This is a genomic window from Enterobacter sp. CCUG 70166 (assembly GCF_020224095.1).
Taxonomy (GTDB): domain Bacteria; phylum Pseudomonadota; class Gammaproteobacteria; order Enterobacterales; family Enterobacteriaceae; genus Enterobacter; species Enterobacter intestinihominis.
On record NZ_NRIQ01000036.1, the window covers coordinates 57,672 to 115,342 of the forward strand.

Consider the following 57,671-nt stretch of genomic DNA (forward strand, 5'->3'; position numbering starts at 1 on the left):
GCCCTGGAGTAAGAGCGGCGCGATCAGCCATTCATGACGCGTCAGAGCATCATCGCTGTCAAGCATCGCGCCCATCCCATTTGCCAGTTGATAACGACCATCCAGCCCGCGACGGCGCGCGATTCTGTCCGGGAAGGCCTGGGCCAGAAGAGGGATAACTTTATCGCTGTCAGGCGATCCTCCCCGGCTCTTCAGGCGGTGACACAACTGCTGCGCGCGCTGTTGCCAGTTTCCCTGCTGGCGTGAAAAGGCCTGTCCCAGATCGCTGCTGCCACCGCGCGGCGGCTCCTCAAGAATAGCCGCCAGTTTTGCCGCCGTGGCAATTTCATCGTCGCCTTGTGCTGCCACCAGCATCACTGCCAGACGCGGATCGTTGCCCAGCGCCGCCATTTTCTGGCCGCGCGCCGTCAGTCGCTCGCCTTCCAGCGCGCCAAGCTGGGTCAGCAGGCTGCGCGCGGCGGAAAGGTTCACAACAGGCGGAGGATTAAGCCAGGTGAGCTGGTCAGGGTCCGGGCAGCCCCACTGCATCAGATCCATTACCAGCCCGGAGAGATCGCTTTGTAAAATCTCAGGCGTACTCTGCAATGCCGCACGCTCCGCCTGCTCGGCGCTGGTTAAATGCAGGCAAATACCCGGCTCAAGACGCCCAGCTCGGCCTGCGCGCTGCACCATTGAGGCCTGGCTGATGCGCTGCGTCAGTAGCCTGGTCAGCCCGGTACGCGGATCAAAACTGGCCACCCTCTCCTGCGTACTGTCCACCACCAGGCGAATGCCTTCGATGGTCAAACTGGTTTCGGCGATATTGGTCGCCAGTACCACTTTGCGCTGCCCCGCCGGTGCGGGAAGGATCGCCTTGCGCTGGTCAGCCAAATGCAGCGCGCCGTAGAGCGGGCACAGCATAACGTCACTGCTCACCCTGGATGCCAGTTGCTCCTGTACGCGCTGGATTTCGCCTACGCCGGGTAAAAACAGCAGCAGCGAGCCGGGTTCCTGACGGAGCAATTCGGCGGTGGCGATGGCAACGGCTTCGTCAAAACGCTGATGGCCAGGCAGCGGCTGATAGCGGCGCTCGACCGGGAACGCACGCCCTTCAGAGGAGATCATCGGCGCGTCAGGGAGCGTCTGCCGGAGCCGCTCGTTATCCAGCGTCGCCGACATAATCAGCAGCCGAAGGTCGTCGCGCAGCCCCTGCTGAACGTCGAGCAGCAGCGCAAGGGCCAGATCGGCCTGGAGGCTGCGCTCGTGAAATTCATCAAGGATCACCAGCCCGACGCCGCTCAGCTCCGGATCGTTTTGCAGCATACGGGTAAGAATGCCTTCAGTGACCACCTCCAGCCGCGTAGACGGGCCAATGCAGGTTTCGGCGCGCATCCGGTACCCTACCGTCTCGCCCGGTTTTTCATTCAGCAGTTCCGCCAGGCGCTGCGCCACATTGCGCGCCGCCAGCCTGCGCGGTTCCAGCAGGATAATTTTCCCGCTGATGCTCCCCTCGCGCAGAATTTGCAGGGGCAGCCAGGTGGATTTACCCGCTCCGGTGGGCGCGCTGAGCAAAACCTGTGGCGCATGTTCTAAGGCTGCGAGAAGCTCAGGAAGGACGACGGCGACGGGCAAAGAGGACACTTACGGCTCCAGAGGGTTAACATTAATCGGCGTACATTGTAGCATCGGCGCATATCATCACCGAGTCTTGCGCATGTCTGAGTCAAAACGGCTATTCTTCGCCATTGAATTACCCACCACGCTTCAACGGCAAATTGTTCGCTGGCGCGCCAGCCACTTCCCCGCGAAAGCGGGCCGCCCTGTCGTCGCCGCCAATATGCACCTGACGTTAGCTTTTCTTGGCGAGGTGAGCGCAGAAAAGCAGCGCGCGTTAAGCGCAATGGCCGGACGCATTTCTCAGCCGGGTTTTACGCTGCATCTTGACGATGCCGGGCAATGGCTGCGCTCTCGGGTGGTCTGGCTGGGGACGCGGCAACCCCCTCGCGGACTGCTCCAGCTCGCCAACATGCTGCGGGCACAGGCCGCGCGCAGCGGCTGTTATCAGAGCCCGCAGCCGTTTCATCCCCACATTACCCTGCTGCGCGATGTGGGTCAGGCTGTTGCCATCCCGCCACCGGGCTTTCACTGGTCTTTTCAGGTGAATGAATTTGCGCTGTACGAATCTGCCTTTGTACAAGGACGCACCCGCTACACTCCGCTCCAGCGCTGGACGCTGGGCGACACGTTAAGGAATCCTGATGAAGTTTAGCCCTGCACTCCAGCCCGCCACGCTGATCCAGCGTTACAAACGCTTTCTCGCTGACGTGATCACGCCTGAGGGCGAAACGCTCACGCTGCATTGTCCTAACACCGGCGCCATGACCGGTTGCGCCACGCCGGGTGACACGGTCTGGTATTCCACATCAGAAAATACTAAACGCAAATATCCTCATACCTGGGAAATGACCGAAACGCAAAGCGGGGCATTTATTTGCGTTAATACCCTGCGCGCAAATCAGCTGGTTAAGGAAGCCCTGACAAATGGAATCCTTCCTGAACTGGTGGGTTACGGCACGCAAAAAAGCGAAGTGAAATATGGCGATGAAAGCAGCAGAATTGATTTTATGTTACAGGCGGAAGACCGCCCTGAGTGCTATATTGAAGTGAAATCAGTGACGTTAGCGGAAGAGGAAAACGGCTTCTTTCCGGATGCGGTAACGCTACGTGGCCAGAAGCATCTGCGGGAGCTAATGAGTGTAGCGGCGGCGGGCAAGCGCGCCGTGTTGCTGTTTGCGGTTCTGCATTCAGCCATTGAACGGTTTTCCCCGGCCCGTCATATTGATCCTAAATACGCGCAATTGTTGAATGAGGCACAAAAGCAGGGGGTAGAGATTTTCGCTTATAAAGCGGAACTTTCTGCCGATAATATGACTCTGAGATCCTCTCTTCCCATTGTCTTATAAGGGATTAGACGATTGACTAATAAGTGTTCTGGCCGCGTGCGCAAATACGCTTTTCCTCACAGGGTTGTCAAGTGTTACGTTTAGATAATTGCCATACGGAAAAGCATCTGCTATTTATAGCGACCTGATTTTTCCCCCAACACGGGGATCGATAGTGCGTGTTAAGGAGAAGCAACATGCAAGAAGGGCAAAACCGTAAAACATCGTCCCTGAGTATTCTCGCCATCGCTGGGGTGGAGCCGTATCAAGAGAAGCCGGGCGAAGAGTATATGAACGAAGCCCAGCTGTCGCACTTCAAGCGTATTCTTGAAGCATGGCGTAATCAACTCAGGGATGAAGTCGATCGCACCGTTACACATATGCAGGATGAAGCTGCTAACTTCCCGGATCCGGTCGACCGTGCCGCTCAGGAAGAAGAGTTCAGCCTCGAACTGCGTAACCGTGACCGCGAGCGCAAACTGATCAAAAAGATCGAGAAAACGCTGAAAAAGGTCGAGGACGAAGATTTTGGCTACTGCGAATCCTGCGGTGTTGAAATCGGTATTCGTCGTCTGGAAGCGCGTCCAACAGCCGATCTGTGCATCGACTGTAAAACGCTGGCAGAAATCCGCGAAAAACAGATGGCTGGCTAACGCCTTCCCTCTCACTACTCTGCTAAGGCGGGAGTTTCTCCCGCCTTGTTACCGTTGATATGTCTGAATCTCACTATATCGGGCGCTTTGCGCCATCTCCCTCCGGTGAATTACACTTCGGCTCATTAATTGCCGCGCTCGGCAGCTACCTACAGGCTCGCGCCCGTCAGGGTAAATGGCTGGTTCGCATTGAAGATATCGATCCTCCGCGTGAAGTTCCCGGTGCGGCAGAAACTATTCTGCGTCAGCTGGAACATTACGGTCTTCACTGGGACGGCGACGTACTCTGGCAGTCTCAACGCCATGATGCCTACCGTGAACGTCTGGCGTGGCTTGCTGAACAGGGCCTTTCCTATAACTGCACCTGCACGCGTGCGCGAATTCAGAGCGTGGGTGGCGTTTACGACGGCCACTGCCGTACGCGGCACAACGGCCCTGAGAATGCCGCCGTACGGCTGATACAGCGCGCTCCGGTGACGCAGTTTACCGATGTCCTCTCAGGAACCATTCAGGCGGATGATCGTCTGGCGCGTGAAGATTTTATTATTCACCGTCGCGATGGCTTGTTTGCCTATAACCTGGCGGTGGTTGTCGATGACCATTTCCAGGGCGTCACGGAAATCGTGCGTGGGGCGGATTTGGTTGAGCCTACCGTGCGGCAAATATCGCTTTACCAGCAGTTTGGCTGGACGGTGCCGGATTACATCCATCTGCCGCTGGCGGTCAATGAACAGGGGAGTAAGCTGTCAAAACAGAATCATGCCCCGGCGCTGCCTGACGGCGATCCGCGCCCGGTATTGATCGACGCGCTGCGATTTCTCAACCAGAATGTAACGCAGGAATGGCAGGATCTGAGTCTGGATGAATTGCTGAAAACGGCCATTGCTGACTGGACGCTTATGGCCGTGCCAAAAATCCAGCATTCTCAAATGCGTTGCGCTGAGCTATGATTAGCCGCTTTTTTGATAACAAAACACACTACGAGGTGTACTATTTTTACCCGAGTCGCTAATTTTTGCCGTAAAGTGCTGAGCCGCGAAGAGAGCATGGCGAATGATGCTATTGCACAGCCACACATGTCGGTCATTCCGCGTGAGCAGCACAATATTTCCCGCAAAGATATCAGTGAAAATGCCCTCAAGGTGCTCTATCGTCTGAATAAAGCAGGCTACGAGGCCTATCTCGTCGGCGGCGGGGTGCGCGATTTACTGCTGGGCAAAAAACCAAAAGATTTCGACGTGACGACCAGCGCCACGCCTGAACAGGTGCGTAAATTATTCCGCAACTGCCGTCTGGTTGGTCGCCGTTTCCGTCTGGCGCACGTGATGTTTGGACCGGAAATTATTGAAGTGGCGACCTTCCGCGGTCACCACGAAGCGGGCGTCAACGATCGCACAACTTCCCAGCGCGGCCAAAACGGCATGCTGCTGCGCGACAACATCTTCGGCTCTATTGAAGAAGATGCTCAGCGTCGCGATTTCACCATCAACAGCCTTTACTACAGCGTGGCGGATTTTACCGTGCGCGATTACGTCGGCGGTATGCAGGATCTGAAAGACGGCCTGATTCGCCTGATCGGCACGCCGGAAACGCGCTATCGCGAAGATCCGGTCCGGATGCTGCGCGCCGTGCGTTTCGCCGCCAAGCTAAACATGCGTATCAGCCCGGAAACCGCAGAGCCGATCCCGCGCCTGGCGACGCTGATTAACGACGTCCCCCCTGCCCGTCTGTTTGAGGAGTCGTTAAAGCTGCTCCAGGCAGGCTACGGGTTTGAAACCTACAATTTGCTGCGTGAATACAACCTGTTCCAGCCGCTGTTCCCGACCATTACCCGCTACTTCACCGAAAACGGTGACAGCGCAATGGAGCGGATGATTGCACAGGTGCTGAAGAACACGGATACCCGTATTCATAACGATATGCGCGTGAATCCGGCGTTCCTGTTCGCGGCCATGTTCTGGTATCCGCTGCTGGAAACGGCGCAGCGCATTACCCAGGAGAGCGGCCTCGCCTATTATGATGCGTTCGCGCTGGCGGCAAACGACGTGCTGGACGAAGGCTGTCGCACGCTGGCGATCCCGAAACGTATTACCACGCTGGTGCGTGATATCTGGCAGCTTCAGCTGCGTATGTCCCGCCGTCAGGGTAAACGTGCCTGGAAACTGATGGAGCATCCTAAGTTCCGCGCCGCGTTCGATTTACTCTCTCTGCGTGCTGAAGTCGAAAGAAACCAGGAGCTACAGCGCCTGGCGCAGTGGTGGGGAGAATTTCAGGTCTCTGCACCACCGGAGCAAAAAGATATGCTCACGGATCTGGATGACGAGCCGGCACCGCGCCGTCGTCACCGTCGCCCGCGCAAGCGCGCGCCGCGTCGTGAAGGCACAGCATGACCCTTGCGTATATTGCCATCGGCAGCAATCTGGCCTCTCCGCTTGTGCAGGTTAACGCTGCCGTTCAGGCGCTGGGGGAGATCCCGCAAAGCCATATCGTGGCGGTCTCCTCCTTTTACCGTACGCCCCCGCTCGGCCCGCAGGATCAGCCTGATTATCTGAACGCCGCCGTGGTGCTGGAAACAGCCCTTGACGCAGAAACGCTGCTGGATAATACCCAGCGTATTGAGCTACAGCAGGGTCGCGTACGTAAAGCCGAACGCTGGGGACCGCGCACGCTCGACCTCGATATTATGCTTTTCGGCCACAAGGTGATTAACACCGAGCGCCTCACCGTTCCGCACTATGACATGAAAAACCGTGGGTTTATGCTCTGGCCACTGTTTGAAGTCGCCCCCGATCTCACCTTCCCTGACGGCACCTCGCTGAACGCCGTTCTGCAAAGCCTCAACGCGGAAAAACCGGTCCGCTGGTAATCCCGTGTCACCCCCGATTTGCCATGTGTCAAATATGGTTAATCGATTGCCTAAAATCATTGTTCCCTCGAATGTTACTGTTAGAATGCGCAAAGATCCGCTTTTGGGCCATCAGGAAACAGTATGAAACCAACTACCATCTCCTTATTGCAGAAATGCAAACAGGAAAAGAAACGCTTCGCCACTATCACCGCGTATGACTACAGCTTCGCAAAACTGTTTGCCGAAGAAGGGATCAACGTCATGCTGGTCGGAGACTCGTTAGGGATGACGGTACAAGGACATGATTCTACTCTGCCGGTCACGGTCGAGGATATTGCTTACCATACCCGCGCCGTGCGCCGGGGTGCGCCCGCCTGCCTGCTACTTTCCGATCTGCCGTTTATGGCGTATGCCACCCCGGAACAGGCCTTTGAAAATGCGGCAACTGTGATGCGCGCCGGCGCCAATATGGTCAAAATCGAAGGCGGCGACTGGCTGGTCGATACGGTGAAAATGCTCACCGAACGGGCCGTGCCAGTTTGCGGGCACTTAGGGCTGACGCCGCAATCCGTGAATATCTTTGGCGGTTATAAAGTTCAGGGGCGTGGCGATGCGGCGCAGACGCTGTTTGATGATGCCCTGGCGCTGGAAGCCGCTGGTGCACAGCTGCTGGTGCTGGAGTGTGTGCCGGTTGAGCTGGCTAAGCGTATCACTGAGGCGCTGTCGATTCCGGTGATCGGCATCGGCGCGGGCAACGTCACCGATGGCCAGATTCTGGTCATGCACGACGCCTTCGGGATCACCGGCGGTCACATTCCAAAATTTGCTAAAAATTTCCTGACAGAAGCAGGCGACATGCGTGCTGCTGTGCGGCAGTATATTGCCGAGGTTGAGTCCGGCGTTTATCCGGGCGAAGAACACAGTTTCCATTAAGGAGTCCAGGTGTGCTAATCATAGAAACTCTGCCGCTGCTGCGCCAGCATATCCGCCGTGCACGTCAGGAAGGTAAACGTATCGCCCTGGTCCCGACCATGGGCAATCTGCACGACGGCCATATGAAGCTGGTCGATGAAGCGAGAGCCCGTGCAGATATCGTGGTAGTCAGTATCTTCGTTAACCCGATGCAGTTCGATCGCGAAGACGATCTGGCGCGCTATCCACGTACCTTGCAGGAAGATTGCGAGAAGCTCAAAAAACGTCATGCGGATATCGTCTTCGCACCGGCCCCCGCAGATGTTTATCCTCAGGGTACCACTGAAGCGACCTACGTCGACGTACCGGGTATTTCGACCATGCTGGAGGGTGCCAGCCGTCCGGGCCATTTCCGCGGCGTTTCCACCATCGTCAGCAAGCTGTTTAACCTGGTGCAGCCGGACATCGCCTGCTTTGGCGAGAAAGATTTCCAGCAGCTGGCGCTGATCCGCAAAATGGTTGCCGATATGGGCTACGACATAGAGATTGTCGGCGTGCCGATTGTACGTGCGAAAGATGGCCTGGCGCTTAGCTCCCGTAACGGCTATCTGACTGCGGAACAGCGTAAAATTGCGCCAGGCTTAAGCAAAGTCATGAATACCATGGCAGAGCAACTGCTGGCAAAAGAATTAACCGCAGAAGAAATCATCGCTCTGGCTGAACAGGCGCTGAACGAGAAAGGTCTTCGTGCTGACGACGTTCAAATTCGGGATGCCGATACGCTTCTGGAACTCTCAGATACCAGCAAACGTGCGGTAATTCTGGTGGCGGCTTGGCTCGGCCAGGCCCGCCTTATCGACAACAAAGTGGTTGAACTGGCGTAGTTTTACTACCCGGAAGTGAAAGGTAAACGTAATGATTCGCAAAATGCTACAAGGTAAGCTTCACCGTGTGAAAGTCACCCAGGCCGACCTGCACTATGAAGGCTCCTGCGCGATCGACCAGGATTTTCTCGACGCGGCGGGTATTCTCGAAAACGAAGCTATTGATATCTGGAACGTTAATAACGGCAAACGCTTTTCAACGTACGCGATTGCCGCTGAACGCGGGTCTAAAATCATCTCCGTTAATGGGGCAGCGGCGCACTGCGCGGACGTGGGTGATATCGTCATTATTGCCAGCTTTGTGATGATGTCTGACGAAGAGGCACGTCGCTGGCAGCCAAAAGTGGCATACTTTGAAGGCGATAATGAAATGAAACGTATTGCGAAGGCAATTCCGGTTCAGGTTGCCTAAGCCAATAGTACTGTTATAAATTACCCGACAAATAGGTTGGGTAATTTATACATAATTAAAATGAATAGCGTTCTTTTTATATATTTTTATTAATATATTCAAGTCACCCTGCCGAACACCTGCTCATCAAAATGATGAACAATTATTATCATTCACTATTAAATAATCATATTGACTTAAAGATCGTTTAAGTATTTCTAATGCCTAACGGCTTCTCACAACCATTACTCATCACTTAGAATCCTTTTCCCGAAGCATCTGTTCGGAACGAACATAAGCCTTGCTTATGTTCACTTTTCTAGCATTTAAATATGGATATAAAAAATGTCTTTTAATAAATTAGGTCTGGCAACTGTAGTAGCAATGGTTCTGAGTGCGGGTTCTGCAATGGCAGCTGATATTCCTTCAGATACAGGCACTATTACTTTCCACGGTATGGTTTCTAATAACACCTGTAAAGTATCCCTGGATCAGAAGATTGACCAGGATGGTAATGATTTTGACGTTAACCTGGATACCGTGTTTGTAAAAGACTTCGCTAATGCGCTGGGTACCACCAGCACCCTGGGAGAAAAGAAATTCTCCCTCACCCTGACAGGTTGTGATTCTGCTACCGTCAACCAGGCATCTGCTCAGTTTGATTCCTGGGCGGGTTCTTCTTCAACTTCCGGCGGTCTGCTGGTTCCACCATCAAATACTCAAGGCGCCGCTAAAAACGTCAATCTGGTACTGTCAAACGATGGCAACTCCGCTACCGATCAGATCAAACTGGATCAGACCAACAATACCCAGAAAGCAACGATTGATACCACAGGCGCAGGCGCACTTTACTACCGTGTAGCGTATACCCAGGGTCAGAACTGGGATGCGGCCAACAACCCAGTGTCAGCTGGTGTGGTTCAGGCACAAGCTGCATTCACCATGATCTACGAGTAATTTTAAGCGCATAAATAAAATGCTCATATTATCCCCTGACGTACGTCAGGGGACTATTGATATCATTCCAACAGGAAGTGGAAAAATGTTAAGCACATCATTTTATAAAGGATTTAAAGCTGCCTGCTTTACAGCTGCTGCTGTCGCGTCATTCCAGGCAAGCGCAGATATCGTTATTTCGGGAACACGTATTGTTTATCAGCAGTCGCAAAAAGATGTCATCGTTTCTTTAGACAACCGTGGCAAAAAACCACTATTAGTTCAATCATGGCTGGATGACGGTCGCGATGACACCAACCCACAGGAATTAAAATTACCGTTTATTATTACTCCACCAGTATCCCGAATTGATCCGCAAAAAGGTCAATCCGTTCGGATCTCATACCTGGGTGGTTCATTGCCGCAAGATCGCGAATCCCTATTCTGGTTCAATGTGCTCGAGATTCCACCGAAGTCAAAAGTGAAAGACGGTGAAAATCCTAACCAGCTCCAGCTGGCATTCCGCACACGTATTAAACTCTTTTTCCGACCTGACGGCCTGAAAGGTACGCCAGGAGATGCAGCCGCCAAAGTAACGTGGTCACAACAAAAACAAGATAATACGCTAAACCTGATCGCACACAATGATTCCCCTTACAACGTTTCTATTTCAAATGTAAAGCTGAAATCAGCAAATAAAGAGTACCAGGTTGAGCATAAATCCATTTTACCGTTTAGTACTCAAATTATGCAGGTAAAAGGTTTAGGTAGTACTGCCACCGGCACTGTTGCTTACGAAACCATTAATGACAATGGCGGCTCTGATACTTTTGAAAGCAAAGTAAATTAATAACCGCACCACCGCCACATTATAAATATAACACGTATGAATGATTCATAGCATTCATACGACGACTTGTCTGGATGAAGCATGCTATTTCAACGATCAATTTTATGTCTCGCAATCTGTGCAGCATTTCCTCTGCATGCCAGCGAGACTGAAAAAAAAGCTGTAGACACCTCATCCGAAACAGAATCGGCCATTGAATTTAATGACCAGTTCCTTATCGATAATGGTGGAGGTATCAATGTCGATCGTTATGCTTATGGCAACCCAGTTCTGCCAGGTACTTACCGTGTAAAAGTGAATTTGAATGGCAATTCAAAATCCACGGTCGAGATGACATTCATTGATAACAAAACGCCACGTGCCTCAGCATGTCTGACTAAACTCACGCTGACACAGGCAGGCGTTGATACCAGCATATTAGGCGATGATGTCAAAAACGACGAAACGTCTTGCGTAGATATCAAAAAATATTATCCCGGTGCTTCTGAAAATTTTGATAGTAGCAAGCAGGAAATGGATCTTAATTTCCCGCAAATCTACGTGCTTAAGCTTCCAGCAGGGTATGTCGATCCTTCATTATGGGATAATGGTGTTCCGGCCGGATTACTCTCATACGATCTTAATACCTGGCACAGCGAGTCAAACGGCACCAATTCAGATACCGCTTATGCGGGCTTGCATTATGGCCTGAACGTGGGGCCGTGGCGTTTACGTTCTCGCGGCAGTCTGAACTGGGACAGCGATAATGGCACACATTATTCCAGCCAGGATATCTACCTCCAGCGAGACATCACACCACTTAACGCACAGATGGTAATGGGTGATTCCTACACACGCGGTGATGTCTTTGACTCGGTGAGCCTGCGTGGTGCGCGTATGTATAACGATGACCGCATGCTCCCGGAAGGCACCTCTGGCTACGCGCCAGTAATTCGTGGTGTGGCAAACAGTAACGCCAAAGTTAGCGTAACGCAAAGCGGCAATAAAATTTATGAAACCACCGTTCCACCCGGTGCTTTCGAGATCAATGACCTCAGTACAACAGGCTATGGCAATGATTTGATTGTCACTGTAGAGGAAGCCGATGGAAGTAAACGGACGTTTACCGTTCCGTTCTCCTCAGTTACACAAATGCTCCGCCCAGGCTCCAGCCGCTGGGATGTGGGTTTAGGTGAGCTGAATGATGATTCATTGCACGATAAGCCAAACGTTGGCTACGCAACTTACGCGTATGGTCTGAATAATACCTTTACCGGTTACGTGGGTGCGCAATATACGGATATGGATTTCTACGCCGGCCTGCTTGGTCTGGCTATGAATACCCGTATTGGTGCATTCGCATTAGATGTTACCGGGTCCTATGCCGATATCGACGGGCTGGACACGCTTAAAGGGCAAAGTTATCGGCTGACCTACAGCAAAATGCTTGAAGCTACTAACACATCTCTTAACGTGGCAGCTTATCGCTTCTCTACAGAAGATTATCTCAGCCTTAACGATGCCGCCTCATTGCAGGACAGTATTCATCACGAGGAATATGGCAATCGATCTTATGACAGCAATGCCGAGCTTTATGCTGATTATCAGCGTACCAAAAACCAGATACAGGTCAGCCTGAACCAGCCATTGAATGTTAACGGTGATGAATACGGCTCACTCTATATTAGCGGTACCTGGCAGGATTACTGGAATGACTCCAGCTCCACCTCCGACTACAGCGTGGGTTACAACAATAGTTTTGCTTACGGTAGCTATAGCGTTTCTGTGCAACGCACGTACAACGAAACAGGGGAAAAGGATGACAGCGTTTATTTAAACGTCAGTATTCCATTCAGCATATTCAATAAAGATAGCGCGCAGTCAGGCGGATTCAATAACGTCAACATGAGCCTGCGCACTGATTTAAAAGGCGGTACCAGTTTTAACTCTACGGCAAGCGGCAACTCCATAAACAGTGAAGTGAGCTATTCCGTTAGCGCCTCATCAAGCGGGGGCAACTACGGCAACCTGAACCAGGTCAGTGGCTATAGCTCATGGAACAGTCCTTACGGGCCGCTCGGTGTCTCAGCGTCCTTTGGCGATGACAATAGTAAACAGTATTCCGCGAGTTATAACGGCGGAATGGTTGTCCACTCGGGTGGCGTTGTATTTACATCCGGCAGTATCGGCGAAACGGATTCACTTGCGCTGGTAAAAGCAAGTGGCGCAACGGGTGCTCGGCTGGGTTACGGCCAAAGCCGCATTAACAGCTCCGGGTACGGGATTATGCCGTATATGTCAGCCTACAGAGAAAACCGAGTATCGCTCGATATCAGCACTCTCGAAGCAGACGTTGAAATCAAAAATACCAGCGCTGTTGCCGTACCTCGCAATGGCTCCGTTGTATTAGTGAATTTTGAAACGGATGAAGGTCGTTCGCTTGTTCTGGAATTACAACGTTCTGATAACGGCTTTATTCCGTTAGGTGCAGACGTTCTGAATGAGAAAAACGAATCTATCGGAACGGTAGGCCAGGCAGGACAAGCTTATGTACGCGGTGTGGAAGACAAAGGCGCTCTCCGGGTGGTATGGGGAAGCGATGGATCCAGCTCTTGCACGGTGCATTATCAGATTCCTGAAAATGCGAAGAAAGCAGGCTTAACCACGATTCTGAGTAATCAACAGTGCCAAATGTAATGATGTTAAAACAGGGAATCACACCCATGGGAAATAATATGAAGAAAAATCATTGCGGTTATTCATTAATCGCATTAGCAATGTTAGCGATGTCAGGTTCTGCTGCGGCAGCCGATCTCAATGTTAACTTCACTGCCAATATCCGCGAAACCACCTGCGATATGAAACTGGTCGGCGGTACGGGTTCAGATACGCAGCAAACGCTGACTATCGGTAATAACGGTCAGGTACGTTTAGATGATGTCAAAGCCGGAACGGCAAATGCCAATTTCAAAATCGTGCTCGTTGAATGCCCGGCATCACTGACCTCATTGAAAACCAAAGTATCGGGAACAAGATCTGGATATTTATACTCAGGCCTTGTTAACCAAATACAAAAAATCGACGGAGGTGCAGACTTCTCTGCTGTTGAGATTGCCAGAGCCAGCGCACCGGATGCCCCGTTTATCATTAACTCTGAGGACGATAACGAGCGCCTGGTCTGGAGTCCAACAGAAATCCAGAATAAGGAAGTTGCTCTGGTGGCCACCTTACGTGAAACACAGGAAAACAGGATGACCATAGGTGATTTTCAGGCCGTGGCGACCTTTGAATTTATCTACGAGTGATTAGTGCAGGAAAACGGAGCAACATTATGAAATTCAATTCTACTTTTATCGCCCTGTCCGTTTCTGCTCTTCTGTTCTCGGGAATGGCAAGCGCAGCTATTACAGGCACCCCTAGTGTCGAATTAACGATTAAATCAAAAATTGTATCAGGCACATGTACCGCAAAAGTACTTAACGATGCAGGAACAGCCTCCACTGAAATTGCGTTCGGCGACGTATACAAATCCGATCTGGTGAACAAAACCCGTGTCGAGCCGCTCAAGATTAGTTTCACCAACTGTTCTGGAGTAACCAAGGCAACGGTGTCCGCTGCGAAAGGCGCTGGTGGTGAATGCAGTGGCGTCAACAAGACGGGTGATTCTTACTCTGGCGGCTTAGCAACGGGCTTTGAGATCTGGTCGGGTGTTGTCGATACTGGCGAGCTTATGAGCTGTAACACGCCTCCGGCTGCTAAGGATGTCACCATTACTGATGGTACCGGTGAATTCCCGATGAATTCCCGTATCGTTATCGGGCAAGGCCAAACCATTGCTGATGTAGGCGCGGGGGCGGTTACTGCGCCAGTCACGTTTACTATCGCTTATCCATAATACCAGGAACCAGTATGCAACAATCACCGTTTATTTTATACCAGCCCGGTCTTGTGTTGCTTATGGGCTTGGCTGGTGGCATCTTGCCTGGCGTAAGCCAGGCAAGCTCAGGATTAGACGTAAATATTACCGCTAACATTGTTAATAGCACCTGTAAGATGACCGTGGAAAATGACGGCGAAATTTATCTCCCCAATGCGATGCGCAGTTGGTTTTATAACCCGGATGGTAGCGATCGTTTTACTGCAACCGATGATGCAGGCGGTACGCCTTTTAAGATCCATGTAGATGATTGCTATGGAGACAGCGGTACGGCTAAAAAGCTGAGTTTTAGCTTTTCGCCGCAGTCGGGTTTCTGGCCAGGACAAAATCAGGTTTTCAAAAGTGATGATACCGCCGCAGGCGCGGCAAAAAATGTCGGCGTCGTCGTTTTCTCTGAAAAATATAAAAAGAATGTTTTAAACAACGACGGCACGTCAAAAATCACTTATGACGTAAGCGGTCAGGATACTGCATTTTTAACGGATTATCAGTTCTATGCCCGATATCAAAATATTGGCGTAGTGGCTGGTGGTGTCGTTACCAGTAAAGTATTGGTTGACGTCACTTACGAATAATAATCAGAACAGGAAAAAGGATGAGAATGTTCAACTTTATAAGACAGGGTTTCAACGTGAAAGGCACAATGGCGTTTGCCATGGCGAGCGCGTTATTAACCCTCAGCCACTCCTGCTGGGCAGATGAGTGCCGCATGAATAATGGAAAAGGCGGCACAACCACGCTGATCAATTCTGACTACTCAGGTGGCACCGTACGTCTTCCCCCTCCGGGTAATTATGCCAGTACTCTTTTTAACGTTAACCTGACACCAGGCATTCAGGCCGAATGTGGTATGGGGGACGATGGTTTTAACCTCGTGTCACAAACAAACCCGACCTTGCTGATGGGGAGCAGTTATGGCAGGGCTATGTTTGAAACAAATATTCCGGGGATTTATTATTCCGTAAGGGTGCACACCGCAGAAAGCGATGGAGGCATGGGTGGTTACTTCGCTATGAATACTACTGGCTGGACTACCGTTGCATCCTCAGGTAAGTCTGACCCCTGGGATAGAAAATGGATAAACACCTCAGTTCAAATTTATATTGATGAAGGTTACAGAGGCAACCCGAACAAAGAAACCGCAATCAGACCCAAACCCGGCACTCTGGGTAAAATGGCTATTGGTAATCCAGATGATACTAACAACCGACCATGGACATTTGTGGTCAACGAGGACTCATTCCAGATCCCGATCGTTCTTCCAACCTGCGACATGGCCATGCTATCGGATGGTACTAATAATGTTAACCTGGGAGAATATTATGTTTCAGACATTAAAAACAATCGGGTTAAGGATATCCCTTTTTCCATTAGCTTAAGCAATTGTACCGGTGTGGCAAATATCACAACCAAACTCACCACCTCAAAGCTAACCGGAAAAAATAATGATCTTCTTGGTAATACGCTTTCGTCCGGAGCTGAGGGCGCAGGCGTGAAAATCATGTATAACGGAACCTCTCAACTTCTGCCGAATAATCCTGACTCATCCTATGTCATAACGGATTACCAAACCCCTGAATCCAAGCAAATTAATTATGTTGCTCAACTGGTAGCAAACGGAAACACAGTGAAACCGGGGTCGTTTAAAGCCACCGGCGTATTCACCCTTTCATACGACTAACCGCTATCCCTGCGGCTGATTACTGATCAGCCGCGACATCGTCTCCAGTGAGTCCGTTCTTAAGATATACAAACGCTTCAACAGGAACGGATTATCCCCCGGCTTCACCTTCCCCTTCATCGTCGTCACTGCCAGATGAAAACCAGCGTCATTCGCTGCCTTTATCGCTTTATTGTCATAGCCGCCAAACGGATACGAAACATACAACACGCGCGGGTTGAACTGCGCCAGTGCACGACGTGAGCGTTCAAAATCAAACAGGATCACGTGATAGCTACGGCTCAACAGGATGGGGTGTTTATAGCCATCCACGCGATGCAGGAAATGAGTGTGAGACTGAATGTCGAACACATCCTGGATGCCCTTGATTTCCTGAACGCTCATAAACTGTAGCGATTTTGGATCCCACTTCTGCGGATGGCCTTTGATTCGGGATGAAATTATAAACGCCGTCGCGTTGAAGCCATATTCTTTCAGCACCGGATACGCATAGCGGCTCACCGATTTCAGGCCATCATCAAAAGTGATCACCACCGCTTTCGCGGGCAGGTTCATCTTGTTACGTACGTACCCTTCAAGCTGGTACATCGTCAGCGTGGTATAGCCCTGATCGCGTAACCAGGCCATCTGATTATTAAACGCACGTACGCTGGTCGTCGTGGAGGTATGTCGAAAACGGGTGTTCTCTTCATCACGCAAAATATGATGGTAGGTCAGAACCGGTAGCCCGTTATCTTCCTGCGCATCCAGGCTGCTTACCCATGCCAGACGATTACCGATACGGATCTGGAACCAGGTCTGGTTCAGGCGGTCTTTCAGCTTATTCAGAATCGGATAGCGAAGATTAGCGCTTAAGGTGCCAAAGGGCGCGCTTCCGATGCTGGGGGCGTTATACACCGGCGTGTCTTTCCAGGTAATGAGGTTTTGATTACTGAGCGGCTTGTTCAAGTCACCCAGGCTATCCTCAACGCGTTGTTTGCCCTGAACTTTTTCAAGGTGGTCTTTATCAATAAACCCCGTACCGAATCCGAAACGAAATTCATAGTAATCCGCCGCGGCCGGAAAGACAGCGAGGATCTGCCCGGCGCGGACATTCCCCACATTCACAACGGCATTTCCCACCTGCGCCCAGATGGCCGCATCTTCGGTGGTTTGCATATACTGAGCAGGAAGGACTTGCTGGCTGGTCAGGCTGGCAGATGCACCACCGGAAACCACGAGCAGAAGGATAAAGATAACGCGCTTGAGCATGGAATATAAATCGACACAGAAAATCAGCCGCCATTGTAACAAAAGCGGCATCAATACCAATGTTTAATGCTTATACAGATCGTGAAGCAGAACAAAAGGCGGGTTCTTCTGCTGCTGGTGCCACAAGCTGCTGACGCCCGGCGAGCCCTGCGCCACAATGGCGTGACGAAACTCAGCGCTGCTCAACGTTGCGCGCAGCGGATACATCGCTTCGAGTAAAGGCAGGCTGATACCGGAGATTACTTCACAGTTATCGTGCTTATGGCTCATTAGGGCAGCCGCACGGTATGGCGCCGCGCCGGATCTGTCAGTGAGAAAAATCACGCCATCGCCGGTGTCGGTTTCATGCAGCGCGTCACACATCATCCGGCTGAGCATATTGGTGCTCAGCCCTCGCCAGTAATTTACCGCACGACATTGCGCCAGGGGGCCAAATCGGGCCTCCAGCTTAAGCAGCATTTCCTGTGCCTCTTCATCGTGGCAGGTGATCACCCATCCCAGCATAACGTCTCTCCTTAGCAGGCGAGTAGTTTATCCAGGTGAAGGTTAGTTTACGGTGATAACTGTCAAAGAAAGTGCCCGGCAAACAGAACGTCGCCGGGACATACTATTAGCTACGCAGCCCGCGTCCGCGCTGGATCAGATACCAGCACAGCAGATAGAATGCCACGATAAACACCACCAGCACCACAACGGTGGTGAACAGCGGGACATCGGCAATGCCGAGGAAGCCAAAGCGGAAGCCGCTGATCATGTAGACAATCGGGTTCAGGTGCGACAGCGCCTGCCAGAACGGCGGCAACAGCGTCAGGGAGTAAAACACCCCGCCCAGATAGGTCAGCGGCGTCAGCACGAAGGTCGGGATCAGGCTGATGTCATCAAACGTTTTAGCAAACACCGCGTTCAGCAGCCCGGCGAGGGAGAACAGGATCGCCGTCAGCAATAATGTGAGCGCCACGAACAGCCACGAATGCACCTGGAACGGGACGAAGAACAACGAAATCGCCGTCACCAGAATCCCCACGCACAGCCCGCGCGCTACGCCGCCGCCCACGTAACCGGCGATGATCACATGCGTTGGCACCGGGGCCACCAGCAGCTCTTCAATGTTGCGCTGGAACTTGGCGCTAAAGAACGACGACGCTACGTTCGCGTAAGCGTTGGTGATCACCGCCATCATGATCAGGCCCGGCACGATAAACTGCATATAGGTAAAACCGTGCATCTCACCAATGCGGGAGCCAATCAGGTTACCGAAAATGATGAAGTAGAGCGTCATGGTGATCACCGGCGGCACCAGGGTTTGCACCCAGATACGCATAAAGCGGTTAATCTCTTTTGCCCAGATGCTTTTCAGCGCGACCCAGTAAAGATGCGTCATGCCTTGTCTCCTTGTTTGTCGTGCACCAGAGAGACAAACAGCTCTTCCAGTCGGTTTGCTTTGTTACGCATGCTTAATACCTGAATGCCCTGCGCACTCAACTGTGAGAACACGCTGTTGATACCCTGCTCGCGCAGCACTTCTACCTCCAGCGTCGAGGTATCGACCAGGCGATAGTTGTAGCCCTCCAGTTTCGGCAGCGCGCTTTTCGCCGCCAGATCGAGGATAAAGGTCTCTGATTTGAGCTTGGAGAGCAGATTCTTCATCGAGGTGTTTTCCACCAGCTCACCGTGCTGAATGATGCCGATATTGCGGCACAGCATTTCCGCCTCTTCCAGATAGTGCGTGGTCAGAATGATGGTGGTGCCTTTATCGTTCAGATCTTTCAGGAAGCCCCACATGGAACGACGCAGTTCAATATCCACGCCAGCAGTCGGCTCATCAAGGATAAGCAGCTTTGGCTCGTGCATCAGCGCGCGGGCAATCATCAGGCGGCGCTTCATCCCCCCGGACAACATCCGCGCGCGTTCGTTACGCTTCTCCCACAGGTCGAGCTGTTTCAGATACTTTTCGCTGCGCTCAAGCGCCTCTTTGCGCTCAACGCCATAGTAACCCGCCTGGTTAACAACAATCTGCTGTACCGTCTCAAACGGGTTGAAGTTGAACTCCTGCGGCACCAGCCCCAGCTGACGCTTGGCGTTGACCACATCTTTTTGCAGATCGTAGCCAAACACGCTGACGCGGCCGGAGGTTTTGTTGACCAGCGAGCTGATGATCCCGATGGTGGTGGATTTCCCCGCCCCGTTCGGCCCCAGAAGCGCGTAGAAATCTCCCGCTTCGACTTTAAGATCTATCCCGCGCAGCGCCTGAACGCCCCCCGGGTAGGTTTTTTTGAGCTGTTCAAGCTCCAGTGCAATCGCCATGAATTCAACTTACCTTAAGTTCTGACACACGTTGTGTGGTTTCATTAAAAGTCGGGTTACCCTATAGTAGCGCAACGCAATCACTTGGTTACAGGTCGCTAACCTCCATGAACGACATAGATACACTCATCAGCAACAATGCACTATGGTCAAAAATGCTGGTGGAGGAAGACCCCGGATTTTTTGGAAAACTCGCGCAAGCGCAGAACCCGCGCTTTCTCTGGATTGGATGTTCTGACAGCCGTGTCCCCGCCGAACGTCTGACGGGTCTTGAACCTGGCGAACTGTTTGTTCACCGCAATGTGGCTAACCTGGTTATTCATACCGATCTCAACTGCCTTTCGGTTGTGCAGTACGCCGTTGACGTTCTTGAGGTTGAGCACATCATTATTTGTGGCCACTACGGCTGCGGCGGCGTGCAGGCGGCGGTCGAAAACACAGAGCTGGGGTTAATCGATAACTGGCTGCTGCACATTCGTGATATCTGGTTCAAACATAGCTCACTGCTGGGCGAAATGCCGCAGGAGCGCCGTCTCGACACCTTGTGTGAGCTGAACGTAATGGAGCAGGTCTATAACCTGGGCCACTCGACGATTATGCAGTCTGCCTGGAAACGCGGGCAGAAGGTCTCCATCCACGGCTGGGCGTACGGTATTCACGACGGTCTGCTGCGCAATCTGGAAGTGACCGCCACCAACCGCGAAACGCTGGAACAGCGTTACCGCTCGGGAATTGCCAACCTCAAGCTTAAGCATGTGAACCATAAATAACAAAGCCGGGGGTTTTCACCCTCTCCCTGTGGGAGAGGGCTGGGGTGAGGGCATCAGCCCGCAATTATTCGTCCAGAATCACTACTTTCCCAACATACGGCAGATGGCGATAACGCTGCGCGTAATCAATGCCGTAACCCACCACGAATTCGTCCGGGATGGAGAAACCAACGAACTCCACCGGCACCTGCACTTCACGGCGCTCAGGCTTATCCAGCAGGGTACAAATCGCCAGTGATTTTGGTTCACGCAGGCTCAGGATCTCACGCACTTTAGAGAGCGTGTTACCGGAGTCAATGATGTCCTCAACAATCAACACATCTTTGCCACGAATATCTTCATCCAGATCTTTCAGGATTTTCACATCACGGGTTGTGGACATGCCGCTGCCGTAACTGGAGGCGGTCATAAAATCGACCTCGTGCGGCACCTGCACTTCACGGCACAGGTCTGCCATGAACATGAAAGAACCACGCAACAGACCGACCAGCACCATTTCGCTGCCGCTGTCCTTGTAATGTTCGGTGATTTGACGACCCAGTTCGGCGATACGCGCTTTGATCTCGGCTTCCGGGATCATCACTTCAACAGTATGTTTCATATTACTAACCAAATGATTTTAGTGAAAATCTCTCAATGCGGATGAATCTCGCTCCGGCATCGATACGCAAGCCAGCCATTATACCAGTAAATGGATTGCCCTGGCGTATGAGTTATAAAAAGCAATATTTGTGATTCCGATCACAGTTGTTAATACCTATAATTAATTGCTAGCAAATAATTAACAAAACTGACGAGTACTTTTCTATGGCTGAAACAAAAACTAAACAGCCGCGTCTACTGGTGACATTAACAGCCGCGTTTGCCGCATTCTGCGCGCTGTATTTGTTAATCGGTGGCGTATGGCTGGTCGCGATTGGCGGCTCCTGGTACTACCCGATTGCGGGTCTGGTTATGGTTGGCGTAACCGTCCTGCTTTTACGCAGAAAACAATCTGCTCTGTGGCTGTACGCAGCGTTACTGCTCGCAACCATGATCTGGGGCGTCTGGGAGGTCGGGTTCGACTTCTGGGCGTTGACGCCGCGCAGCGACATTCTGGTCTTCTTCGGTATCTGGCTGATCCTGCCGTTTGTCTGGCGTCGTCTGATCGTCCCTTCCAGTGGTGCTGTAGCCGGTCTGGTCGTTGCCCTGCTGATTAGTGGCGGCATCCTGACCTGGGCCGGATTCAACGACCCGCAGGAGATCCACGGTACGCTGAACACTGAATCCACACCGGCTGCGGCTATTTCGCAGGTGGCTGACGGCGACTGGCCAGCCTATGGTCGAAATCAGGAAGGTCAACGTTACTCCCCGTTGAAGCAGATCAACGCGGACAACGTGAAAAACCTGAAGGAAGCCTGGGTATTCCGTACCGGCGACCTGAAGATGCCAAACGATCCGGGTGAGCTGACCAACGAAGTGACCCCGATTAAAGTGGGCAACATGCTCTACCTGTGTACGGCGCACCAGCGTCTGTTCGCGCTCGACGCGGCCACCGGTAAAGAGAAATGGCACTTTGATCCACAGCTGAACTCCAACCCGTCGTTCCAGCACATCACCTGCCGCGGCGTCTCTTACCACGAAGCGCGCGCTGATAATGCCAGCCCGGAAGTCATTGCCGACTGTCCTCGCCGCATTATGCTGCCGGTGAACGATGGCCGCCTGTTTGCCATCAACGCTGAGACCGGTAAGCTGTGCGAAACCTTCGCTAACAAAGGCATTCTGAATCTTCAGACCAACATGCCGGACACTACGCCGGGTCTGTATGAGCCGACCTCCCCGCCAATCATTACCGATAAAACCATCGTGATTGCCGGTTCGGTAACGGATAACTTCTCTACCCGCGAAACCTCCGGCGTTATCCGTGGTTTCGACGTGAACACCGGAAAACTGCTGTGGGCCTTCGACCCGGGCGCGAAAGATCCCAACGCGATCCCATCGGATGAACACACCTTTACCTTTAACTCACCGAACTCCTGGGCACCGGCAGCGTATGACGCGAAGCTGGACCTGGTTTACCTGCCGATGGGCGTGACCACGCCGGATATCTGGGGCGGTAACCGTACGCCGGAGCAGGAACGTTACGCCAGCTCCATCGTGGCGCTGAACGCAACGACCGGTAAACTGGCATGGAGCTACCAGACCGTTCACCACGATCTGTGGGATATGGATATGCCGTCCCAGCCGACGCTGGCGGACATTACCGTTAACGGTAAAACCGTTCCGGTGATTTACGCCCCGGCCAAAACCGGCAACATCTTCGTGCTGGATCGCAGCAACGGTAAGCTGGTTGTTCCTGCGCCGGAAAAACCGGTTCCGCAGGGTGCGGCCAAAGGCGACTACGTTACCAAAACGCAGCCGTTCTCTGATCTGAGTTTCCGTCCGGAGAAAGACCTCAGTGGTGCAGACATGTGGGGTGCCACGATGTTTGACCAGCTGGTATGCCGCGTGATGTTCCACCAGCTGCGCTATGAAGGCATCTTCACGCCGCCGTCAGAGCAGGGCACGCTGGTCTTCCCGGGTAACCTGGGGATGTTCGAGTGGGGTGGGATCTCCGTTGACCCTAACCGTCAGGTCGCCATCGCTAACCCAATGGCGCTGCCGTTCGTTTCCCGTCTGATCCCACGCGGTCCGGGTAACCCAATGGAGCAGCCTAAAGATGCGAAAGGCAGCGGTACCGAAGCCGGTATCCAGCCGCAGTATGGCGTTCCTTATGGTGTGACCCTGAATCCGTTCCTTTCTCCGTTCGGTCTGCCGTGTAAACAGCCTGCCTGGGGTTACATCTCCGGTCTGGATCTGAAGACCAACAAGATCGTCTGGAAGAAACGTATTGGTACGCCACAGGACAGCATGCCGTTCCCGATGCCTGTTCCAGTGCCGTTCAATATGGGTATGCCAATGCTGGGTGGCCCAATCTCCACCGCCGGTAACGTGCTGTTCATCGCGGCAACCGCAGATAACTACCTGCGCGCCTACAACATGACCAACGGTGAAAAACTGTGGCAAGGCCGTCTGCCAGCCGGTGGACAGGCAACGCCGATGACCTATGAAGTGAATGGCAAACAGTACGTTGTCATCTCCGCAGGTGGTCACGGTTCGTTTGGCACGAAGATGGGCGACTATATTGTCGCGTATGCACTGCCTGACGACGCTAAGTAATGAAAAAGCCCGGTGGCGCTAACGCTTACCGGGCTTTCGGGTGTCCTATGTAGGCCGGGTAAGGCGAAGCCGCCACCCGGCTTTTTTTATACGTAAAGCCCAGCATCATCCCCGTATCTTCATGCTCCAGCAGATGGCAGTGGGCCATATAGGCAAACTCTTTCGGCGCTTCGTGGTCGAACTTCACCAGCACCTCGCTGACACCGCCTTCCACCCTCACCGTATCTTTCCAGCCCCGGCGATGCGCGTCCGGCGCTTTACCGTTCTCAGAGAGAATACGGAACTGCGTGCCGTGGATATGGAACGGGTGCAGCATCATGTCGCCTTCGCCTGAAATTACCCAGCGTTCAAACTGCCCTTTCGTGGCGGCGAACATGGGCGTGTTCATATCGAACGCTTTGCCGTTGATGCGGTTGGCGTTGTGGAAATCGAAACCATGGCCGCCGTGATCCATGCCGCCCATTTTACCGTGGTCCATATTCATATGGCCCATCATCTGGCCGTGGTGCATTCCCGCCATGGCCTGATTGCCGTACTTCTTCATCAGCGCCTGCATGCCCATCATGTCGAGCATCGGGTCCATGGAGAGCTGAAGTTTACGCTGCGTAAGCCCGTCCAGCGACGGGAGTGCGGGTAGCGTGGTGAGGGCGTCCGGCAGCGTACCGGAAGCGGCGATCTGTAGCGGCTGAATGCGCAGGACCGGATGGGGTTTATCAAACGGCGCAACGGCCATCCCCATCTGGCTGACCGGCAGAGTCACTAGGTCAAACGCTTTGCCATCGCTGATATCCACCAGCACCTCGAAGCGCTCGCCCATCAGCATCGGCAGCTCGCTCACCTTCACCGGTTCCGGCAGCAGGCCGCCGTCGCTTGCCACCACATACAGCGGGCGTTTATCGCTGGTGGCGAAGTTCAGCGAGCGGGCGTTACAGCCATTTAGCAGGCGTAAACGCAGCCAGCCTTTTGGCGCGGCATGCTGCGGGTAGATTGCGCCGTTGGTCAGCAGCGTATCGCCAAACCATCCTACCGCCGCGCTCATTACGTCCAGCTGATAGTCAATTTGCCCGTCAGCGCTGAATTTTTTGTCCTGCACAATCACCGGGACATCGTCGATACCCCACTGTTTTGGCAGGCGCAGCAGGCGGCTTTCATCGTCTTCAATCAGCACCAGACCGGCCAGCCCCATCGCCACCTGATGGCCCGTTTTGCCATGCTGATGCGGGTGGAACCAGCAGGTCGCCGCACGCTGGTCAGGAGTAAAGGTGACGCTGCGTTTACCACCAGGCCTGATGACGCCCTGAGGCCCCCCATCCACTTCGCCCGGGACTTCCAGCCCATGCCAGTGCAGCGTGGTCTCTTGCGCTAGCGTGTTATGAATGTCTACCGTCACCGCCTTCCCTTTGCGTAACTGCAACGCAGGGCCGAGCAAATTGCCGTTATAACCCCACGTCGTGGCGGCGTGCTGACCGAACGTGGTTTTACCGGCCTGCACCACAAGCTGAATGCGGCTGCGGGCATCTGCGGCGAGTAATTCAGGTATGGGTAAAGCAGGTCTGTCGGCGGCAAAAACGGCGCGGCTCCAGAGCGGTAACGCGCTGGCAACCCCCAGCGCGGCAGAAAATTTTAAAAAATCACGACGTTGCATGTGCATTTCCTTATTTCCAGCAGGCGATCTTTTGAGCATAAACCCTCCCCTTACCGGAAGGTCAAGCACGGCGGCAATAATAAAGATCGTCGGCCTGGCATCAAGTATGCTAACGTTAATTTTCCGTGATGCAGTGGTAAAGGCAATGAAGACGTTTTTCAGAACAATTTTGTTCGCCAGCCTGATGGCGATGTGTGCGAACAGTTACGCGCTAAGTGAAAACGAAGCGGAAGATATGGCCGATCTGACGGCAGTTTTTGTTTTTCTGAAAAACGATTGTGGTTACCAGAATTTACCCAATGGGCAAATTCGTCGCGCACTGGTCTTTTTTGCCCAGCAGAACCAATGGGACCTCAGCAACTACGACAGCTTCGACATGAAGGCGCTCGGTGAAGACAGCTACCGTGATTTAAGCGGTATTGGCATTCCCACTGCTAAAAAATGCAAAGCGCTGGCTCGCGATTCACTCAGCCTGCTCGCCTACGTGAAGTAACCTTCCCGACGCCCCTTGTTGACCCGCTAACCGCTTCACGGCGGTGTTGTGTTGCGCCCATCTGCCGGATGTAATGGATGTTAACGAAGGAGGTGCTCCCCATGACCGAAAAAAGGGTATGGCAAGAAACGCTGCATGACCAGTTTGGTCAGTATTTTGCCGTGGATAACGTGCTCTATCATGAGAAAACCGATCATCAGGATCTGATAATCTTCGAAAACGCCGCCTTTGGCCGCGTAATGGCGCTGGACGGCGTGGTGCAAACCACCGAGCGCGACGAGTTTATCTATCACGAAATGATGACCCACGTCCCGCTGCTGGCCCACGGCCACGCGAAGGACGTGCTGATTATCGGCGGCGGCGACGGCGCGATGCTGCGTGAAGTCTCTCGCCATCAGAATGTCGAAACCATCACCATGGTGGAAATCGACGCCGGTGTGGTGTCGTTCTGCCGCCAGTATCTGCCCAACCACAATGCTGGCAGCTATGACGATCCGCGGTTTAATCTGGTTATCGACGATGGCGTCAATTTTGTTAACCAGACCACGCAAACGTTTGATGTCATTATCTCTGACTGTACCGACCCTATCGGCCCCGGCGCGTCGCTGTTTACCTCGTCGTTTTACGAAGGCTGCAAGCGCTGCCTGAAGCCTGGCGGGATTTTTGTGGCGCAAAACGGCGTTTGCTTCCTGCAACAGGATGAAGCGCTTGATAGCCACCGTAAGCTGAGCACCTATTTTGCTGACGTCAGCTTCTACCAGGCGGCGATCCCCACTTATTACGGCGGGATCATGACCTTTGCCTGGGCGACGGATAACGACGTCCTGCGCCATCTCTCCACCGAAATTATCCAGGCCCGCTTCCACCAGGCCGGACTCAAATGCCGATACTACAACCCGGCGATCCACACCGCAGCCTTTGCGTTGCCTCAATATCTGCAAGACGCGCTGTCCTCAAAGGAGGTGAAATAATTGAAAAAGCTTAAACTGCATGGCTTTAACAATCTGACCAAAAGCCTGAGTTTTTGTATTTACGATATCTGCTACGCCAAAACAGCAGAAGAGCGCGATGGTTATATCGCCTATATCGATGAACTCTACAACGCCAACCGTCTGACCGAGATCCTGACAGAGACCTGCTCGATTATCGGCGCCAACATCCTGAATATCGCGCGCCAGGATTACGAGCCGCAGGGAGCAAGCGTCACCATTCTGGTCAGTGAAGAGCCGGTTGACCCGCAGCTTATCGACAAAACCGAGCACCCCGGCCCACTGCCAGAAGTGGTTGTCGCCCACCTGGATAAAAGCCATATCTGCGTGCACACCTACCCGGAAAGCCACCCGGAAGGCGGACTGTGTACCTTCCGCGCGGATATTGAAGTGTCGACCTGCGGCGTGATTTCACCGCTGAATGCGTTGAATTATTTAATCCACCAGCTGGAATCCGATATCGTCACTATTGATTATCGCGTACGCGGTTTTACCCGTGATATCAACGGCATGAAGCACTTCATCGATCATGAGATCAACTCCATTCAGAACTTCATGTCCGACGACATGAAGTCGCTATACGACATGATGGATGTGAACGTCTATCAGGAAAATATCTTCCACACCAAAATGTTACTTAAGGAATTCGACCTTAAGCACTACATGTTCCACACGAAGCCGGAAGATTTAAGCGAAGAAGAGCGTAAGGTCATTACCGACCTGCTCTGGAAAGAGATGCGCGAAATTTACTACGGCCGTAACATTCCGACCGTGTAATCGTGGCCCGAAGCAGGGACGCTTCGGGGAGTTACTTCTGTTTCATAAAGTCGCGGTAGGCGTTCACCACTTTCAGGAAATCTTCCACACCGCACAGCGACAGGCTTTCTTCGTCGTAGTAGCTCATCCCCTCTTCCATCTCATCACCCGAGAACTCAAGCTGGTTGGCACGCACCATCACCTCTTCGCCATCCATCCACAGGGTGTATTCGTGTCCGGCGCGTTGCCAGGAGCGTTCACTGCCTTTCACCGTTTCCGCTGCCTGTTCGACTTCATCCAGCAGCGCGAGGTTCTCTTTCACCTCTTCGTTAAACCAGTGTCCAACGGCTTCGTGCCCCATCGACATTCGCACTTTCACCACGCCGGTGATGTCGCGCAAAAATTCGTAATCCATAGCGTTTTCCTCTGCAAAGCCATTAGGGTAATTATCGCAGCAGAGAGGAAGAAAAAAAGCGGGAGAGGTGGGAGGAATGAAAATAAAAAGGTGAGAGCAAGACCTGCGGCCTGATGCCCTCACCCCGTCCCTCTCCCACGGGAGAGGGTGCAAACACTAAAAACCGTCTCGTAGAGACGGTTTTGCTGTTTATACCGCCGTCTGGAAGATCACCCCGTCAGCCTTCTCGGTGTACTGAGAGAGCTGGTCGAAGTTCAGATAGCGATAGGTGTCCACCGCCGTCTTATCTACCTGAGCCACAAAGGTCTGGTACTCTTCCGGCGTTGGCAGTTTGCCAATCAGCGCTGCAACCGCTGCCAGCTCCGCAGAAGCCAGGTAGACGTTCGCCCCGGTACCCAAACGGTTCGGGAAGTTACGGGTGGAGGTGGAGACCACCGTCGCACCGTCGGCCACGCGCGCCTGGTTGCCCATGCACAGGGAGCAGCCCGGAATTTCAATACGCGCCCCGCTCTTACCGAACACGCTGTAGTAGCCCTCTTCGGTCAGCTGCGCCGCATCCATACGGGTTGGCGGCGCCACCCACAGACGGGTCGGCAGCTGGCCTTTGTGAGTATCCAGCAGCTTACCGGCAGCACGGAAGTGGCCGATGTTGGTCATACAGGAGCCGATGAACACTTCGTCGATCTTATCGCCCTGTACGTCAGAGAGCAGACGCGCATCGTCCGGATCGTTTGGCGCACACAGGATTGGCTCTTTGATATCCGCCAGATCGATGTCGATCACCGCCGCGTACTCTGCGTCAGCGTCAGCTTCCAGCAGCTGCGGATCCGCCAGCCATTTTTCCATGCCCTGAATACGACGCTCCAGCGTACGGCGGTCGCCGTAGCCTTCCGCAATCATCCACTTGAGCAGCACGATGTTGGAGGTCAGATACTCAATAATCGGCTCTTTGTTCAGCTTGATGGTACAGCCCGCCGCAGAACGCTCGGCAGAGGCATCGGTCAGCTCGAACGCCTGCTCAACTTTCAGATCCGGCAGACCTTCAATTTCCAGAATGCGGCCAGAGAAGATGTTTTTCTTGCCCTTCTTCTCAACGGTCAGCAGACCCTGTTTGATGGCATACAGCGGGATTGCGTGCACCAGATCGCGCAGAGTGATGCCCGGCTGCATTTTGCCTTTGAAGCGCACCAGCACGGATTCAGGCATGTCGAGAGGCATCACGCCGGTCGCTGCGGCAAACGCCACCAGACCGGAGCCCGCAGGGAAGGAGATACCAATCGGGAAACGGGTATGAGAGTCACCGCCGGTACCCACGGTGTCCGGCAGCAGCATGCGGTTCAGCCAGGAGTGGATAACGCCGTCGCCCGGACGCAGGGAGACACCGCCACGGTTCATAATGAAGTCAGGCAGCGTGTGGTGCGTAGTGACGTCAACCGGCTTCGGATATGCCGCAGTGTGGCAGAAGGACTGCATCACCAGGTCAGACGAGAAGCCCAGGCACGCCAGGTCTTTCAGTTCATCACGGGTCATTGGACCGGTGGTGTCCTGAGAGCCCACGGAGGTCATTTTCGGCTCGCAGTACGCGCCAGGACGGATACCAGCGACGCCGCAGGCGCGACCGACCATTTTCTGTGCCAGCGAGAAGCCGCGATTGCTTTCCGCCACGTCTTTCGCCTGACGGAACACGTCACTGTGCGGCAGACCCAGCGCTTCACGCGCTTTGGTGGTCAGGCCACGGCCAATGATCAGCGGAATACGGCCACCGGCACGCACTTCGTCGATCAGCACGTCGGTTTTCAGCTCGAAGCTTGCCAACAGTTCGTTGGTTTCGTGGTTGCGCACTTCGCCTTTATACGGGTAAACGTCAATCACGTCGCCCATGTTCAGGTTGCTCACGTCCACTTCAATTGGCAGAGCGCCCGCATCTTCCATGGTGTTGAAGAAGATTGGCGCAATTTTGCCGCCGAGGCACAGGCCGCCGCCGCGCTTGTTCGGCACGTGCGGAATGTCGTCGCCCATGAACCACAGCACGGAGTTGGTGGCGGATTTACGGGAAGAACCGGTACCAACCACATCACCGACGTAGGCCAGCGGGAAACCTTTCTCCTGAAGCGCTTCGATCTGTTTAATCGGGCCAACGCTACCCGGCTGATCCGGCTCGATGCCTTCACGGGCGTTTTTCAGCATCGCCAGGGCGTGCAGGGGGATATCAGGACGAGACCACGCGTCCGGAGCCGGAGAGAGGTCATCGGTGTTGGTTTCACCGGTAACCTTAAAGACGGTCACGGTAATTTTTTCAGCAAGCGCAGGGCGGTTCAGGAACCATTCGGCATCGGCCCAGGACTGCATAACCTGCTTCGCGTAAACGTTGCCTGCTTTGGCTTTTTCTTCTACATCGTAGAAGTTATCGAACATCAGCAGCGTTGAAGAGAGCGCTTTGGCAGCAATCGGTGCCAGCTTTTCGTTGTCCAGCGCGTCAATCAGCGGATGAATGTTATAGCCGCCCTGCATGGTGCCGAGCAGTTCAATGGCTTTTTCAGGAGTAACCAGTGGGGAGGTGGCTTCGCCTTTGGCGATAGCAGCAAGGAATCCGGCTTTTACGTAGGCAGCTTCATCTACGCCAGGCGGTACGCGGTTGATCAGCAGATCTAACAGGAATTCTTCTTCGCCCTCAGGCGGGTTCTTCAGCAGCTCGACGAGCGCGGCCATTTGGGTTGCATCTAAAGGTTTGGGTACAATTCCCTCGGCGGCACGTTCTGCTACGTGCTTACGGTATTCTTCTAGCACGACGGTTCTCCTCGCTCTCATTGTCATATGCGGCGGGCGTTCTCTTCACGCTCCTGTGAGACAGCAGTTTGTAGGGTAAATGCCCGATACCGCGTCGGGCAGCATAGCAGGATTTCTGCACAGTGTTAATCTGTTTACAAAAAAGCAACATTAAATTATTTGCTGAATCGTTAAGCATGGTGTAGCGGGGAGACGAGGCGAATCTTGTGCTCTTTCCCGTCGCCTTTTCAGCTATCCGATATAATTGTGTAATAAATACTCACACTCTTTATCCGGACGCTCAGGTTGGTTTCCCAACAATAGTCAAAACTGTAAAACACGAGTGAATGATACTCGCGGCAACAGCAACGCCTCACGGCACTGCACTCGTCTCGTTGGAGTCAATCTATGAAGTTGCCTTTTAAGCCACATCTTCTTGTTCTGCTTTGCAGTGCGGGGCTGTTTGCCGCCTCGGGTGTCATGTACGTTAAAAGCCGCGCAACGGAACCTGCTACGCCTGCTCCGGTTACACAACAACCTGGCGCACCGGTAGCCCAGCCTGCGCCCGTCGCTGCCCCGGTCTACACTGCGGCGCAAATCGACCAATGGGTTGCCCCTGTCGCGCTTTACCCGGATGCCCTGCTGTCGCAAATCTTGATGGCGTCGACCTACCCGTCAAATGTTATTCAGGCCGCGCAGTGGTCGAAAGACAATCCTAAAATGCAGGGTGATGCCGCCCTGCAGGCGGTAGCCACCCAGCCGTGGGATCCCAGCGTAAAATCCCTGGTTGCGTTTCCTCAGCTGATGTCGTTGATGGGCGAAAATCCGCCATGGGTACAAAATCTGGGAGACGCCTTCCTTGCACAGCCGAAAGATGTGATGGATTCCGTACAGCGGCTGCGCCTGCTGGCCCAACAAACGGGTGCGCTGCAATCCACACCGCAGCAGACGGTCACCACCGTCACGAAACCTGCATCGACAAAAACCACGACAACCGCAACGCCTACCAGCCCAACGGTGATCAAAATTGAATCCGCCGATCCACAGGTGGTTTACGTCCCTACGTATAACCCGAATACGGTTTATGGTACCTGGCCTAACACCGCTTACCCGCCTGTCTATCTTCCGCCTTCACCCGGCGAGCAATTCACGGACAGTCTGGTTAAAGGATTAGGTTTTAGCCTCGGGGTCGCTACAACCTACGCCATTTTCAGCAATATTGACTGGGATGATGACGACTGGGATCACCATCATCACGATGATGACTGGGACAATCACGGCGGTTATAACCGCAACGGTGATAACAACATCAATATCAACGTGGATAATTTCAACAGAATCAGCGGGCAGCACCTGAACGGTAATAACCACACCTGGCAGCACAATCCTGCCTATCGTGAAGGCGTGCCTTACCCGAATAACCAGCTGGCTAACCGCTTCCACTCTACACAGACAGCCACCGGGCTAAGCGCGACGCAGCAAAAACCAGTCAATCGCGACAGCCAGCGCCAGGCCGCTCTCAGCCAGATGGAAAAATCAACGGGTAAAACCCTCCCACACTCAGTACATACAGCCACGCGGGACGCACAACGTCTGGCCTCAACGCAACAGTTGAAGCAGATCTCGCAGCGAAATAACTATCGTGGATATGACACCAGGCCGCAGGCCGTAAAACGGACGAGCACGCCGCAGCGTGTACATCATCAGACTGACATGCACAGACAGGAGAAGCGGGTTTCACAGACGGTACAGCAGCCAGCCAGGCTGCATCGGGCCAATGCCCTGAGCGGCAACGACAGCCGCTCCGCGAACTGGCAAGCCCAGCAGCAGCGCGGGGCGCAAAGCCGGCAGCTCGCTACTCGTCAACATCAGCCGCGCCAGCTCACTGGCGAACGCGCTGAACGCCATGAATTCCGTCATCGTTAAGGGAGCCGACATGAAACGTCAATTACTCAGTGGAATGGTGTTGTTCATGGTCTCGGCGACCGTCATGGCACAGCAATCGTTCAGTTCGCCAGAACAGGCGACCAGTGCGCTGGCAAGCGCCATCAGCGAGCAAAATGAAAGTGCGATGAACAATTTGCTCGGTGAAAACTGGCGCGATTTTCTGCCGCCCGAAGGCGTTGATCCTGATGCGGTCGATCGCTTCCTGCGCGACTGGAACGTTCATCATAAAACCGTCATCAGTGGCAACGTGGCGCACCTGGTGGTGGGCGATAACGGCTGGCAGCTACCGATCCCGGTGGTCAAAACGGCATCTGGCTGGCAGTTTGATATGCAGGAAGCCGCAGAAGAGATCCTGACCCGCGAAATCGGGCGCAACGAACTCGCAGCCATCGAAGCGCTTCACGCCTATGTTGATGCCCAGCAGAGCTATTTTGCGATGAACCAAAAGTACGCGCAGAAGATAGTCAGTTCTGAAGGTAAAAAGGATGGACTGTACTGGCCCGTCGCTCCCGGTGAAACGCCCAGCCCACTGGGTCCGGCGTTCAGTCCTCCACAGTCGGGGGCGGGTTACCATGGTTACCGATTCCGCATCCTGCCGGATAAAAATGGCTTTGCCATGGTCGCCTGGCCGGTGAACTACGGGCAGACGGGGGTAATGAGTTTTGTAATTAACCAGGATGACGCGGTTTATCAGGCAGATCTCGGCAACGATTCGGCGCAGAAAGCGCAGGCTCTTAGTGAATACCAGCCGGATAAGACCTGGCAGCCTGTCACACCCTGAACGCAGCGCATAAAAAAAGCGGCCTGAGGCCGCTTTTTTCATCTGAAGAAACTTATTTCTTCTTCGCTTTCGCGTTTGGCAGGTCAGTAATGCTACCTTCAAACACTTCTGCCGCCAGGCCCACGGACTCATGCAGAGTCGGGTGTGCGTGGATGGTCAGCGCGATGTCTTCTGCGTCGCAGCCCATTTCGATAGCCAGACCGATTTCACCCAGCAGCTCGCCGCCGTTGGTACCGACAATCGCACCACCGATGACGCGGTGAGTCTCTTTGTCGAAGATCAGTTTGGTCATACCGTCTGCGCAGTCGGACGCGATAGCACGGCCAGAAGCAGCCCATGGGAAGGTGGCAGTTTCGTAGCTGATGCCTTTCTCTTTCGCTTCTTTCTCAGTCAGACCAACCCATGCAACTTCTGGCTCGGTATACGCGATAGATGGGATCACTTTCGGATCGAAGTAGTGCTTCATGCCAGCGATAACTTCAGCGGCAACATGACCTTCGTGAACACCTTTGTGCGCCAGCATAGGCTGACCGACGATATCGCCAATAGCAAAGATGTGCGGCACGTTGGTACGCAGCTGTTTGTCAACGCGGATGAAGCCACGGTCGTCCACTTCCACGCCAGCTTTGCCCGCGTCGAGGTTTTTACCGTTCGGCACACGGCCAATAGCCACCAGCACGGCGTCGTAACGCTGTGGTTCGGATGGGGCTTTTTTGCCTTCCATGGAAACGTAAATACCGTCTTCTTTCGCTTCAACGGCAGTCACTTTGGTTTCCAGCATCAGGTTGAATTTCTTGCTGATGCGTTTGGTGAAGACTTTAACGATATCTTTGTCGGCTGCCGGGATTACCTGGTCGAACATTTCAACCACGTCGATCTCTGAACCCAGCGCATGGTACACAGTACCCATTTCCAGACCGATGATACCGCCGCCCATAACCAGCAGACGCTTAGGAACGGTTTTCAGCTCCAGCGCATCGGTGGAATCCCACACGCGTGGATCTTCATGTGGAATGAATGGCAGTTCGATTGGGCGAGAGCCTGCCGCGATGATCGCGTTGTCGAAGTTGATAACGGTTTTGCCGTTTTCGCCTTCCACTTCCAGGGTGTTCGCACCGGTGAATTTACCCAGACCGTTTACCACTTTCACTTTACGGCCTTTGGCCATACCCGCCAGACCGCCGGTCAGCTGAGTGATAACTTTCTCTTTCCAGGTACGAATTTTGTCGATATCGGTTTTCGGCTCGCCGAAGACGATACCGTGTTCAGCCAGCGCTTTGGCTTCTTCGATAACTTTCGCTACGTGCAGCAGCGCTTTAGAAGGGATACAGCCGACGTTCAGACAAACACCGCCGAGGGTGCTGTAACGTTCTACGATGACGGTTTCCAGACCTAAATCCGCGGCGCGAAATGCTGCGGAGTAACCTGCCGGGCCTGCCCCAAGTACTACGACCTGAGTTTTGATTTCTGTGCTCATCATGACCTCTTAATGTATACCCGTCGTCCACCGGGTCGTTCTATCCGCCCGTATTTTACAAAATTGTTAACAATTTTGAAACAACAAACGGCTCACGAATTATCGCTTTCACCAATAACCTCAAAAACCCCATGAGATTATCAGAAAAAAGCCGGCCGACTGGCCGGCTTTTCGATTACATCACCAGGCGGCGAATGTCGCTCAGGGTGTTGTTGATGATGGTGATGAAACGCGCACCATCAGCCCCGTCGATTACGCGGTGGTCGAAGGACAGAGAGATTGGCATCATCAGACGCGGCACGAACTCTTTGCCATTCCACACCGGCTCCATCGCGGACTTGGACACACCGAGGATAGCCACTTCCGGCGCGTTTACAATCGGCGCGAAGTGGGTGGTACCCAGGCCGCCGATGCTGGAGATAGTGAAGCAGCCGCCCTGCATTTCGCCGGCAGTCAGCTTACCATCACGCGCTTTTTTGGAGATGGTGGTCAGTTCACGGGACAGCTCGGTAATGCTCTTCTTGTTCACGTCTTTGAAGACCGGAACCACCAGACCATTTGGCGTATCAACCGCAACACCGATGTTGATGTATTTCTTCAGCGTCAGCTTCTGGCCGTCTTCGGACAGGGAGCTGTTGAAGCGTGGCATCTGCTCAAGAGCAGCGGCAACGGCCTTCATGATAAAGACCACTGGGGTGAACTTCACGTCCAGCTTACGCTTCTCAGCTTCGGCGTTCTGCTGTTTACGGAACGCTTCCAGATCGGTGATATCGGTCTTATCGAAGTGCGTAACGTGCGGGATCATCACCCAGTTACGGCTCAGGTTAGCACCAGAGATTTTCTGGATACGGCCCAGCTCCACTTCTTCGATTTCACCGAACTTACTGAAGTCCACTTTCGGCCATGGCAGCATGCCCGGGATACCGCCGCCAGCGGCTGCCGCAGGTGCAGCTTCGGCGCGTTTCACCGCGTCTTTCACGTAAGCCTGAACGTCTTCGCGCAGGATACGACCTTTACGGCCGGTGCCCTTCACTTTCGCCAGGTTCACACCGAATTCGCGCGCCAGGCGACGAATCAGCGGAGTCGCGTGGACGTAAGCGTCGTTTTCAGCGAACTCAGATTTTTCTGCTTTAGCAGCAGGGGCAGCAGCAGGTTTAGCAGCCTGAGCCGGTGCAGCAGCAGGTGCCGGAGCAGCCGCGGCAGCCGGAGCGGCGGCAGGCGCTGCGCCTTCCACTTCGAAGACCATGATCAGAGAGCCGGTAGACACTTTGTCGCCGGTGCTGATTTTGATCTCTTTAACGGTACCGGCGAACGGCGCAGGCACTTCCATAGAAGCTTTGTCGCCTTCAACGGTGATCAGTGACTGTTCAGCGGCAACTTTGTCGCCCACTTTCACCATCACTTCGGTCACTTCAACTTCGTCACCGCCGATATCCGGTACGTTAACGTCTTTCGCGCCGCCAGCAGCCGCTGGTGCAGCGGCCGGAGCCGGAGCAGCAGCCTGAGCAGGCGCAGCGGCAGGTGCTGCACCCGCCACTTCAAAGACCATGATCAGCGAGCCGGTAGACACTTTGTCGCCGGTGTTGATCTTGATCTCTTTAACGGTACCGGCGAACGGTGCTGGCACTTCCATAGAGGCTTTGTCGCCTTCTACGGTGATCAGTGACTGCTCAGCCGCAACGGTGTCGCCCACTTTCACCAGGATTTCGGTAACTTCAACTTCGTCACCGCCGATGTCAGGCACATTTACTTCTTTCGCTGCCGCGGCCGCTGCTGGAGCAGCAGCAGGAGCGGCTTCTTTCTTCTCTTCCTGCGCAGGTGCAGCAGCTGCTGCACCGTCGGCGGAATCGAAAATCATGATCAGTTTGCCAGTCTCGGTTTTATCGCCAACAGAGACTTTGATCTCTTTAACGATGCCAGCCTGAGGAGACGGGACTTCCATAGAGGCTTTGTCGCCTTCTACGGTGATCAGCGACTGTTCAGCTTCAACTTTGTCGCCTACTTTGACCAGGATCTCGGTGATTTCAACTTCATCAGCCCCGATGTCCGGTACATTGATTTCGATAGCCATTATTCTTTTACCTCTTACGCCAGACGCGGGTTAACTTTATCTGCATCGATGTTGAATTTGGTGATTGCGTCCGCAACCACTTTCTTATCGATTTCGCCACGTTTAGCCAGTTCGCCCAGTGCTGCTACTACCACGTAGGAAGCATCAACTTCGAAGTGGTGACGCAGGTTTTCGCGGCTGTCAGAACGACCGAAGCCGTCAGTACCCAGTACGCGATAATCATCAGCTGGAACGTAAGTACGAACCTGCTCAGCGAACAGTTTCATATAGTCAGTAGACGCCACCGCTGGCGCGTCGTTCATCACCTGAGCGATGTACGGAACGCGTGGGGTTTCCATTGGGTGCAGCATGTTCCAGCGCTCACAATCCTGGCCATCACGCGCCAGTTCAGTGAAGGAGGTCACAGAGTACACATCGGAACCCACACCGTAGTCTTTCGCCAGGATCTGCGCTGCTTCACGAACGTGACGCAGGATAGAACCGGAGCCCAGCAGCTGAACTTTACCTTTGCTACCTTCGATGGTTTCGAGTTTGTAGATACCTTTACGGATACCTTCCTCGGCACCTGCTGGCATTGCCGGCATGTGGTAGTTTTCGTTCAGGGTGGTGATGTAGTAGTAAACGTTCTCTTGCGCTTCACCGTACATGCGCTGCAGACCGTCATGCATGATGACTGCCACTTCGTACGCGTAAGACGGGTCGTAAGAGATACAGTTAGGGATAGTCAGAGACTGAATGTGGCTGTGACCATCTTCGTGCTGCAGACCTTCACCGTTCAGGGTCGTACGACCAGAAGTACCACCGATCAGGAAGCCGCGAGCCTGCTGGTCGCCTGCCTGCCAGCACAGATCACCGATACGCTGGAACCCGAACATGGAGTAGTAGATGTAGAACGGGATCATCGGCAGGTTGTTGGTGCTGTAAGAGGTCGCAGCAGCCAGCCAGGATGCGCCTGCGCCCAGCTCGTTGATACCTTCCTGCAGGATCTGACCTTTCTCGTCTTCTTTGTAGTATGCAACCTGCTCACGGTCCTGCGGGGTGTACTGCTGGCCGTTCGGGCTGTAGATACCGATCTGACGGAACAGACCTTCCATACCGAAAGTACGCGCTTCGTCGGCGATGATTGGAACCAGACGATCTTTGATTGACTTGTTCTTCAGCATCACGTTCAGGGCACGAACGAAAGCGATAGTGGTAGAGATCTCTTTGTTCTGCTCTTCCAGCAGCTGAGAGAAGTCTTCCAGGGCTGGCAGTTCCAGCTTCTCGGTGAAGTTAGGCTGACGAGCAGGCAGGTAGCCTTTCAGCGCCTGACGACGTTCGTGCAGGTACTTGTGCTCTTCAGACCCTTCAGGGAAGGTGATGTAAGACAGGTTTTCTACCTGCTCATCGGTCACTGGAACGTTGAAACGGTCGCGGATATAACGCACGCCGTCCATGTTCATTTTCTTAACCTGGTGAGCGATGTTTTTACCTTCTGCGGTATCACCCATGCCGTAACCTTTGATGGTGTGGGCCAGGATCACAGTCGCTTTACCTTTGGTTTCCTGCGCTTTTTTCAGTGCAGCGTAAACTTTCTTCGGATCGTGACCACCGCGGTTCAGCGCCCAGATCTGCTCGTCAGTCCAGTCTGCAACCAGGGCTGCGGTTTCAGGATATTTGCCGAAGAAGTGCTCACGAACGTAGGCACCGTCTTTGGATTTGAAGGTCTGGTAGTCGCCGTCAACGGTTTCGTTCATCAGCTGGATCAGTTTACCGCTGGTGTCTTTACGCAGCAGCTCATCCCAACGACCGCCCCACATGACTTTGATCACGTTCCAGCCTGCACCCGCGAAGATGCCTTCCAGTTCGTTAATGATCTTGCCGTTACCGGTTACCGGACCATCCAGACGTTGCAGGTTACAGTTGATGATGAAGCACAGGTTGTCCAGCTTCTCACGGGTCGCGATGGTGATCGCGCCTTTAGATTCTGGCTCATCCATTTCACCGTCGCCCAGGAAGGCGTAAACGGTCTGCTCAGAGGTGTCTTTCAGACCACGGTGTTCCAGGTACTTCAGGAATTTAGCCTGATAGATTGCACCAATTGGGCCCAGACCCATAGATACGGTCGGGAACTGCCAGAACTCAGGCATCAGTTTAGGGTGCGGATAAGAAGACAGACCCTTACCGTGAACTTCCTGACGGAAGTTGTTCATCTGCTCTTCAGTCAGACGACCTTCCAGGAAGGCACGTGCATAGATGCCCGGAGAGATGTGGCCCTGGAAGTACACCAGATCGCCGCCGTCTTTCTCGTTGGCTGCACGGAAGAAGTGGTTGAAGCACACTTCGTAAACGGTCGCAGAGGACTGGAAGGACGCCATGTGGCCACCCAGTTCCAGATCTTTCTTGGATGCGCGCAGAACGGTCATGATAGCGTTCCAGCGGATAGCAGAACGGATACGGCGTTCCAGATCCAGATTGCCCGGGTATTCCGGTTCGTCTTCGACGGCAATCGTGTTTACGTAGTTGCTAGCCCCTGCACCTGAAGCCACTTTCACGCCGCCTTTGCGCGCTTCTGAAAGCAGCTGATCAATCAGATACTGAGCACGCTCAACACCTTCTTCACGGATGACCGATTCGATCGCCTGTAGCCAGTCGCGAGTTTCGATCGGATCCACGTCATTTTGGAGACGTTCTGACATGGGGGTATTCCTTATCTATCTAATACGTTGATTTGTCTGGAACCTGTCCCATTGTGCTCTCGGTTAAGAGCACAATAAGACAGGTTCTGCGTTTAGTTGCCGCGCTCTAAAAGTACCTGGCGCTTAATCCTTTCGTTGCTGTATGCGGCGCAATGAACGCTCGCGACGCGATTGTTCACGGCTGCGGTCCAGCAAGATTTCCTCAATGAAAGCCAGATGGCGGTGCGACGCTTCACGCGCCTGCTCCGGTTCCCCGGCCATTATCGCCTCGAATACTCGGGTGCGATGGTTGCTTACCAGCGGGAGCATCTCCCGACGGGCATACAACAATTCAAAATTCTGACGAACGTTCTGGGCCAGCATGGGCTCCATGCAGCGTAGCAGATGGAGGAGCACCACGTTGTGCGCTGCTTCGGTGACGGCAATTTGATACTGGACAACGGCGCTGGATTCGGCGTCTAAGTCGCCGGACTGCTGTGCCCGTTCAATGGCCTGATGCAGCTCGCGAATACGTACGCGGTCTTCATCAGTGCTGCGAAGGGCGGCGTAATAGGCCGCGATACCTTCCAGCGCGTGACGGGTCTCAAGCAGATCAAACTGGGATTCTGGGTGGTCAGAGAGAAGTTCTACCAGCGGGTCGCTGAAGCTCTGCCACAGGCTGTTTTGCACAAAGGTTCCGCCACCCTGACGACGGAGCAACAGGCCCTTTGCTTCGAGACGTTGAATCGCCTCACGCAGAGAGGGGCGTGAAACGTCGAACTGTTTTGCCAGCTCGCGTTCTGGCGGGAGTTTCTCGCCCGGGCGCAGTGTCCCTTCGAGAATCAAAAACTCCAGCTGCTGCTCAATCACATCGGAAAGTTTTGGTTGGCGAATTTTGCTGTAGGCCATATTCCCTGTCTTACGCCTTTTTGCCCGGAGTCAATTGGTCTTACCAATTTCATGTTCGTATCGCTAAAGTAACAAAGTATTCACCTTCTGTCCATATTGGTTTTGATTGAAATCAGGAAACCCGGCACATTTTAACAACCTTACAGAACTAACGTTTCAGGAATGTAACTTTGCACAAATGAAATGGTTACTCCCAAAGGGGCAGTTTTAACCATATTTAAACGAGGGATTTTGCAATCTGAAGCGATTCAACAAGGCAAAATATGAAAATTCGCCCACTTATGACGCATTTCTATTCTATAGGTTGGGGTATGAGGGGTTAACGTACCGATTTACAATTGGTTTCTTTTTATTCAAGTCGTCATCAGCCCTTCATAAAGCAGGTGCATTCGCTGGCACTTACCACTATTCTGGCGCTAACGGAAGCCATCTCCGCTTTTTTCGGTATCGTTAACCGTAAAGAAATAAATACAGAATATGGACTTTCATAATTACACACGCACAGCGTGAACATAACAACCACACACGAGGTTTCAAATGGAAGCTCAACAGCATGGCGATCAGCTAAAGCGCGGTCTTAAAAACCGCCATATTCAGCTCATCGCCCTGGGCGGTGCTATTGGTACTGGCCTGTTTCTGGGCAGTGCGTCCGTTATCCAGTCGGCCGGTCCGGGCATCATTCTGGGTTACGCGATTGCAGGTTTCATTGCGTTTTTGATTATGCGCCAGTTAGGGGAAATGGTCGTTGAGGAGCCGGTTGCAGGCTCTTTTAGCCACTTTGCCTACAAATACTGGGGCAGCTTTGCGGGTTTCGCCTCTGGATGGAACTACTGGGTTCTTTACGTGCTGGTTGCTATGGCGGAACTCACCGCCGTCGGTAAATACATTCAATTCTGGTACCCGGAGATCCCCACCTGGGCGTCTGCGGCAGTCTTCTTCGTGCTGATCAACGCCATTAACCTGACCAACGTGAAAGTGTTTGGGGAAATGGAGTTCTGGTTCGCCATTATCAAAGTAATTGCCGTTGTAGCGATGATCATATTTGGCGGCTGGCTGCTCTTCAGCGGCAACGGTGGCCCGCAGGCAACCGTACGCAACCTCTGGGAACAGGGCGGGTTCCTGCCGCACGGCATGACCGGCCTGGTAATGATGATGGCGATCATTATGTTCTCCTTCGGCGGTCTGGAGCTGGTGGGCATCACCGCCGCGGAAGCCGACAACCCGGAGCAGAGCATCCCGAAAGCCACAAATCAGGTTATCTACCGTATTCTGATCTTCTACGTGGGCTCCCTGGCGGTCCTGCTCTCCCTGCTGCCATGGACACGCGTCACGGCGGATACCAGCCCGTTTGTGCTGATCTTCCACGAGCTGGGCGACACCTTCGTGGCGAACGCGCTTAACGTCGTAGTGCTGACCGCCGCGCTCTCTGTTTATAACAGCTGCGTTTACTGCAACAGCCGTATGCTGTTCGGCCTGGCGCAACAGGGCAACGCACCGAAAGCGCTGCTTACCGTTGATAAACGTGGCGTACCGGTTAACACCATTATCGTGTCGGCGGTCGTGACGGCGCTTTGCGTTCTGATTAACTACCTGGCACCGGAATCGGCCTTCGGCCTGCTGATGGCGTTGGTGGTTTCCGCGCTGGTGATCAACTGGGCGATGATTAGCCTCGCGCACATCAAGTTCCGCCGCGCCAAGCAGCAGCAGGGCGTAACCACGCGCTTCCCTGCCCTGCTCTATCCGCTGGGGAACTGGGTTTGCCTGCTGTTCATGGCGGCCGTGCTGGTCATCATGCTCATCACGCCAGGCATGGCGATTTCCGTCTACCTCATCCCGGTGTGGATTGCGATCCTCGGCGTGGGCTATATGGTGAAACAGAAAAATGCCAAAACGGTGAAAGCGCACTAAGTGTTTTCTCGCTGTACCCGCGGTTGCGGGTACAGCGTCTTGTTACCTTCCTCACAAATTCACGCCAACAGCAAAATCCTCCATATCACCGCCCTTATATTGCAACGCATATATCCGTTTGCCAGCGAATAATTCTCTCCATACCGAAACCCGGAGATCTGTCGATGGATAACAACAAACTGTCAGTAAAAGAAAAGATCGGCTATGGCATGGGTGACGCCGGATGCAACATTATCTTTGGCGCCATCATGTTATTTGTTAACTATTTTTATACGGATATTTTTGGTCTGGCGCCTGCGCTGGTTGGGGTACTGCTGCTGTCCGTTCGCGTGATTGACGCCGTAACGGACCCAATCATGGGCGCGATTGCCGACCGTACCCGCAGCAAATATGGCCGATTTCGTCCATGGCTACTGTGGATTGCCTTCCCCTATGCGCTGTTCAGCATCCTGATGTTCACCACCCCAGAGTGGAGCTATAACAGCAAAGTTATCTATGCATTTGTCACCTACTTCCTGCTGTCGCTGACCTATACCGCCATCAACATTCCGTACTGCTCGCTCGGTGGCGTGATCACCAACGACCCAAAAGAGCGCGTAGCCTGCCAGTCCTATCGTTTTGTTATGGTCGGTATCGCCACGCTGCTGCTGTCGCTTACGCTCCTGCCAATGGCTGACTGGTTCGGTGGGGATAACAAAGCCAAAGGCTACCAGATGGCGATGACCGTGCTGGCGCTGATAGGTACCTGCATGTTCCTGTTCTGCTTCGCCACGGTGCGCGAGCGCGTTCGCCCGGCTGTACAAACCCACGACGAACTGAAAAACGACCTGAAGGATGTGTGGAAGAATGACCAGTGGGTGCGCATTCTGCTTCTGACGCTCTGCAACGTCTGCCCGGGCTTTATCCGCATGGCGGCCACCATGTATTACGTCACCTGGGTAATGGGGCAAAGCACCCATTTCGCCACGCTGTTTATCAGCCTGGGCGTTGTCGGCATGATGTTCGGCAGTATGCTGGCGAAAGTGCTGACCGACCGCTGGTGCAAGCTGAAGGTCTTCTTCTGGACCAACATCGCGCTGGCGATTTTCTCCTGCGCCTTCTACTTCTTCGACCCGAAAGCGACGACAACCATTGTTGCGCTTTACGTCCTGCTGAATATCCTGCACCAGATCCCATCCCCTCTGCACTGGTCACTGATGGCCGACGTGGACGACTACGGTGAATGGAAAACCGGGAAACGTATCACCGGGATAAGCTTCTCCGGCAACATCTTCTTCCTGAAGCTGGGTCTGGCGATTGCCGGGGCGATGGTTGGCTTCCTGCTCTCCTGGTACGGTTATGACGCGGGCGCAAAAGCGCAGAGCGCGGATGCCATCAACGGCATTGTGCTGCTCTTTACCGTCATTCCTGGCATTGGATATTTAATTACCGCGGGCGTTGTACGTCTGCTGAAAGTGGACCGTGAGACCATGAAGCAAATCCAGTCCGATCTGGAGAAGCGTCGCACCAACTATCGTGAACTGAGCGACTATCAGGAATTTAAAGCCGCTGAGACTAAATAAGGAAAGCCGAATGCAAACCTGGCCAAACCCGTTTATTGAACAACGCGCCGACCCGTATATCCTGCGTCACGAAGGACAATATTACTTTATCGCCTCCGTGCCGGAGTATGACCGGCTGGCGATCCGCCGCGCGGACTCGCTGGAAGATTTAGGCAATGCCGAAGAGGTAGTTGTCTGGCGCAAGCCCGACACCGGCCCGATGAGCCAGCTGATCTGGGCACCGGAACTGCATCATATCGACGGCAAGTGGTACATCTACTTTGCCGCCACACATACCCAGGCGCTCGACGAACTCGGGATGTTCCAGCATCGCATGTTCGCCATTGAATGCGCAGATCGCGATCCGCTCACCGGTACATGGGTGGAAAAAGGGCAAATCAAAACCCCGTTTGACACCTTCGCGCTGGATGCCACTACCTTTGTGCATCAGGGCAAACGCTGGTATCTGTGGGCGCAAAAAGCCCCGGACATTTCCGGTAACTCCAATCTTTACCTGTGTGAAATGGAAAATCCGTGGACGCTGAAAGGCGAGCCGGTAATGCTCAGTAAACCGGAATATGACTGGGAGTGCCGCGGATTCTGGGTCAACGAAGGCCCGGCGGTGCTGTTCCATGGCGATAAGCTATTTATCAGCTATTCCGCCAGCGCCACCGACGAGAATTACTGCATGGGATTACTGTGGATAGACGTAGATGCCGATCCGCAAAACCCGGCTAACTGGCATAAATCCCCGCGCCCGGTGTTCGTCACCAGCTACGAAAACCGTCAGTATGGACCAGGCCATAACAGCTTTACGCAGACGCCGGAAGGCGACGATGTGCTGGTCTACCACGCGCGAAACTACACTGAAATTGAAGGCGATCCGCTTTACGATCCGAATCGCCACACTCGCCTGAAGCTCGTCCGCTGGGACGACAACGGGATGCCTGATTTCGGCATCCCGCCTGCGGATACGCTGTAACGGCTTCGGCGCGCTGGGTCAGACCAGCGTGCCGTAAATCGTCAGCAACGCCACAATCACCACCACCACAAACGACGTTTTTTTCGCCATCGAGACGGCAGCTTTAGGCGTTTCGACTTTATTCGTGTGCGGCTCGCGAGCCAGCGAGAATTGAGCCAGTCGGGTTAAGACATGATACTGCGCGGTATGGCGGTCTGCAAGGGAGGCAAACCACGCTGGCAACGCCTTTTCACCGTGACCGATGAGGGCATAGACCACGCCGACCAGTCGCACCGGAAGCCAGTCGAGCACGTGCAGAATGGCATCAATGCCGGACTGGAGACGTTCATGCGGCGTAAGGTAGCGGGCAAGCCAGGTCTGCCAGGCGCGCAGAAAAGCATAGCCCATCAGCAGTACTGGTCCCCATGGACCGCCCACCACAAACCAGAACAGCGGCGCCAGGTAGTAACGGAAGTTAATCCACAGCAGCGCGTTTTGTAGCTCGCGCAGAAATTCGCGTTCATCGCAGTCCGGCGGTACGCCGTGGATCATCGTCAGCTCGCTCGCCATCGCGCCGCGCGCGTGGACATCATCCCGGGAAGCAGCTTTCAGATACGCGTGATAGTGCAAACGCACCTTGCCCGCGCCAATACACAACACGCCCAGCAGTATCCATACCACCAGCAGCGGCACGTTGAAAAAGAGGCCGTAAAGTGAGCGTAGCAACAGGAACGTAATCACCATCACACCTGCCGTCATAAGCAGCGTGCGTAGCATGGAAAAATGCCTGATCCGGCGGAATAACACTTCCAGCCGATGATCCAGATGCCAGTGCTCGCCGAGCTTAAACAGGCGTTCGGCGATCATAACCAGCAGCATGGTAAACAACGTCATGTTATCTCCTTATCTGACGACGTGGTAAGCATGGCGTGAAACCGGGACCAGTCAAACGCCGGGCCGGGGTCGGTTTTCCTTTCGGGGGCGATGTCGCTGTGCCCCGTAATGTTGTCTGCAATGGCGGGATAAAGCCCCACTAAAGTTTGCGTCACAGCAACCAGTTTCTGATATTGCGCATCGGTGTAAGGCGTGGTGTCCGTTCCTTCCAGTTCAATTCCAATGGAGAAATCATTGCACCGCTCGCGCCCCTGATACATCGACACGCCGGCATGCCAGGCTCGCTTATCAAAAGGAACATACTGAACCACTTCGCCATCACGGCGGATCAGGCAGTGCGCCGATACGCGCAAATGCGCAATCTCAGCAAAGTAAGGATGAGCATCGGGATCTATCGTTCCCGTGAATAACGCGTCGATCCACGGACCGCCAAACTCACCTGGCGGGAGACTTATGTTGTGAACCACCAGCAGTGTGGGCTTTTCATCCTCCGGGCGGCAATCGTGGTGCGGCGACGGTACATGTCGCGCGTCCACCAGCCATCCGTTTTCTAACAACATGCTGGAACTCCTTATCTATGGTGCTGTTACTCGGTTCAGAGTAGCATGTTTCAATATTATGATTCGTTACCAATTTGGAGTTTTATCATGCCGCCTCGCCGCTATAACCCCGACCACCGACGTGACGCGCTTCTGGAACGTATTAATAGTGATATCCCGGCAAGCGTTGCCCATGCCCTGAGAGAAGACCTCGGCGGTGACGTCAGCGCCGATAACGATATTACCGCCCAATTGTTGCCAAAAGAGACACGGTCGCACGCGGTAGTCATCACCCGCGAAGCGGGGGTTTTCTGCGGCAAACGCTGGGTTGAGGAGGTCTTTACCCAGCTGGCGGGCGACGAGGTGCAGGTAACATGGCACGTTGAGGACGGTGATGCGGTCACGGCAAATCAGCCACTGTTCGAGCTGGACGGCCCGTCCCGCGTCTTGCTGACCGGTGAACGCACCGCGCTCAATTTTGTGCAAACGCTCTCTGGCGTTGCCAGTGAAGTACGCCGCTACGTTGACCTGCTGGCAGGCACCCGCACGCAGCTGCTGGATACCCGTAAAACCCTGCCGGGCCTGCGCACCGCGCTGAAATACGCCGTGCTCTGCGGCGGTGGCGCCAACCATCGTCTGGGGCTATCCGATGCCTTCCTGATCAAAGAGAACCACATTATTGCCTCTGGCTCGGTACGTCAGGCCGTGGAAAAAGCCTTCTGGCTGCATCCGGATGTGCCGGTCGAAGTGGAAGTGGAAACGCTGGATGAGCTGGACGAGGCCATTAAAGCGGGGGCTGACATCATCATGCTCGATAACTTCGACACGGAGCAGATGCGTGAAGCGGTCAAACGCACAAACGGCCAGGCGCAGCTTGAGGTGTCCGGCAACGTGACGTTCGACACCCTCCGCGAATTTGCTGAAACCGGCGTCGATTATATCTCCGTGGGAGCCCTGACCAAGCACGTACGTGCCCTGGACCTCTCGATGCGCTTCAAATAACTGATCTTCCCCTCTCCGCCCGGAGAGGGGAAATACGAAACCGCTCGCAATTACGCTGTCCTTCTCTGCAACACTGAATCATTTCCCTGAAAGCCCTTTCACGTTCGCGCTTTTGCCCCTCGTTTCTGCGCGCCGGTACTGCCACAGTAGCGCCACTTAACGTAAGGAGCAGATATGAACAGACAACAAGGATTTACCCTGATTGAGCTAATGGTGGTCATTGGCATTATTGCCATCCTGAGCGCGATTGGCATCCCGGCCTATCAGAACTACCTGCGAAAAGCAGCGCTCACCGATATGCTGCAAACGTTCATTCCCTACCGCACCGCTATTGAGCTTTGCGCCCTGGATCGTGGTGGTGTGGATCGCTGCGACGCAGGAACCAATGGCATCCCCTCCCCGACTACCACGCGTTACGTTTCAGCGATGAGCGTGGCGAAGGGGGTCGTATCGTTAACAGGGCAGGAAAGCCTTAACGGACTTGAAGTGCTCATGACACCGATCTGGAGCGACGGTAACGGTATGACGGGCTGGACGCGCGCCTGCAACATTGCGTCCGACACGGCGCTCAGACAAGCCTGTGAAGATGTTTTCCGCTTCGACAACAACTGACAGGAGTGGACAATGAACACCGAACAGCTTATGACGCTCTGTCAGCGCCATCACGCACTGCTACTCGCAAGCGACACCGAGATGATCAGCATTGCGGTGGTGGGTAATCCTGCCTCTGAGCTGATGGAAGCGTTACGCTTCGCCACACAGAAACGTATTGATATTGAGTGCTGGACGGCCGAACGGATGGAAAAACGGCTTCAGTCCCTCTCATCATCACACCTGCCGGGAATAGTGCCAAACTCAGCCGCTGACGTGCTCAGTACAACGTTGCAGCAGGCAGTGAACCAGCGGGCTTCTGACATCCATATTGAACCGACGGAGCACGGCTACCAGATCCGTTTGCGAATCGACGGTGTTCTCTACCCGCAACCGCCGGTTTCCGCCGCCCTCGGTACGACGCTTGCCGCACGCCTGAAGGTGCTGGGCCAACTGGATATTGCGGAGCGCCGCCTACCGCAGGACGGTCAGTTTACGGTGGAGCTGGCAAGCGTCCCCGTCTCTTTTCGTATCGCAACCCTTCCCTGTAGCGGTGGAGAAAAAATCGTGCTTCGTCTGCTTCACCAGGTGCAGCAGGCACTGGAGCTTGAACTGCTGGGGATGAGTGCAGACCAGCAGGCCCGTTTTGCCGGGGCGCTTAACAGCCCTCAGGGGTTGATTCTGGTCACCGGCCCGACCGGTAGCGGGAAAACGGTGACGCTGTACAGTGCGTTACAGGCGCGAAATACCCCTGACGTTAATATTTGCAGCGTGGAAGATCCCGTTGAAATCCCGCTTGCAGGCTTAAACCAGACGCAGATTAATCCGCGCGCGGGGCTGACCTTCCAGAGCGTGCTGCGTGCCCTGCTCAGGCAGGATCCTGACATCATTATGGTGGGTGAAATTCGTGACGGCGAAACGGCAGAAATTGCCATTAAGGCGGCGCAAACCGGGCATCTGGTGCTGTCCACCCTTCATACTAATTCGACGACTGAAACGCTGGTACGGTTGCAACAGATGGGCGTCGCGCGCTGGATGATCTCTTCGGCGCTCTCGATGGTGATTGCCCAGCGGCTGGTGCGTCGTTTATGCCCGTACTGCCGACAGGAAGCCAGCCGCCACACCGAATTACCTCGCACGCTGTGGCCCCGGCCGCTTCCTCGCTGGCAACCCACCGGTTGCGAGCGCTGCTACCACGGTTTTTATGGTCGCGTAGCCATTTTTGAAGTGCTCGTCATCGACGACACGCTGCGGCAGGCCATCGCCAGCGGAGCAAGCACGGAGGTGATTGGGTCCAGCGCTCGTCAGGCGGGAATGACCTCTTTGTTTGAGCACGGCTGCATGGCCGTGGAGCAAGGGCTGACCACGCTCGAAGAGTTGTTGCGCGTCCTGGGAATGCCCGATGGCTGCTAATTCGCTCTGGCGCTGGCGTGCCCTGACCACCGAGGGGGAGGTGCAAACCGGCACCCTCTGGGCCATCGACCGTAACGCAGCTTACACGGCTCTGGTGCTTAAACAGCTGCACCCGCTGGCGCTAAAACGCTGCCAGCAGCGACACCGATGGCAGGTACAACACTGCTACGATATTTTTCGCCAGCTCGCCACGCTGCTACAGGCCGGACTCACGCTGTCCCAAAGCCTGCACATGCTGGCGGAACAGCATCCTTTGAAGCACTGGCAGGCGCTGCTGCACAGTCTTGCTGATGACCTGAGCGAAGGTTGCGCCCTGTCAGAGGCCATGAAGAAATGGCCAGAGGTGTTTAGCCCCCTTTATGTCTCGATGGTGAAGACGGGTGAGCTGACGGGTAAGCTCGAAGCCTGCTGCCGTCAGCTTGCGCTGCAGCAAAAATCCCAGCAGCAGCTCAGTGCAAAGGTGAAGAAAGCGCTGCGCTATCCGCTGATCATCCTGACGCTGGCCGTTTTCGTGGTGCTGGCGATGGTCACGCTGGTGTTGCCTGAGTTTGCTGCAATCTACAAAACGTTCAACACCCCGCTCCCTTTGCTCACGCAGGCAGTCATGGGGCTGGCGGCCCTGGTTCAGGCGCATATGCTCACCCTTTTGGCCCTGCTCGTGGCAATGGTTGTCATCGCCTGTAAGCTGCGGCGGCATCCGCGCTGGCAGTACGTCCTGTTACATGTACCTGTGATGGGCACGCTGATGCGTGGGCAAAAACTGGGGCAAATTTTTACAGTGCTGTCATTAACCCAGCAGGCTGGAATTGCTTTTTTACAAGGAGTGGAGAGTGTGGAGGAAACCGTTGAGAGTGGCTATTGGCAGGAGAAACTCCGTGAGATACGCAGCGATATCGAACAGGGGATGCCCGTGTGGTCCTCCTTCCAGAAGGCCTCTGTTTTTACGCCACTGTGTATTCAGCTCATTCGCACCGGAGAAGTATCGGGTTCACTGGATGTGATGCTGATGAATCTGGCCCGCCATCATACGGAACAGACATTTCAGCAGGCAGACAATCTGGCGGCGCTTCTTGAGCCTTTGCTACTGGTCGTGACAGGTCTGATTATTGGCACGCTGGTGGTGGCGATGTATCTGCCGATTTTCCATCTGGGGGATGCAATGAGCGCGGGGTAATGCTGGCGCACGGACGCGCGCCAGCCGTAGCCGTCAGAGGCTATTAAATACGCGGTTTTCCTGCTCCTGAACGCGGATAAACGTCGTGCGTTTAGTCAGCTCTTTCAGGCGGGAAGCCCCCACGTAGGTGCAGGCAGAACGCAGACCGCCGAGGATATCGCGCGCCGTGTTTTCGACCGGGCCACGCAGTGGCAGCTTAACGGTTTTGCCTTCCGCCGCACGGTATTTCGCGACACCACCCACGTGACGGGTCATCGCAGATTCAGAGCTCATTCCGTAGAACAGCATGAATTTCTCACCGTTCTCTTCCACCACGGTACCGCCGCTCTCTTCGTGGCCGGCCAGCATGCCACCGAGCATCACGAAGTCCGCGCCGCCGCCGAAGGCTTTCGCCACATCGCCTGGCATGGTGCAGCCACCGTCGCTGATGATCTGGCCGCCCAGACCGTGCGCGGCGTCAGCGCATTCAATTACCGCAGACAGCTGCGGATAACCCACACCGGTTTTCACGCGCGTGGTGCAAACGGACCCCGGGCCAATGCCTACTTTCACAATGTCGGCCCCGGAGAGGATCAGCTCTTCACACATTTCACCGGTCACCACGTTGCCCGCGATGATGGTTTTGGTTGGCCAGGCTTCACGCGCCTTGCTGACGAACTGGACGAAATGCTCGGAATAACCATTTGCCACGTCAATGCAGACAAAATTCAGCGCCGGATTGGCGTTCAGGATCTGTTTGGTTTTCTCGAAATCTGCATCAGACGTACCGGTCGAGACCATCACATGCTTCACCACGTCAGCCGAGGCGGAGGCGACAAACGCATTCCACTCCTCAGGGCTGTAGTGTTTATGTACCGCAGTAAGGATGTCGAATTGCGCCAGCGCGGTCGCCATCTCGAAGGTCCCGACGGTGTCCATATTGGCCGCGATAATCGGCACGCCAGACCACGTCTGACCGGAATGCTTAAAGGTGAATTGACGTTCGAGTTCAACGTCTGAGCGACTTTTCAGTGTAGAGCGTTTAGGGCGGATAAGAACGTCTTTGAAACCTAACTTCAGATCTTCTTCGATACGCATGTGCGGATTCCTGGGGTTAGAGGCAAATATATTAAAAGCACAACTCCAGTGACGCTATCATACGCACTAATACCTGCTCCGCAAGACTGCGAAATTCTCTTTTTTTACGCTACAATCCTATAAATTTACCTGGTAAAAAGCGGGTAAAGAGAGCTAAACATTGGCTGTTGTAAGTTTGAATTTTAAGCAACTGATTTTAAAACTGAATAATTCCCAGGATCTGATTTAATGGGGTATATCGTCGCATTAACCGGCGGCATCGGTAGTGGTAAAAGCACCGTTGCGCACGCGTTTGCTCGTCTCGGCATCACGATTATCGACGCCGATATCATTGCCCGTCAGGTGGTAGAACCCAATACACCCGCCTTAAACGCCATCGAAGCGCATTTTGGTCGCCGAGTGATACAGGCTGACGGCACCCTGAATCGTCGGCAGTTGCGTGAGTGCATATTTTCCGATCCGGCGGAAAAAGCCTGGCTTAATGCCCTGCTCCACCCCATTATCCACCAGGAAACTCAGCGTCAGATTGCCGCAGCCAGTTCGCCCTATGTGTTGTGGGTGATCCCGTTACTGGTGGAAAATCAGCTTCAAAATAAAGCAGACAGAACGCTGGTGATTGACGTTTCCCGCGAAACGCAAATCCAGAGAACCATGGCGCGTGACCATGTTTCACGCGAGCATGCTGAACAAATTCTTGCCGCACAGGCCACGCGCGAAGCGCGCCTCGCCGTTGCGGATGATGTTATTGATAATAACGGCGCACCAGATGCCATTGCATCGGATGTTGCTCGTCTGCACGCGCAGTATCTGACCTTCGCCGCGCAGGCCGTTGCACAGGAAAAACCATAATGTCGACTCATATCCTTTTTGAGCATCCGCTTAACGAAAAAATGCGTACCTGGCTACGCATAGAATTTCTTATTCAACAACTTTCACAACATCTGCCCGTCAACGATCACGCCACCGCGCTGCATTTTTTCCGCAACGTGGGCGATCTGCTGGATGTGATTGAACGCGGCGATGTCCGCACTGAGCTGTTGAAAGAGCTGGAGCGCCAGCAGCGTAAATTACAGGCCTGGGCCGAAGTACCGGGCGTAGATAAAAGTCGAATTGACGCTTTACGCCAGCAGCTAAAAAACAGCAGCGCGACGCTGATGGCCGCGCCGCGCGTTGGACAATTTTTACGCGAGGACCGTCTGATTGCGCTGGTGCGTCAGCGTCTGAGCATACCGGGCGGTTGCTGTAGCTTTGACCTTCCAACGCTACATATGTGGCTGCACATGCCGCAGGAACAGCGCGATCGCCAGGTAAACAGCTGGATGGGCAGTCTGGAGCCGATGAATCAAACGTTATCCCTGATCCTCGATCTTGTGCGTAACTCTGCCCCGTTCCGCAAGCAGACCAGTCTCAACGGTTTTTATCAGGATAACGGCGACGACGCCGATCTTCTGCGTTTGAATCTCTCTCTTGGCGAGCAGCTTTACCCGCAAATTTCCGGACATAAAAGCCGTTTCGCGATCCGCTTTATGCCGCTGGACAGTGAGCATGGCACCGTGCCGGAACGCCTCGATTTTGAACTGGCCTGTTGTTAAGGAGTGCCGATGTCTGACGTAACCACCGTAAACTGCCCAACCTGTGGGAAAACTGTCGTCTGGGGAGAAGTGAGTCCATTTCGCCCATTCTGCTGCAAACGCTGTCAACTTATAGACCTGGGCGAATGGGCGGCGGAAGAGAAACGCATTCCGAGCGAAGGCGATCTCTCGGATAGCGATGACTGGAGCGAAAACCAGCAGTAACATTTAAAGCCTGCTGGCGCTTCGCTTAGCAGGCCTACGGTTGTGCGACCAGCCGGAGGATCACAGGCTCATTGGCAGGCGGGAATTTTTCCGCATCGCTGGCCTGAAGCTCAATCCAGTTACCCGGCTGCCCCTCTTTTCCCCATGGCTCACCTTCCCAGTTTTCCACCAGCCAGAACCAGAGCGTGATGTGCCTGTCCGGAAACTGGTACTCCAGCTTATCGAACAGCGTTGCGTCAAGCGGGGTGATCCCCACCTCTTCCTGAAGCTCACGCACCAGCGCCTGCTCCGGCGTTTCACCTGATTCGATTTTCCCGCCGGGGAATTCCCATTTGTTGGCCATATGCGCATCGGCGGCACGTTGGGTAATGAAGATCTGGTTTTGCGGGTTGCGAATGATCCCGACAGCAATTTGCAGTGTTTTCATCATGTCACGTCCATAAAAAAGGCGCAGATATCTGCGCCTTTTCGGTTTGTTATGTTCTTAGCTCAGGCGGCCGTGGCACGCCTTGTATTTTTTGCCGGAACCGCATGGGCACGGATCGTTACGACCGACTTTACGATCGCCCGTCTGCGCTGCGATTGCCGCTGCGGCTTCGCTCTCATCGGTCTGATGACTCAGCTGCTGCATCTGTGCCAGACGCTCAGCTTCTTCACGACGCTGCTGCTCCATCGCTTCCACTTCTTCCGGCATACGCACCTGAACTTTGCTCAGAGTGCTGATGACTTCATACTTCAGCGACTCCAGCATGGCAGCAAACATGGAGAAGGATTCACGCTTGTACTCCTGCTTCGGATCTTTCTGCGCATAACCACGCAGGTGGATACCCTGACGCAGGTAGTCCATCGCCGCCAGGTGCTCTTTCCACAGGGAGTCCAGGGTCTGCAACATTACGCCTTTCTCGAAGTGACGCATCATCTCAGCGCCAACCACTTCTTCCTTACGCTTGTAGACGTCCAGCGCGGTTTCGTAGATACGCTCGCGCAGGGTCTCTTCGTGCAGCTCAGGCTCTTTGTCCAGCCACTCTTTGATTGGCAGTTCGAGGTCGAAGTCGTTTTTCAGACGTTCCTGCAGGCCTTCGATATCCCACATCTCTTCCAGAGACTGCGGTGGAATGTGCGCGTCGATAGTGGCTTTGAACACATCTTCGCGAATGCTGTTAATGGTTTCGCTCACGTCGGACACGTCCAGCAGTTCGTTACGCTGGGTATAGATTGCACGACGCTGGTCGTTGGCAACGTCATCATATTCCAGCAGCTGCTTACGAATATCGAAGTTGCGGCTTTCTACTTTACGCTGGGCGTTGGCAATCGCTTTGGTAACCCACGGGTGCTCGATCGCTTCGCCTGGTTTCATGCCCAGTTTACGCATCATGCCGGACACACGGTCAGAGGCAAAAATACGCATCAGCGCATCTTCCATGGACAGATAGAAGCGGGAAGAACCGGCATCACCCTGACGGCCCGCACGACCGCGCAGCTGGTTATCGATACGACGAGATTCATGACGCTCGGTACCAATGATGTGCAGACCACCGGATGCCAGCACCGCGTCGTGACGCACCTGCCAGTCGGCTTTGATCTGCGCGATTTGCTCCGGGGTTGGGTTTTCCAGCTCGGCCACTTCGGCCTGCCAGCTACCGCCGAGCATAATATCGGTACCACGACCCGCCATGTTGGTAGCGATGGTTACGGCAGCCGGGTAACCCGCCTGCGCAACGATATCTGCTTCTTTAGCGTGGAACTTGGCGTTCAGCACGTTGTGCTTGATGCCCGCCTTGGTCAGCTCGTTAGACACCACTTCAGATTTCTCGATGGAGATGGTCCCCACCAGAACCGGCTGGCCCTTCGCGGTACGATCGCGAATATCTTCGATGATCGCCTGGATTTTTTCCGCTTCGGTCATGTATACCAGGTCCGGCATATCCTTACGGATCATTGGACGGTTGGTTGGTACAACCACGGTATCCAGCTTATAGATGGAGCTAAACTCAAACGCTTCGGTATCTGCGGTACCGGTCATCCCCGCCAGCTTCTCGTACAGACGGAAGTAGTTCTGGAAGGTGATAGAGGCCAGCGTCTGGTTTTCGTTCTGAATATCCACGCCTTCTTTCGCTTCCACGGCCTGGTGCAGACCATCGGACCAGCGACGTCCCTGCATGGTACGACCGGTGTGTTCATCGACGATGATGACTTCACCGTCTTTAACGATGTAGTCAACGTCGCGGGTGAACAGGGCGTGCGCGCGCAGTGCAGCCGTTACGTGGTGCATCAGCATAATGTTGCTCGGGGAGTACAGAGACTCGCCCTCTTCCATAATGCCTTCAGCCACCAGCAGCTCTTCGATTTTCACCAGGCCGCGTTCGGTCAGGTTGACCTGACGCGCTTTTTCATCCACGGAGAAGTGACCTTCACCCTGGAAAGTATCGGAGTCTTCTTTCTCCTGACGCAGCAGGTGTGGAATGATTTTGTCGACTTTACGGTACATCTCGGAGCTGTCTTCGGCCGGGCCGGAGATGATCAGCGGGGTACGCGCTTCATCGATCAGAATGGAGTCAACCTCATCCACCAGCGCATAGTGCAGTTTACGCTGGACGCGCTCTTCAGGGCTGAACGCCATGTTGTCACGCAGGTAGTCGAAGCCGTATTCGTTGTTGGTGCCGTATGTGATGTCCGCGTTGTAGGCTTCACGCTTCGCAGGTGCCGGCAGGCCGGACATGTTAATGCCCACGGTCATGCCGAGGAATTCGAACAGTGGACGGTTATTTTCGGCGTCGCGCTGCGCCAGATAGTCGTTGACGGTAACAACGTGAACGCCCTTACCCGTCAGCGCATTCAGGTAAGCCGGCAGCGTTGCAGTCAGGGTTTTACCTTCACCGGTACGCATTTCCGCGATGCAGCGCTCGTTGAGCACCATCCCGCCCAGCAGCTGCACGTCGAAGTGACGCATGCCGAACACGCGTTTACTGGCCTCACGTACTACGGCAAAGGCTTCCGGGATCAGGCTTTCTAAGGTTTCGCCTTTCTCCAGACGCGCACGGAACTCCGCGGTTTTTGCTTTCAGTTCATCATCAGAGAGCTTCTCCATCGCCGGTTCCATACCGTTGATGACGTTCACAGCTTTGCGCATGCGGCGCAGGGTACGATCGTTACGACTACCAAAAACTTTGGTTAACAATTTGATTAGCATAATAAATTCTCAAACGCCCCAGTCGGGCAGATAAATTAAGGTATTGAAAAAGGGTTAATTTAGCTGAGGCGTTGAGGTCCGGCACGGATGCCGTGAACCTGGCTAATCCAGGTCGAAACAGAGAAGGATGCGGGGGAAACAAAAGCAGTTTGCGCCGTCTGACTCACGGTCACAGGCGGCTGGTTGTCCTGCGTCAGAAGCGCATTGAGCGTATCGAGCAGAGCAAGGTGCTGAGCCTGGACCGGCAGCGTTTCTTCAGCAACAGGCATCGTCTGCGGCGCCATCGCGAACGACAGATGGCGAATAACCGTGCGAATCGCGTGTTGCTGCCAGTAATCAACGGAGAAATTGGGACGACGGCTGGCTTCAAGCCATGCGAGATTAGTGAAGTTAACCCGCGTGGTGAGATCGTGCTTGGTCGTCGTGGAACGTGCTGGGGTTGCCGCGTCTGCGCTGTTGCTGAGCACAGGCAAGCCGAGACTCGCCGCGACCATCCCCAATAAGAGATGCGGCCAGAAGTAACGTCTGCCAAATTGTCGCCAGCGCGTCAGTATTCCGCTCACTTGCTCCACCACGTTCGCCCGCCAGTGCAGGCTGAGTTCAGTTATTCTTTTTTAGCGCCCAGATATTACCACTAAAGCCAATACACGACAGCAGGAATGACACCTTGCAGCAGGTAAAAACGGTCATTAATGCAGCGAACACACCGTTATTTGGCACCCAACACAGGCCAGGGGTGAGAGAGACAAATCCAGAAAGGGCAGAAATAAAAACGACTGGCTTCCCTGGTCGGAGAGAGTACCAGGTGAACCAGTCGCTTTTCTTACGAAACGGCTTTAACCGTTACGCCAGGACCATAGTCGGGGCTTTGAACGCCAGCGGCAGTTCAGCTTCGTCTTCGAAGGTCACATATTCCCAGGCTTCCTGTTTTGCCAGGACGGCCTGCAACAGTTTGTTGTTCAGTGCATGACCGGATTTAAACGCGGTAAAGGCACCAATGATGTTGTGACCACACATGAAGAGGTCGCCGATCGCGTCCAGCATTTTGTGACGAACAAATTCATCTTCAAAACGCAGACCGTCTTCGTTCAGTACGCGATAATCGTCAACAACGATGGCACAATCGAAGCTGCCGCCCAGGCACAGGCCGCGGGATTGCAGATA

General features: G+C 54.0%; 52 protein-coding genes and 1 pseudogene (2 of these 53 cut by a window edge). 33 read left to right on the forward strand and 20 right to left on the reverse strand.

The features are described 5' to 3' along the window. Positions 1–1,620: the 5' portion of an ATP-dependent helicase HrpB gene (gene hrpB, locus CKK19_RS15795; RefSeq protein ID WP_063853355.1), read on the reverse strand. Its footprint begins 810 nt before the window's first position; 1,620 of the gene's 2,430 nt are visible here — the first part of the coding sequence; its start codon is at positions 1,618–1,620; the stop codon falls past the left edge of the window. 73 nt (positions 1,621–1,693) lie between these two features. Here hrpB and thpR point away from each other — a divergent pair, with 73 nt between their 5' ends. The 16 genes from thpR (at position 1,694) to CKK19_RS15875 (ending at position 15,992) form a co-directional block, all read left to right on the forward strand. Then, positions 1,694–2,248, forward strand: coding sequence for an RNA 2',3'-cyclic phosphodiesterase (thpR, locus tag CKK19_RS15800; RefSeq protein ID WP_063853354.1), 555 nt, complete (start codon positions 1,694–1,696; stop codon positions 2,246–2,248). Next, complete coding sequence (sfsA, locus tag CKK19_RS15805; protein ID WP_023299353.1) at positions 2,238–2,942, forward strand: DNA/RNA nuclease SfsA; 705 nt, start codon at positions 2,238–2,240, stop codon at positions 2,940–2,942. The genes thpR and sfsA overlap by 11 nt, the downstream gene beginning before the upstream one ends. A gap of 176 nt (positions 2,943–3,118) precedes the next feature. Continuing rightward, positions 3,119–3,574: an RNA polymerase-binding protein DksA gene (gene dksA / locus CKK19_RS15810; protein ID WP_001155232.1), complete on the forward strand. Its 456-nt coding sequence runs from the start codon at positions 3,119–3,121 to the stop codon at positions 3,572–3,574. 59 nt (positions 3,575–3,633) lie between these two features. Further along, complete coding sequence (gluQRS, locus tag CKK19_RS15815; protein ID WP_022647088.1) at positions 3,634–4,524, forward strand: tRNA glutamyl-Q(34) synthetase GluQRS; 891 nt, start codon at positions 3,634–3,636, stop codon at positions 4,522–4,524. A gap of 42 nt (positions 4,525–4,566) precedes the next feature. Next, the gene (gene pcnB, locus CKK19_RS15820) at positions 4,567–5,964 is read left to right on the forward strand and encodes a polynucleotide adenylyltransferase PcnB (RefSeq protein WP_071785222.1); all 1,398 of its coding nucleotides are present in this window, start codon (positions 4,567–4,569) and stop codon (positions 5,962–5,964) included. After that, positions 5,961–6,440 (forward strand): 2-amino-4-hydroxy-6-hydroxymethyldihydropteridine diphosphokinase, encoded by a 480-nt coding sequence (folK, locus tag CKK19_RS15825; RefSeq protein ID WP_063853353.1) that lies wholly within the window; start codon positions 5,961–5,963, stop codon positions 6,438–6,440. The genes pcnB and folK overlap by 4 nt, the downstream gene beginning before the upstream one ends. A 123-nt stretch (positions 6,441–6,563) precedes the next feature. Next, positions 6,564–7,355, forward strand: a complete 792-nt coding sequence (panB, locus tag CKK19_RS15830) for a 3-methyl-2-oxobutanoate hydroxymethyltransferase (protein ID WP_022647086.1) — start codon at positions 6,564–6,566, stop codon at positions 7,353–7,355. An 11-nt stretch (positions 7,356–7,366) separates the two neighbouring features. Then, positions 7,367–8,218: a pantoate--beta-alanine ligase gene (gene panC / locus CKK19_RS15835; protein WP_022647085.1), complete on the forward strand. Its 852-nt coding sequence runs from the start codon at positions 7,367–7,369 to the stop codon at positions 8,216–8,218. Positions 8,219–8,249: 31 nt separating this feature from the next. After that, positions 8,250–8,630 carry an aspartate 1-decarboxylase gene (gene panD, locus CKK19_RS15840; protein WP_022647084.1) on the forward strand — a complete coding sequence of 127 codons (381 nt, stop codon included), beginning with the start codon at positions 8,250–8,252 and terminating at the stop codon, positions 8,628–8,630. Between the two features lie 324 nt (positions 8,631–8,954). Continuing rightward, the gene (locus CKK19_RS15845; RefSeq protein ID WP_023299349.1) at positions 8,955–9,566 is read left to right on the forward strand and encodes a fimbrial protein; all 612 of its coding nucleotides are present in this window, start codon (positions 8,955–8,957) and stop codon (positions 9,564–9,566) included. An 85-nt stretch (positions 9,567–9,651) separates the two neighbouring features. After that, positions 9,652–10,395, forward strand: a complete 744-nt coding sequence (locus CKK19_RS15850) for a fimbrial chaperone (RefSeq protein ID WP_063853352.1) — start codon at positions 9,652–9,654, stop codon at positions 10,393–10,395. An 81-nt stretch (positions 10,396–10,476) separates the two neighbouring features. Next, the gene (locus CKK19_RS15855; RefSeq protein ID WP_063148372.1) at positions 10,477–13,071 is read left to right on the forward strand and encodes an outer membrane usher protein; all 2,595 of its coding nucleotides are present in this window, start codon (positions 10,477–10,479) and stop codon (positions 13,069–13,071) included. A 38-nt stretch (positions 13,072–13,109) separates the two neighbouring features. Further along, positions 13,110–13,679, forward strand: a complete 570-nt coding sequence (locus CKK19_RS15860; RefSeq protein WP_032671560.1) for a fimbrial protein — start codon at positions 13,110–13,112, stop codon at positions 13,677–13,679. Between the two features lie 26 nt (positions 13,680–13,705). Next, a complete protein-coding gene (locus CKK19_RS15865) occupies positions 13,706–14,269 on the forward strand; it encodes a hypothetical protein (RefSeq protein ID WP_023299346.1) in 564 nt (187 codons plus the stop codon). Positions 14,270–14,283: 14 nt separating this feature from the next. Next, on the forward strand, positions 14,284–14,886 hold the full coding sequence (locus CKK19_RS15870) for a fimbrial-like protein (RefSeq protein WP_022647078.1): 603 nt from the start codon (positions 14,284–14,286) through the stop codon (positions 14,884–14,886). 20 nt (positions 14,887–14,906) lie between these two features. Next, positions 14,907–15,992, forward strand: coding sequence for a fimbrial protein (locus CKK19_RS15875; protein WP_050483641.1), 1,086 nt, complete (start codon positions 14,907–14,909; stop codon positions 15,990–15,992). A gap of 3 nt (positions 15,993–15,995) precedes the next feature. Here CKK19_RS15875 and CKK19_RS15880 read toward each other — a convergent pair whose 3' ends face one another. The 4 genes from CKK19_RS15880 to CKK19_RS15895 all read right to left on the reverse strand — a co-directional run bounded on the left by CKK19_RS15880 (position 15,996) and on the right by CKK19_RS15895 (position 19,547). Next, complete coding sequence (locus CKK19_RS15880) at positions 15,996–17,243, reverse strand: polysaccharide deacetylase family protein (protein WP_063853351.1); 1,248 nt, start codon at positions 17,241–17,243, stop codon at positions 15,996–15,998. A 63-nt stretch (positions 17,244–17,306) separates the two neighbouring features. Next, positions 17,307–17,747, reverse strand: a complete 441-nt coding sequence (locus CKK19_RS15885) for a PTS sugar transporter subunit IIA (RefSeq protein ID WP_022647075.1) — start codon at positions 17,745–17,747, stop codon at positions 17,307–17,309. Between the two features lie 106 nt (positions 17,748–17,853). Then, positions 17,854–18,624 (reverse strand): ABC transporter permease, encoded by a 771-nt coding sequence (locus CKK19_RS15890; RefSeq protein ID WP_022647074.1) that lies wholly within the window; start codon positions 18,622–18,624, stop codon positions 17,854–17,856. Continuing rightward, on the reverse strand, positions 18,621–19,547 hold the full coding sequence (locus tag CKK19_RS15895; RefSeq protein ID WP_003856300.1) for an ABC transporter ATP-binding protein: 927 nt from the start codon (positions 19,545–19,547) through the stop codon (positions 18,621–18,623). Before CKK19_RS15895 ends, CKK19_RS15890 begins: the two co-directional genes overlap by 4 nt. Before the next feature lie 107 nt (positions 19,548–19,654). Between CKK19_RS15895 and can the strand changes: the two genes are divergently transcribed. Next, a complete protein-coding gene (can, locus tag CKK19_RS15900; protein ID WP_003856301.1) occupies positions 19,655–20,317 on the forward strand; it encodes a carbonate dehydratase in 663 nt (220 codons plus the stop codon). Between the two features lie 64 nt (positions 20,318–20,381). Here can and hpt read toward each other — a convergent pair whose 3' ends face one another. After that, entirely contained in the window at positions 20,382–20,918 is a 537-nt protein-coding gene (gene hpt / locus CKK19_RS15905; protein WP_003856303.1) for a hypoxanthine phosphoribosyltransferase, read from the reverse strand. Between the two features lie 206 nt (positions 20,919–21,124). Here hpt and CKK19_RS15910 point away from each other — a divergent pair, with 206 nt between their 5' ends. Further along, on the forward strand, positions 21,125–23,515 hold the full coding sequence (locus tag CKK19_RS15910; RefSeq protein ID WP_023299340.1) for a glucose/quinate/shikimate family membrane-bound PQQ-dependent dehydrogenase: 2,391 nt from the start codon (positions 21,125–21,127) through the stop codon (positions 23,513–23,515). Between the two features lie 91 nt (positions 23,516–23,606). Here the strand turns inward: CKK19_RS15910 and cueO are convergent. Next, positions 23,607–25,160: pseudogene (cueO, locus tag CKK19_RS15915) on the reverse strand (multicopper oxidase CueO); the annotation flags it as partial. Between the two features lie 145 nt (positions 25,161–25,305). On the opposite strand from cueO, the gene CKK19_RS15920 reads away from it, so the two are divergent. From CKK19_RS15920 to speD, 3 genes are all read left to right on the forward strand, one after another. Next, positions 25,306–25,653, forward strand: coding sequence for a YacC family pilotin-like protein (locus CKK19_RS15920; protein WP_003856306.1), 348 nt, complete (start codon positions 25,306–25,308; stop codon positions 25,651–25,653). A gap of 101 nt (positions 25,654–25,754) precedes the next feature. Then, positions 25,755–26,624 carry a polyamine aminopropyltransferase gene (speE, locus tag CKK19_RS15925; protein WP_063853349.1) on the forward strand — a complete coding sequence of 290 codons (870 nt, stop codon included), beginning with the start codon at positions 25,755–25,757 and terminating at the stop codon, positions 26,622–26,624. Then, positions 26,625–27,419, forward strand: coding sequence for an adenosylmethionine decarboxylase (speD, locus tag CKK19_RS15930; RefSeq protein ID WP_022647070.1), 795 nt, complete (start codon positions 26,625–26,627; stop codon positions 27,417–27,419). 31 nt (positions 27,420–27,450) lie between these two features. Here speD and yacL read toward each other — a convergent pair whose 3' ends face one another. Both yacL and acnB read right to left on the reverse strand, forming a co-directional pair. Then, positions 27,451–27,813: a protein YacL gene (gene yacL / locus CKK19_RS15935; protein WP_022647069.1), complete on the reverse strand. Its 363-nt coding sequence runs from the start codon at positions 27,811–27,813 to the stop codon at positions 27,451–27,453. Between the two features lie 189 nt (positions 27,814–28,002). After that, positions 28,003–30,600 (reverse strand): bifunctional aconitate hydratase 2/2-methylisocitrate dehydratase, encoded by a 2,598-nt coding sequence (acnB, locus tag CKK19_RS15940; protein ID WP_022647068.1) that lies wholly within the window; start codon positions 30,598–30,600, stop codon positions 28,003–28,005. Positions 30,601–30,987: 387 nt separating this feature from the next. On the opposite strand from acnB, the gene CKK19_RS15945 reads away from it, so the two are divergent. Both CKK19_RS15945 and CKK19_RS15950 read left to right on the forward strand, forming a co-directional pair. Next, entirely contained in the window at positions 30,988–32,505 is a 1,518-nt protein-coding gene (locus CKK19_RS15945) for a DUF3300 domain-containing protein (RefSeq protein ID WP_063853348.1), read from the forward strand. A gap of 10 nt (positions 32,506–32,515) precedes the next feature. Beyond that, positions 32,516–33,307, forward strand: coding sequence for a DUF2950 family protein (locus CKK19_RS15950; protein ID WP_225455185.1), 792 nt, complete (start codon positions 32,516–32,518; stop codon positions 33,305–33,307). A gap of 52 nt (positions 33,308–33,359) precedes the next feature. Here CKK19_RS15950 and lpdA read toward each other — a convergent pair whose 3' ends face one another. The 4 genes from lpdA to pdhR all read right to left on the reverse strand — a co-directional run bounded on the left by lpdA (position 33,360) and on the right by pdhR (position 40,421). Further along, positions 33,360–34,784 carry a dihydrolipoyl dehydrogenase gene (lpdA, locus tag CKK19_RS15955; RefSeq protein ID WP_003856313.1) on the reverse strand — a complete coding sequence of 475 codons (1,425 nt, stop codon included), beginning with the start codon at positions 34,782–34,784 and terminating at the stop codon, positions 33,360–33,362. 175 nt (positions 34,785–34,959) lie between these two features. Then, positions 34,960–36,855, reverse strand: a complete 1,896-nt coding sequence (aceF, locus tag CKK19_RS15960) for a pyruvate dehydrogenase complex dihydrolipoyllysine-residue acetyltransferase (protein WP_022647065.1) — start codon at positions 36,853–36,855, stop codon at positions 34,960–34,962. A 14-nt stretch (positions 36,856–36,869) separates the two neighbouring features. Continuing rightward, positions 36,870–39,533, reverse strand: coding sequence for a pyruvate dehydrogenase (acetyl-transferring), homodimeric type (gene aceE, locus CKK19_RS15965; protein ID WP_022647064.1), 2,664 nt, complete (start codon positions 39,531–39,533; stop codon positions 36,870–36,872). A gap of 123 nt (positions 39,534–39,656) precedes the next feature. Then, positions 39,657–40,421: a pyruvate dehydrogenase complex transcriptional repressor PdhR gene (gene pdhR / locus CKK19_RS15970; RefSeq protein WP_006173806.1), complete on the reverse strand. Its 765-nt coding sequence runs from the start codon at positions 40,419–40,421 to the stop codon at positions 39,657–39,659. A 537-nt stretch (positions 40,422–40,958) separates the two neighbouring features. Between pdhR and aroP the strand changes: the two genes are divergently transcribed. From aroP to CKK19_RS15985, 3 genes are all read left to right on the forward strand, one after another. After that, positions 40,959–42,329, forward strand: a complete 1,371-nt coding sequence (aroP, locus tag CKK19_RS15975; RefSeq protein WP_023299335.1) for an aromatic amino acid transporter AroP — start codon at positions 40,959–40,961, stop codon at positions 42,327–42,329. A gap of 164 nt (positions 42,330–42,493) precedes the next feature. Beyond that, positions 42,494–43,891, forward strand: coding sequence for a glycoside-pentoside-hexuronide (GPH):cation symporter (locus tag CKK19_RS15980; RefSeq protein WP_063853346.1), 1,398 nt, complete (start codon positions 42,494–42,496; stop codon positions 43,889–43,891). A gap of 10 nt (positions 43,892–43,901) precedes the next feature. Then, positions 43,902–44,852 (forward strand): family 43 glycosylhydrolase, encoded by a 951-nt coding sequence (locus CKK19_RS15985; protein WP_063148365.1) that lies wholly within the window; start codon positions 43,902–43,904, stop codon positions 44,850–44,852. Between the two features lie 18 nt (positions 44,853–44,870). Here CKK19_RS15985 and ampE read toward each other — a convergent pair whose 3' ends face one another. Beyond that, on the reverse strand, positions 44,871–45,725 hold the full coding sequence (ampE, locus tag CKK19_RS15990; RefSeq protein ID WP_063853345.1) for a beta-lactamase regulator AmpE: 855 nt from the start codon (positions 45,723–45,725) through the stop codon (positions 44,871–44,873). After that, positions 45,722–46,285 carry a 1,6-anhydro-N-acetylmuramyl-L-alanine amidase AmpD gene (ampD, locus tag CKK19_RS15995; protein WP_022647059.1) on the reverse strand — a complete coding sequence of 188 codons (564 nt, stop codon included), beginning with the start codon at positions 46,283–46,285 and terminating at the stop codon, positions 45,722–45,724. Before ampD ends, ampE begins: the two co-directional genes overlap by 4 nt. An 87-nt stretch (positions 46,286–46,372) precedes the next feature. Between ampD and nadC the strand changes: the two genes are divergently transcribed. The 4 genes from nadC to hofC all read left to right on the forward strand — a co-directional run bounded on the left by nadC (position 46,373) and on the right by hofC (position 50,444). After that, positions 46,373–47,266: a carboxylating nicotinate-nucleotide diphosphorylase gene (gene nadC / locus CKK19_RS16000; RefSeq protein ID WP_022647058.1), complete on the forward strand. Its 894-nt coding sequence runs from the start codon at positions 46,373–46,375 to the stop codon at positions 47,264–47,266. Positions 47,267–47,440: 174 nt separating this feature from the next. Further along, on the forward strand, positions 47,441–47,878 hold the full coding sequence (gene ppdD, locus CKK19_RS16005; protein WP_023299332.1) for a prepilin peptidase-dependent pilin: 438 nt from the start codon (positions 47,441–47,443) through the stop codon (positions 47,876–47,878). A gap of 12 nt (positions 47,879–47,890) precedes the next feature. After that, positions 47,891–49,270, forward strand: a complete 1,380-nt coding sequence (gspE, locus tag CKK19_RS16010) for a type II secretion system protein GspE (RefSeq protein ID WP_022647056.1) — start codon at positions 47,891–47,893, stop codon at positions 49,268–49,270. Continuing rightward, positions 49,260–50,444, forward strand: coding sequence for a protein transport protein HofC (hofC, locus tag CKK19_RS16015; protein WP_063135787.1), 1,185 nt, complete (start codon positions 49,260–49,262; stop codon positions 50,442–50,444). Before gspE ends, hofC begins: the two co-directional genes overlap by 11 nt. 33 nt (positions 50,445–50,477) lie before the next feature. Here the strand turns inward: hofC and CKK19_RS16020 are convergent, their stop codons facing one another. Further along, positions 50,478–51,521 carry a GMP reductase gene (locus CKK19_RS16020; RefSeq protein WP_022647054.1) on the reverse strand — a complete coding sequence of 348 codons (1,044 nt, stop codon included), beginning with the start codon at positions 51,519–51,521 and terminating at the stop codon, positions 50,478–50,480. Positions 51,522–51,749: 228 nt separating this feature from the next. On the opposite strand from CKK19_RS16020, the gene coaE reads away from it, so the two are divergent. From coaE to yacG, 3 genes are read left to right on the forward strand one after another with little or no spacing between them, the layout of a single operon-like run. After that, positions 51,750–52,370 carry a dephospho-CoA kinase gene (coaE, locus tag CKK19_RS16025; protein ID WP_022647053.1) on the forward strand — a complete coding sequence of 207 codons (621 nt, stop codon included), beginning with the start codon at positions 51,750–51,752 and terminating at the stop codon, positions 52,368–52,370. Continuing rightward, positions 52,370–53,113, forward strand: a complete 744-nt coding sequence (gene zapD / locus CKK19_RS16030; protein ID WP_022647052.1) for a cell division protein ZapD — start codon at positions 52,370–52,372, stop codon at positions 53,111–53,113. The genes coaE and zapD overlap by 1 nt, the downstream gene beginning before the upstream one ends. 9 nt (positions 53,114–53,122) lie before the next feature. Further along, positions 53,123–53,317 (forward strand): DNA gyrase inhibitor YacG, encoded by a 195-nt coding sequence (gene yacG, locus CKK19_RS16035; protein WP_003856332.1) that lies wholly within the window; start codon positions 53,123–53,125, stop codon positions 53,315–53,317. 34 nt (positions 53,318–53,351) lie between these two features. On the opposite strand, the gene mutT is transcribed toward yacG, so the two are convergent. The 4 genes from mutT to lpxC form a co-directional block, all read right to left on the reverse strand. Beyond that, positions 53,352–53,744, reverse strand: a complete 393-nt coding sequence (gene mutT, locus CKK19_RS16040; RefSeq protein WP_032621758.1) for an 8-oxo-dGTP diphosphatase MutT — start codon at positions 53,742–53,744, stop codon at positions 53,352–53,354. Between the two features lie 57 nt (positions 53,745–53,801). Continuing rightward, entirely contained in the window at positions 53,802–56,507 is a 2,706-nt protein-coding gene (gene secA, locus CKK19_RS16045) for a preprotein translocase subunit SecA (RefSeq protein WP_022647050.1), read from the reverse strand. 59 nt (positions 56,508–56,566) lie between these two features. Further along, positions 56,567–57,070: a secA translation cis-regulator SecM gene (secM, locus tag CKK19_RS16050; RefSeq protein ID WP_032677334.1), complete on the reverse strand. Its 504-nt coding sequence runs from the start codon at positions 57,068–57,070 to the stop codon at positions 56,567–56,569. A gap of 280 nt (positions 57,071–57,350) precedes the next feature. Continuing rightward, on the reverse strand, positions 57,351–57,671 hold the 3' end of the coding sequence (lpxC, locus tag CKK19_RS16055) for a UDP-3-O-acyl-N-acetylglucosamine deacetylase (RefSeq protein ID WP_003856337.1). It continues 597 nt past the right edge of the window; only the last 321 of its 918 coding nucleotides appear in the window; the start codon falls outside the window, past its right edge — the gene reads right to left on this strand; the stop codon is at positions 57,351–57,353.

Excerpts from the sequence above, each read along its gene's own strand:
- thpR (WP_063853354.1), top strand. The coding sequence starts at position 1,694 with ATGTCTGAGTCAAAACGGCTATTCTTCGCCATTGAATTACCCACCACG.
- sfsA (WP_023299353.1), top strand. The coding sequence starts at position 2,238 with ATGAAGTTTAGCCCTGCACTCCAGCCCGCCACGCTGATCCAGCGTTAC.
- dksA (WP_001155232.1), top strand. The coding sequence starts at position 3,119 with ATGCAAGAAGGGCAAAACCGTAAAACATCGTCCCTGAGTATTCTCGCC.
- gluQRS (WP_022647088.1), top strand. The coding sequence starts at position 3,634 with ATGTCTGAATCTCACTATATCGGGCGCTTTGCGCCATCTCCCTCCGGT.
- folK (WP_063853353.1), top strand. The coding sequence starts at position 5,961 with ATGACCCTTGCGTATATTGCCATCGGCAGCAATCTGGCCTCTCCGCTT.
- panB (WP_022647086.1), top strand. The coding sequence starts at position 6,564 with ATGAAACCAACTACCATCTCCTTATTGCAGAAATGCAAACAGGAAAAG.
- panD (WP_022647084.1), top strand. The coding sequence starts at position 8,250 with ATGATTCGCAAAATGCTACAAGGTAAGCTTCACCGTGTGAAAGTCACC.
- CKK19_RS15845 (WP_023299349.1), top strand. The coding sequence starts at position 8,955 with ATGTCTTTTAATAAATTAGGTCTGGCAACTGTAGTAGCAATGGTTCTG.
- CKK19_RS15850 (WP_063853352.1), top strand. The coding sequence starts at position 9,652 with ATGTTAAGCACATCATTTTATAAAGGATTTAAAGCTGCCTGCTTTACA.
- CKK19_RS15855 (WP_063148372.1), top strand. The coding sequence starts at position 10,477 with ATGCTATTTCAACGATCAATTTTATGTCTCGCAATCTGTGCAGCATTT.
- CKK19_RS15860 (WP_032671560.1), top strand. The coding sequence starts at position 13,110 with ATGAAGAAAAATCATTGCGGTTATTCATTAATCGCATTAGCAATGTTA.
- CKK19_RS15865 (WP_023299346.1), top strand. The coding sequence starts at position 13,706 with ATGAAATTCAATTCTACTTTTATCGCCCTGTCCGTTTCTGCTCTTCTG.
- CKK19_RS15870 (WP_022647078.1), top strand. The coding sequence starts at position 14,284 with ATGCAACAATCACCGTTTATTTTATACCAGCCCGGTCTTGTGTTGCTT.
- CKK19_RS15875 (WP_050483641.1), top strand. The coding sequence starts at position 14,907 with ATGAGAATGTTCAACTTTATAAGACAGGGTTTCAACGTGAAAGGCACA.
- CKK19_RS15880 (WP_063853351.1), bottom strand. The coding sequence starts at position 17,243 with ATGCTCAAGCGCGTTATCTTTATCCTTCTGCTCGTGGTTTCCGGTGGT.
- CKK19_RS15885 (WP_022647075.1), bottom strand. The coding sequence starts at position 17,747 with ATGCTGGGATGGGTGATCACCTGCCACGATGAAGAGGCACAGGAAATG.
- CKK19_RS15890 (WP_022647074.1), bottom strand. The coding sequence starts at position 18,624 with ATGACGCATCTTTACTGGGTCGCGCTGAAAAGCATCTGGGCAAAAGAG.
- CKK19_RS15895 (WP_003856300.1), bottom strand. The coding sequence starts at position 19,547 with ATGGCGATTGCACTGGAGCTTGAACAGCTCAAAAAAACCTACCCGGGG.
- can (WP_003856301.1), top strand. The coding sequence starts at position 19,655 with ATGAACGACATAGATACACTCATCAGCAACAATGCACTATGGTCAAAA.
- hpt (WP_003856303.1), bottom strand. The coding sequence starts at position 20,918 with ATGAAACATACTGTTGAAGTGATGATCCCGGAAGCCGAGATCAAAGCG.
- CKK19_RS15910 (WP_023299340.1), top strand. The coding sequence starts at position 21,125 with ATGGCTGAAACAAAAACTAAACAGCCGCGTCTACTGGTGACATTAACA.
- CKK19_RS15920 (WP_003856306.1), top strand. The coding sequence starts at position 25,306 with ATGAAGACGTTTTTCAGAACAATTTTGTTCGCCAGCCTGATGGCGATG.
- speE (WP_063853349.1), top strand. The coding sequence starts at position 25,755 with ATGACCGAAAAAAGGGTATGGCAAGAAACGCTGCATGACCAGTTTGGT.
- yacL (WP_022647069.1), bottom strand. The coding sequence starts at position 27,813 with ATGGATTACGAATTTTTGCGCGACATCACCGGCGTGGTGAAAGTGCGA.
- CKK19_RS15945 (WP_063853348.1), top strand. The coding sequence starts at position 30,988 with ATGAAGTTGCCTTTTAAGCCACATCTTCTTGTTCTGCTTTGCAGTGCG.
- CKK19_RS15950 (WP_225455185.1), top strand. The coding sequence starts at position 32,516 with ATGAAACGTCAATTACTCAGTGGAATGGTGTTGTTCATGGTCTCGGCG.
- lpdA (WP_003856313.1), bottom strand. The coding sequence starts at position 34,784 with ATGAGCACAGAAATCAAAACTCAGGTCGTAGTACTTGGGGCAGGCCCG.
- aceF (WP_022647065.1), bottom strand. The coding sequence starts at position 36,855 with ATGGCTATCGAAATCAATGTACCGGACATCGGGGCTGATGAAGTTGAA.
- aceE (WP_022647064.1), bottom strand. The coding sequence starts at position 39,533 with ATGTCAGAACGTCTCCAAAATGACGTGGATCCGATCGAAACTCGCGAC.
- pdhR (WP_006173806.1), bottom strand. The coding sequence starts at position 40,421 with ATGGCCTACAGCAAAATTCGCCAACCAAAACTTTCCGATGTGATTGAG.
- aroP (WP_023299335.1), top strand. The coding sequence starts at position 40,959 with ATGGAAGCTCAACAGCATGGCGATCAGCTAAAGCGCGGTCTTAAAAAC.
- CKK19_RS15980 (WP_063853346.1), top strand. The coding sequence starts at position 42,494 with ATGGATAACAACAAACTGTCAGTAAAAGAAAAGATCGGCTATGGCATG.
- CKK19_RS15985 (WP_063148365.1), top strand. The coding sequence starts at position 43,902 with ATGCAAACCTGGCCAAACCCGTTTATTGAACAACGCGCCGACCCGTAT.
- ampE (WP_063853345.1), bottom strand. The coding sequence starts at position 45,725 with ATGACGTTGTTTACCATGCTGCTGGTTATGATCGCCGAACGCCTGTTT.
- ampD (WP_022647059.1), bottom strand. The coding sequence starts at position 46,285 with ATGTTGTTAGAAAACGGATGGCTGGTGGACGCGCGACATGTACCGTCG.
- nadC (WP_022647058.1), top strand. The coding sequence starts at position 46,373 with ATGCCGCCTCGCCGCTATAACCCCGACCACCGACGTGACGCGCTTCTG.
- ppdD (WP_023299332.1), top strand. The coding sequence starts at position 47,441 with ATGAACAGACAACAAGGATTTACCCTGATTGAGCTAATGGTGGTCATT.
- gspE (WP_022647056.1), top strand. The coding sequence starts at position 47,891 with ATGAACACCGAACAGCTTATGACGCTCTGTCAGCGCCATCACGCACTG.
- hofC (WP_063135787.1), top strand. The coding sequence starts at position 49,260 with ATGGCTGCTAATTCGCTCTGGCGCTGGCGTGCCCTGACCACCGAGGGG.
- CKK19_RS16020 (WP_022647054.1), bottom strand. The coding sequence starts at position 51,521 with ATGCGTATCGAAGAAGATCTGAAGTTAGGTTTCAAAGACGTTCTTATC.
- coaE (WP_022647053.1), top strand. The coding sequence starts at position 51,750 with ATGGGGTATATCGTCGCATTAACCGGCGGCATCGGTAGTGGTAAAAGC.
- zapD (WP_022647052.1), top strand. The coding sequence starts at position 52,370 with ATGTCGACTCATATCCTTTTTGAGCATCCGCTTAACGAAAAAATGCGT.
- yacG (WP_003856332.1), top strand. The coding sequence starts at position 53,123 with ATGTCTGACGTAACCACCGTAAACTGCCCAACCTGTGGGAAAACTGTC.
- mutT (WP_032621758.1), bottom strand. The coding sequence starts at position 53,744 with ATGAAAACACTGCAAATTGCTGTCGGGATCATTCGCAACCCGCAAAAC.
- secA (WP_022647050.1), bottom strand. The coding sequence starts at position 56,507 with ATGCTAATCAAATTGTTAACCAAAGTTTTTGGTAGTCGTAACGATCGT.